We start from the raw sequence: 42,309 nt of genomic DNA on the forward strand, positions 1-42,309 counted from the left end.
GTAGATCCTTCAGGAATCCCGACGAAACGTCAATCTTTTCACGACGGACGCAGCAACCCCACTGGCCTCGTCAGCAACTCAAGAACCAAACCCAGGGTGATCATGAACCCACGGGACTCCCGGTAGAAACCCGCGGGTTCACCAATCCGGGGCCAGCGTGATCGTGGGGAAGAAGACGCTGGTTGGTGCTGACCGGACGCGGGATGCAGGCAACGCGGTGGTGGAGACCGCGATCCTCGCGCCGGTGTTCATCGCGTTCCTCGCCGGGCTGCTTGTCGTGATGCGGGTGTCGCACGGCAGCGCTGTGGTCGCACAAGCCGCAGCCGATGCCGCACGTCAAGCGTCCATTGCCCGCACCGCACGTCAGGCGAAGGCCGAGGCGAGCACCAGCGCGATGCACACCTTGCGCGACCGGGGCCTGCACTGCACACCGTCCGTCCGACTCGACCTGGCCGGGTTCAGACGTCCGGTCGGGCAGTCGGCCACGGTATCCGCCGAGGTGACCTGCGTCATCCAGCTCAGCGACGTTGGACTACCAGGGATGCCCGGCACCCGAACGGTCACCAAGACCCACCGATCACCAGTCGACCCATACCGAGCGGCCCGATGAGCATCACTACCCGGGCACGGCCACGCGAGCGCGTACTCCAGCACCGATCCGAGCGCGGAAGCGTAAGCATCTTCGCCGTCATCATCACATTGGTCGTCGTGGTGTTCTTCGGCGCCGTCGTCGACTTCGAGCAGGTCCTCGAAGCCCGGCAGGACGCCAACACCGCCGCCCAGGAAGCCGCCCGCGCCGGTGCCGGACAAGTCGACCAGAACCGCGCTTACACCCGCGGGCAGTTCGTCGTGGATCGTGAGTCCGCGATCCGAGCGGCGCGCTCCTACCTGCGAGCCAGCGGCTACGAAGGCACGGTGACCACCGCCGGAAGGCGCACCATCCGCGTCCACGTCTCTACCACCCGTCCCGCGCGGTTCCTGTCGGTGATCGGGATATCCGTCCTGCATGCCGAGGGTGCCGCGACCGCGAATCTGACCACCGGAGTGGAAGGAGCCCAGCAGCCGTGAGCTACACCGGACGCAGCCGCCTCGCCGACTTCGCGCGCGGGCTCGGCGCTCTTGCAGTCTTCGTGTTCCTCCTGGTCGGATGCCCGGCCGCGATGTACGCCATGGGCGGCTCACCCGTCCCAGACCGGCTCCCGTCATGGGAGGAGATCAGCGCAACCCTGATGCGGCAGGACACCGACCAGAGCGTGTTCCTGGCCACGATCTTGCTCATCGGCTGGGGCACATGGTGCCTGTTCATCATCACCGCCTGCGCCGAGGCGATGAACTACCTGGCCGGACGATCCAGGCCCGCCCTGCCGCGACCGATCCGGCCGCTACAACACCTGGTCCGAGACCTGGTCGCTACGGCCACCCTCACCTTCAGCACCGTCGCATCCCTCGCCACCTCGGCCTCCACCACGACGCACACGTACGCCGCGACCGGCGTCCATGCTGTCGCTGGCTCCGAGTTGGGCACGCAAGAACAATTGTCGGCTGGGCAAGACACAACACCACGAGAACCGACCGAATCGGACTGGACTCCACTGCTGGCCGATGAGTCCCCAGCCCAGCCGGAGACTGACCAGCGATCTTGGCGAACCCACATCGTCAAGCGAGGCGAAACCCTCTGGAGCCTCGCCCGCCGTACCTACGGTTCCGGCGACTTCTACCCCAAGATCTTCAAGAACAGCCGAGGCATCGACCAACCCGACGGAATCCCCGCCCTCACCGACCCCGACGTTCTCCACCCCGGTCAGCACATTCGGCTCCCGCGGGCGAGCGCGCGAGATGGTGCGTCGTCACCATCGCAAGCCACCCCATCACCCGCAACCACACCCTCGGCACCGCCCGGACCAGACAAGCCCAGCGGCACCCCACCCCCACCTCGCGCCACGTCCGACAAGTCAACGGCAACCCAGGCACCGAGCCCGGTCGTGGCACCGCCCGCCGACCACCCCGCCAGGCCAACATCCTCGACGCCACCCGACCAGGACGGCCACCACTCACCTATGGGGATCTCCCTTCCGTCCGGCTCCCGCATCGGCCTCGGTCTCGCCGCCACACTCAGCGTGGCCGTGGCCGCCACCCGCCTGCACCAACGCCGCCGGCGCCAGCTCAACACCAACCCGGGCTCCTTCGGAAGCACCACAGAGCCCCCACTGCCTGACTCGGTCCTCAAGGCCCGCCAAGCCCACATGGACACCTACGCCGACCACAACGCCCCCACACCGCCCGATCCTGAACTCCTCCACGAAGACCTGCTAGACACCGAACCCAACGCCCTCGTCATCGGCACGCGCGGGGACCACGCTGTCGCCGTCCCCCTGCCCGGCCTCAGCCTCAGCCTGTCCGGAGACGGCGCCCATGCCGCCGCACGCGCCATCACCACCGAACTCCTAGCCAAGGCCCACCGCTACCGCGCCGAGATCGTGATCCCACAGGGCGACGCCCAAGCCCTCTTCCCCGGCACCGACACCACCGGCCTAGCCACGGCACTCGAAGGCCTGATCATCACGCCGTCCCTGAACGAAGCCGTCGAACACCTGGAGGCCGAACTCCTCCGCCGCAGCCGAATGTGCCAGATGGCCGATCTGCCTGACGTGGCCGCCCTGCGCATCGACGACCCCGCCGAACCCCTCCCGACGACGCTTCTAGTCGCGACAGCCCCCACCCAAGATGCCCAGACCCTGCACAACTCCGCCACCGTGCATGCCCTTGCATCGCTCGGCCGCCACTACAGCATCGGCGCGCTACTACTTGGCGCCCGGACAGCCGGCACCAGCCTGACCCTCGCCAGCGATGGAACCGTCACCGACGCCGACGGCCCGGACGCCGACCAGTTCAGCGGAGCCCACCTGTTCCACCTGACCGCCAACGACGCCGCCGGCATGCTGCACACCATTCAAACCGCCACCGGAACCGAACCCGACTCCCCCGCGCCCACAGCGAGCACCGACACCCCATCTGAACCCGCCCCACCCAGCGCTACCGCCCTCATCCCGCCGCCCCGCCCCACCGCCGAGGGCCACCAACCTCCAGCCCGCCTCCAGGTACTCGGGCCAGTCCTCCTGCACACCGCGGACGGCCCCATCACCTCCGGCCTACGCACATCCGCCAAACATCTGCTCACCTACCTAGCCCTGCATCCCAAGGGCGCCACCCGCGACCAAGCCATCGGGGCACTGTGGCCCGATCTCACACCCGAATCCGCAGTCGTCCAGTTCAACACCGCCATCACCAGCATCCGCAGAGTCCTGCGCGCCGCGATCGGCCTCACCGAACCCAAGTTCGTCCTCCATACCGCCGGCCACTACCGCATCGACCCCGACCTCATCGACGTCGACCTCTGGCAACTGACCACCACCCTCATGGACACCGAACGGGCCGCCGCCGACACCGAGCGCATCGACGCGCTCGCCCCGGTGAGCGACCTCTACACCGGGGAATTCGCCAGCGGACTGGAGTACGAATGGGCCGACGCCCACCGCGAATACCTCCGCCGCGCCGTCGTCGACGCCCTCGGACACCTCGTCCAACTCACCCAACAAGAGCAACCGGAACGAGCGCTAGCCACCCTCGAACGAGCAATCACTCATGACCCATACTCCGAGACCCTCTACCGAGACGTCATGTACCTACAAGCCCAACTCGGCCGCCCGGACGCCGTACGGCGCACCTACCAACTCCTGGCAAGCCGCCTCAACGAGATCGACGCGGAGCCCGACGAAGACACCCACCGACTCATGACCACCCTCACCAAACCGCAGTGCTAAAGCCGCCGCCCGGACCCCACCCTCCGACTAGGCCCGCTCAGCCACACGGCGGTCGGCGGCGGGCTCCTACCGCTGGACCCAGCGTTTCTAGCGAGGGTCAGTGGTCCGCGAAGCCCGTCGGCGAGTGCGGAGGGCCCTCCAACATCCCGATCCAGAGCGGAACGAGTCGCAGGAGGGCCCTCGTCCCTGCTTACGGCAGCCAGGTCCAGGACGATCCGCCCGACCGGATCCACTGGAGGACGGCCCAGATCATCGCCTTGATCACTTCAAGGCCAGTTCGCAGCCGCCAGTAGAAGCGCCTGGGCTCGTCGTCGTCCTGCTTTCGGGGGACGCTCATGGAGCGCTGCTCTCCTCTCTGACCGGATTCGTTTGGGGCCCGGCCGCTACCCCTTGGCCGGACGGTCCGGCACGCGTACCCCCGACGGGTCAGCTGGGAGAGCCGAGGTTGACGGCAACCGCTCAGGCACTGGACCCGCGCACCCACCCAATGGAGTGACCAGGGTAGATGCGCAGCGATCGCCGCTCAATGGAGGCAAGAAGCTCGCCCCCCGCCGGGTCCCGGCACGGACCCGTCCGCTCACTAAGAAGGTTGTACGCCGCGACCAGCACAACTGTGTTGTTGCTCACATGGGCCGCGATCCCAAAGACGAGCCCGGCTGACGTGCGCAGTCTCAGCTCAATGCGTCGTCGGAGTTACTAGTCGGCCGCGGGGCGCGTCCATCGGCGAGGGTGGGTCCTCATCGAGCGGTCCGAGATGACTGCGGCCCGAGTCTGCCGGGCGGGGCTTGGCCGGCGTGGACGAAGCTGGCCGGGTCCAGGTACTGGTAGCGGCCAGCCAAGGGCCCAGGCCAGACGATCGGATCTCCAGCCAGGGCAGAGTTGGAGACAGTGGTGCCGCTGGCAGCGACGACGGTGACGTCGGCCTTCCTCCGAAGAAAGGCGAGGAGGCTGCACGCCTGATCAGGCGAACATCTGCCAACCTGGCACTCAGACATCATTGCGTGAGTGATCGTATCCAAAGAGTTGGAGGGCCGTCCGATCCTCACGAAGTCGTCCGGCAGAACCGGAACGAGAACAGCCTCTGGTGCCGTGATGTAGGCATGGCACACACCACCGACCGAGGTTCCAGGCCGATGACCGATGATCGCGAGCTCACCGCTGCGGAGATCGAAGCCGTCCAGCGCGAGCAGTTCTATGCAGACCGCGACGCGGTCACCGCCGAGCTGTATCCGCGCTCACCAACATGTCGGCGGGCCATTGGTACCGCCGTGTGATCCGCCCGCTCGCGCCCGTTCCACCGGAGTACCTCACACTGCCGCTGTCCCGTATCAGGATCAGGGACGAGGAGGGCTTCCGGCTGGAGGTGACGGTCGCGCAATGGAACCTGCTGTGGGAGGCGGCGCAGCTACGGCGCCGGTTCTTCGCCGAGGACGACCTGCCGCCAGCCATCTACCGGGTCGCCGACCGCGGGGACGTGAACGTGGTGTTCGTGCCCCGGACCGAGAGCCGGTACCCCGGAGTACTCCCCGCTGTTCCACCTGCTGGCCCACCCGACGGTTCAGCGCCACGGGTTGCCGGCGTTGCGCTGTGGCATGTGGCCCTATGGGGGCTCCTACGTCGCGCCGGTCGACCGGTTCCTGCCTTGTGACTTCGAGGAGCGGCTGTCGCGGGCGTGGGCGTCGACGGTGTGGCGGCACCTGGTCTCCGGTTCCCCGATGCGGGCGTTCTCCGGCTCCGATCCGATCCGGCTGCTGGCCCACAACCTGGACTTCTGGATCCCGCCGGTGACCGCCGCGATCCAGGACATCCTCGGCGGGTTCCCGCGTGTGGCGAGACCGTCGGGGAGGAGCCGGTTCGGCTGGAGGACGGCTCCGTCTTGGAGGGCGCGGTGGCGGTCAGCCCGCGGGTGGGCAGTGACCTGTGGCGGGGCCAGGCCGAAGCCGCTGAGGTCGTGCGGGCGGCCGTCGAACACGCTGAGACCGACGGCCAGCTGCGCGGCATTATGGATGCGGTGCGGGCGCATCGTGTACAGGACGACTTCTCCGAGCACTGGTCGTTCGCGCGCGAGGACTTCGAACGCAAGCTGTACAGCAAGCGCTCCAAGGTCACGGTGCGGTTCGTGGAGCTGACCGACACCATCCCGGTGCAGGGCCCTGAGACCGAGGTCCTCGACGGCCTGGTGTACGGCGACTTCCTGGCCTTGCTGGATCCGCGCGAGCGGCAGGTAGTGGTCCTGCTGCGCAGCGGGGTCACCAACCTGACCGAGATCGCGCAACTGCTGGGTTACGCCAAGCACAGCCCGGTGTCCAAAGCGCCTGGCCCGCATCCAGAAGAAGGCGAGCGCTTACTTCCGTCAGATGTAGGCGCAACCGGCAGAGGCGAAGGCGATCTACCAGCCTGCGGGCGATTCGGGGTGGTCAGAGCGCGCCCGCTTTGTCTCCCGACGTCGAACTTCCCTAAAGGCTCCCTGCATTCCGCAACCGGAACCGCCTCGCCACTGTGAGACAAAGCCCGACCTTTCCCAGCACCGGTGGCAGAGCCAGCCACCTGGGTTCGTCCGCCTCGACGAGCCCGTGACCTTAAATGGGATGGTCGCGGCACCTCGGCTGGTGCACTCTGGGCTGCATGCTGATTCGCCGGAGGCGAACGCGACTCCCGGGCCGGGGTCGTTCTATACCGATCTGGAACGCGACGATTTTGTGGTTAGCACTACGCAACTACCCACTCGAATCCGAGCGGGCCTGATCTCCCTATTCTGAATCGACTTCGCTGTCGAGAATGTTCAGGAACCTTTCGGCGGCGTCCCGAATCTGCTTATCGGGCGACTCGATCAAGTCGGCCAGATAGTCGATGAAGATGCGGCCTCGGATTTGGGCTGCTTCGGGCGAGGTTCCCATTAGGGTGTTCAGCACCAGTTGGGCCGCGGTGGAGGTGTCCTGGCCTGGGCCCTGTGTCAGCCCAGAACGTAGGACCTTGTCGAAGATCGCTTCCTCGAGTCTGCGGGTGGCCTCGAACTGGGCGTCGATATCAGATTGTGGAGGGTGGGACGGCGGGGCCAGGTAGGTGGGGAGATAGCCGAGCTCGCGGGCCTTGGCCATCCAGCGGCTGGCGGTGATCTTCTCCACTCCCCAGTGGTCGACGATGGCTTGGCGTGGCCCGCCCGGGCGCTCGGTAAGCTCGGCGTTGACCGCGAACCAGGCAACCTGCAAGTAGTGCTCGGCGGGCCAGGACCTGCCCTGCTTGGCTGTGTGTGTGCTCGTCGCGGCGGCCAGCTTCCTGAATCGATCCTCCCACTCGGTCCTCAGAGCGCCTTTGACCCAGGCCAGCACCGTTCCGATCGGAGTGCGCCGGACGACGTCCTTGGTGATGGGCGTGGGATTTTCCGGATCGCGCGGGACGATCGCCACTCGGGTGATCGAGGCCCTCCCGTTCACCAATCTTCCCTCGACCTCATAGACCCAGGGCCCGGGGATAGTAGTCACGGTGAGGCTGACACCCTCCTTGCCGCTGGTGAACCCCGTAAGCCAGCCCGAGGCCCCCTGTGTGTTCAGAGAGATCTGAGCGTTGATCAAATCCTCCATATGATAACCCCCCCGCCATAATGTCGGCCTGTCGGTCTGGATCCTAGCAGGCTGAGCAGGAAGGCTAAGAGCAGGCGAAGTCCCCCCCTCGGGTCGCACCCGAAGGCGCGTCGCAGATCGCTCTCACCAACAAGCAGGATGGAGAACCACCAAAATGGGCGTAGGCCAACCAGAGTCGAGTGAGCCAGGCGGCGGGGCGAGGTTGCCGTTGCGCTGGGTGGTGATCCTTGCCATCGCCGTCGCGATCGGGATCACGGTCGGAATGACGACGGATTCGGGCGCCGGGGTCATGGCGGGGATCGCCGCGGCAGGGTTCCTCCACCTGGCTGTCCTCTAGCCGGGGTCAATCGAATCGGGGCGCGGCTGCGGGAAGTCCGGCCAGTGCCGCAAGGTGTCCGCCATCGCCAGAGGTCGTAATTGTCGCTAAGTAAGGGACACCCGGACCTGCCGAGCCTGATTAGGCGTCGCAGGACCGGGATGCGTCGTCGCTGGTGCTCGTGGTGTTGATCTGTCTCATCACGTTGTGGAAGCTGGCGCTGGCTGCGGTCAGGCCGTCTTCGAGTTCGATAGCGCGGCGGCCGAGCTGCTGGTTGTCATCGGCGAGCAGACGCCTCTGATCGCCAGGCTGGTTGGCTTTGGTGAGTTCGTCGACGCGCTTCACAAGGCTTTGGTTGGAAAGCTGGCCGAGGTGGAGCAGTGATTGCTTGAGTAGTTGATCAAGCTCGGTTCGCAGACGTTTGTTCTGCTTGCGGGCAAGTTCCAAGTCGGTGGCCAGGCTCGCAGCACTGGCAGTGCGTCCCAATCGCTGGCCGTACGGGCAGCTTGACGAGTGCCGGCCTGCTCGATGTGTTCACGGACGCCGTCGGCATAGACCAACCAGGTCGACATGTTCGCGGCGCGGGCGATGGCGGCGAAGGCGTTCGGATCACCGCGACGGATCATGCCGTCGAGGGTGGTGCGGACGCGTTGATGCTTGGTGAGCTGTCGCGGCGGCGGGGGGCATCGCGGAGCACCTGGGCGAGGACCGCAAAGCGACCCCCTGCGACGAGTACGAGTCCGGCGTCACCGCGCCAAGGCTCTCCACCCCCTGGACCACGTCGAAGATGGTTACCGTCGACAAGCCCGCGAGGAATGGACTCTCCCTGCCGACCGCATCGTCATCGCCTTCGGGCGCGCGGGCCCGGCCTCGAAAACGGTGCGGGGATCCAGCGTGGTCCCCGACTTGTCGGCCTCATCCAGGTGGCGTGCCTGCCAGACCAGCTCGGCGCGATGTGAGCGCAGCATCATGTATCCGGTCGGCCCGTGGAAGCGTCCATGGACCGCGTCGCGAGTGGTGGTCAGGCGCATCATCAGGCCGTGCCCGCGCAGCGGCTGCCAGGGAGGGACGATGACTCCGCCCGGCCGGGTCTGCTCCACCCACGCATACGGGATCTCCGCAACGGCGACCGTCGCGTGAACACGCTCATAGAGCGCGTGATCATCGAACCCGGCGGCGCCGTCGGCGACGACCACATGCGGCGCGAGGCCCGCTTTCTCAAGGTTGGTAATGGCCTGCTGGGCGACGTCGGCGTCCACCTCCACGCTGGTGACGTTCTGCTCCCCAACGCGCGCGGACAGCAGCGCGGCGGTCCTACCCGACACCGGGTACACGGCAGCGCTCACCGCGCAGATCGTCACCAAGTCCGGCTCGGTCACCTCCGTGGAGGTCGACGCCGCGCTCGCCGCCCAGGCCGTGAAGAACCTCGCTGCCGCTGTACCCGGCGACGGCACGCCCTCGGTGATCGTGGGAGACGGCACTGACGGGTACGCGGCGGCCCGCGCCGTATGGCCGGGTTCATGCGACATGCTCGGTCCAGGAGATCCCGTATCCGTGGGTCGAGCAGTGCAGACCCGGCGGCCGGATCGTCACCCCGTACGCGTCGTGATTCGGGCACGGGCTGATCGCCCAGGTCGATGTGATGCCCGACGGCAGCGGCCTTGGCCGGTTCCCCGGGACGAGCGGCAACATGCAGCTGCGATCGGACGCCCCGACCTGGAGCGCTTCGGGCTCACCGTCACCCGTGACGGCGGCCAACTGTGGGTTGACCAGCCAGACAACCTGGTTGACGCGTAGTGCCTCACCATTGTGCTACGGACGACCCACGCGACCGCATCAAGGACGACGAGGAGCAGCGCTTCCGGTAATGCCCGTAAGGTGTCGCCGGGCGAGCAGAACGTTCGGGTCGCGGACGAGGATGGCAGCCACCACGACGGCGTACGGTTCGGGGCGGGCTGGGGAACTGGTGCGACTCATAGCCCGGCCAGGCTAGCGGGCTAGCCACCGGCCACCGGTCCACGTCCAGACGGACGGGTCTGCTCGACCTGTGACGCCCGCCCTATTCCGCACTCGCGCCAGCCTCGTTGACACAAGCCGTGACGGGATCCGGCCCTGCACCTTAACCTGGGATTGTCTAGGTCACCAAGGCAAAAGGAACAGGGCCGATGCCCAAGCTTAACCCCGAATCACTTCCCCCAGACGCACCCTTCAGCACGCGACTCAAGTACTTCCGCGAGCGTACCGGCAAAACCCGTGCCGTTGTCGGTGGCCTGGTCGGACGATCGGCTGACTGGGTCAAGTCCCTTGAGACCGGCAAGATCGCAATGCCGCGACTCCAAATGCTGATCCGCCTAGCCGAAGTGGTCGACGTCGACGATTTGGGCAAGTTGACCGGCGACCATCGCATGTCACGAGCGATCTACACCAAGCACGCTCATGACGCATTGGACAGCATCCGCGATGCTCTGGCGTCGTACCCGATGCCGCCCCCCAATACGAACCCGATCCCCGCCGATATCCTCACTGGCCGGGTCCAGCAGGCATGGCGAGGCTGGCACACCAGCCGGTACGAACGCGATGCTGTCGCTGGCGTCCTACCCGGCCTGATCGCTGATGCCCGCACCTCCGTGCGTCTCCTCGACGGCAACGACCGGCGCAAAGCCGCCCAGCAACTCGCGCAGGCGTACCACATCGCCCAGTTGTACGCCTCCCACCAGCCAGCGCCTGAACTGGTGTACATGACCGGCGACCGGGCCATGCACGCCGCGCAAGACAGCGACAATCCCGCCGCGATGGCCGGCGCCGCCTGGTACCTCAACCACGTATGGAGGGACGCCGGCGAAGCCGCCGAAGCCCGCGTCGAGATTGCCCACGATGTCGCGGGCATGCTCCGCCCCGCCGATTCCAGCAACGACCGAGCCCTGTTCGCTCTTATGCATCTGGCGATTGCGTTGTCGCACGCCAAGCTCGGCCGAGAAGGTGACGCCTGGCGTCACCACAACGAAGCCAAAAAGGCCGCAAAATCGCTCGGGGCTGGGTACGCACACCCGTGGCTGATGATCGGGTCCGGGATGGTCGCGCACTATGCGGTCACGATCCACCTGGACCTGCAACAGCCAGGCTTGGCCGCACAGGCGGCCAACAACATCGACCCGGCCGCCATCCCGTCCCGCACCCGCCAATCCCGGTACCTGGTGGAGGTGGCACGCGCCCACCACCGCGAAGGCGACAATGTCGCCGCTGTCCACCTGATGAACAAGGCCGACGAAGTGTCCGGAGACACCTTCGCTTTCTCGATCTTCGCCCAATCCATCGTGGCGGAGATGCTGCCGAACCCTCCCGCAACTGTCGCCGAAGACGTCCGGAAACTCGCTCGAACCCTCCGCCTGCTCGCCTGAGCATGATCGCGGGAGGGGGAGGATTCCTCCCCCTCGACGGATGGGGAGAATCTCTACCTCTCCGAGGTGCGCTGATGCGCATCAATGTGTCTTGTGACGCAGGCAACAGGAACCGCTAGCACAGCGCGGGATTGTCGGCTTCCCACTGGGCCCGCCATCCCGGTGGACGGCCCGGCCCTGCCGCTCCGGGAGCTGGAACGCCGCCTCGAAGTCCGCAAATGGGCATGCGAACTCGTGCGCGACGGCGACGACACCGTGCTGCGGGTAAGCGCGCCGGACGCTGGCGACGACCCGAAACGGACCGTCGAAGTCGTGGTCCGAGACCGCGGCCGCGGTCCCTACTTCGCCTACCTGAGAACACCAGATCGTCTGCTCGCCACGATCGAGGACCTCGACCGCGCCGTCGCCGCCCTGGACCTCGTCCACGGCAGCAAGCCGCCTCCTCCCCCGCCGGTCCCCGAGGGACTGGCCAGGGCTGCCGCCGAGACCGCCGCCGAGTGGGCGGACGGCACGGCGACCGGAGACGCCTCCCCTTGACCGCGGCGGCGGGGAGACCGACGGCTCTCCGTCCCCACACCGCCTCCCCGCCGCCGCCTGCACCCCGCATTCGCCAACAGGGAAACCCCCACCATGAACGCAGCAACCAACACCGCCGACCCCATCAAGCAGGCCAAGGCCGCGCTGAAGAGGGACTTCCCAGGGTGGAACATCGTCTACTCGAACGAGAGGCGATTGTGGGGCTTCCGCGACCCGGAGCTACGATGGACGGACCCGGGCGATCAGGTCACCGCCGTAGTGGCCGAGACCGCCGGGGAGCTGCGCAAGAAGCTCACCGCGGCCGAGGAGGGCCGCCGTGAGGTGCCCGGGGCGGTCGCTTCATGAACCTGCCTGAGATCCCCCTCGACTTCGACAGGGCGCGACCCGCCGGCGTCTACAACTACTACCTCGACGGCAAGACCTGGACGGCGAAGGACCGGGAGACCGCCGAGGCGGTGATCCAGAACGCGCCGGAAGCGCGGGAAGTGGCGAAGGAGAACTTCCTGTTCGCCGGCCGCGCGGCGAGCTGGGTGGTTACCGAATTCGGCATCCGGCAGGTCTTCGACGTTGGTGTCGGCCTTACGGACGATGTTCCGCTGGACTCGGTGGAGACCTGCGTCCTCCAGGCCGCCCCGGACGCGACGGTCCTCGCGTTCGACAACGACGAGGTCGTCCTCGTCCACGCGCGTGCCCTCCGCCGCGGCTACCGCCGGGTGCTGCGCGGGGACATCACCGACCTCGACAGCATCCTCAACCATCCTGACCTGACCAGCCGCCCGGACCTGGTCGGCCGTATCGACCTGACCAAACCGATAGTGATCGTCCTGGCCGCTGTCCTCCATTTCGTGGACGACGCGGCCGCGGTCATGGCGCAGCTGCGGGAGCGTCTGGCGCCCGGCAGCGTCGTCATCCTGTCGCACGCAACCGAGACCGGCACCAGCGCGAAACGCGTCGCCGGGATGACCAAGGCCTACGAGCGGGGCAACAGCTCGATCATCTTCCGGTCGGTGGAGGAGATCGCCGCCCTCGCCGACGGCTGGGATCTGCCGTCGCCTGGTTTGGTCGACGTTCAGCTCTGGTCCCCAGATGGGAGCTACGCGAAGGAGGTCCACGACAGCGTCCGCGTCCTCGGCATGGCCGCCGTCCTGCGTAGCGGACCCGTCCCTCAGCCGGGAGGTGACCGTGCCGCACTTTGACGAGTACGGCGAACACGACGAGGTGTCCGGTACGAGGCACCTCACCGTTGGTGAAGGGTCGTGGCCGACGCTGTGGAACTACTGGGCTGGCTTCAAAGACCACTACACCGCAGACCGACAGCTCGGCGACCTAGTCGCAAAACAGAACCCGGAGATCAAGCGGGTCGCGGCGCTGCGGATCGCGGCGCGGACGCGGCTGGTGCGGTACATGGTCGCCGCGGCCAGCGTCCGGCAGATCATTTTCGTCGACTGTGACATGCCCACCCACGACGAGGGCCACGAGGTCGCGCACCGCATCGACCCGGACGTGCGGGTGCTGTACAGCTCCGGGCACCCGGTAGTGATGCTCAACGCCTGCGTGCTCATGCCGGACTGCGAGTACGTCGAGGTGCCGGCCACCGACCCCACTGCCCTCCTCGCTGGTGCCGCCGAAGTTCTCGACCTGGCAGAGCCGGTAGGCGTGCTGCTCCTGAACACCTTCGACGTCCTGGACGTCGACACCGCCCGGCACATCACCCGTACCTTTGCCGCCGCTCTCGCGCCGGGCAGCCACGTCGGGATCGCCCACCTCACCGCCAAGCCCGGCCCGCCCACCAGCGACAAGCCGCCGATCGGGCCGAGGCTGGACGCCTTGTTCACCGCCCGGCACATGCCCCCGCCGGTCCTCCGCACCCCGACCGAGATCGCGGGGCTGCTCGACGCCTGGGAGCTGCTAGACCCGGGCGTCGTCCCGCTCTCCCAATGGCGGCCTGAATTCCTGCTCCACCAGCTCAACACCGAACCGCCCGGCGACATCCGCCTCGTGGTCGCCGCCGCCCGCAAGCGTCCTGCGGTCGCTTTCCCGATGACTCCGGCGCACCTGCGAGTGCCCGGTCAGCCCGATCCCTCCAACACGGAAAGATCCTCGTGTCCTTAATCCGAATCCCCAAGCGGCGCGTGAGCTTGGCCGCCGCGGCGGTCCTGGCCGCTGGCGCGGTCGCCGTCTCCCTCGTCCAGGCTGTCGCCGACCCGGCTGCCCCCAGGAGCGTCTCCCCGGTCGCCGCAGAGCAGCAGCTCGCCGTCGGTAGTGTGCGGTTGACGCTGGACATCGCCCCCAACCCGGCCTCACCCCGCAGCCGCTTCTCCGCTGGCGCGGCCGGGACGCCGGTCGAGCCGGTGCCGCCGTCGCAGTGCCAGCAGGTCTACGGCTCCCCAGGCTGCTACGGGCCCCCGCAGATCAACGCGGCGTACGGCATCGACCGGCTGCACCGGCGGGGCCTGACCGGCAAAGGCCGCACCGTCGTCATCCCGATCTGCTACCACAACCCACACCTGCGCGAGGACGTGGCCGTCTACTCCCGGCACTGGGGCCTCCCTCCAGCCGAGGTGGAGACGCTGCAATACGGCGACGTGCCCACCGCCGACCCCAGATACCCGGAACAGGCGCTGTGCGCGGCCGAAGCGACCGTGGACGTGCAGGCCGTGCACGCCACCGCGCCCGGCGCGAAGATCATCGTGGTGGAGACACCCCGCATCCCGTCCGGCGGCACCAAGGGGCTGCGCGAGCTGATCGAGGCGATCGGGTGGGTCACCCGGCATCGCAAGGTCGATGCCGTCACCATGTCGTGGGGCGCCTACGAGGCCCACTTCCCCGAGCAGGCCGGACGCAAGGGCGACTACCGGCTGCTCACCGCCCTGCGCGGTCCCCTGCGGGCGGCGTACCGGCGCGGGACGACGCTGATCGCCGCGTCCGGCAACACCGGCCCGACCGGACCCAACTTGGCCGGGACGGCGTTCTACCCGCATCCCACTGCGGCCTGGCCCGCGTCCGACCCGCTGGTCGTCGGGGTCGGCGGCACCCGTGTCCATCTCGATGACCACGGCCGCCGCACCCAGCCGGACGAGGTGTGGGGTGACGAGGGCGGGCACGCCACCGGCGCCGGCCTGTCAGCGGTCTTCCCCCGCCCGGCCTTCCAGCGCCGCGTCGCCGGCGTGGTCGGCAACCAGCGCGGCGTCGTCGACCTCGCGCTCAACGCCTCCGGTCAGTCCCGCGAGTGGTACTACAGCCGCGGCTACAACCCGCTGCCCGATCAAGAGGACGGGTGGATACGGGTCGCCGGGACTTCGATCGCCGCTCCCAGATTCGCGGGGATCGTCGCGCTCGCCGCGCAGCAGGCCGGGCGACCCCTCGGAGACATCCACCAGGCGCTGTACGCCGCGCCCGGCTCGCCCCGGCACGGGCTCTACGACCTGACCACCGGAAGCAACTCCGCCAACAGCGTGCCCGGCTTCTCGGCCCGGCAGGGCTATGACCTGCCGTCCGGGGTCGGGACCGTCGTCGAGGCGGATCGTCTGGTCACCGCCCTGGCCCGGGCCGCGGGCTGATCACCCCCGTACCCGCTGATCCTCGCCCGGCCGCGGACACCTGAACCGTGTCGAGTCCGCCGGCCCCGTCACACGGTCGGGACCTTTGGTCTGCGGCCGGGCGAGCCTCCCCCTTCACCCCTGACCGGCCGCCGACGCGTCCGTGCGGCCCCAGTTTTCTCGCAGATTGGAAGGCATCGCGAATGGCCAAGCTCCGGCTCAGCTACGTCAACGTCGAGCACGGCGGACGGGACACCACCACCGGGTACTCGGCCTACTCCGGCGACGGCGGTGGCTATGACTTCGCGAAGGTCACCGGGATGTTCCACGACGGTGACTGGCCCGACGTCCTGGTCCTGGGCGAGGGCGACCGGTACGAGCTGAACGGGATGGAAGGCGCGCACGAGGCCGCCGCCGCGATGCGGGACGCGGGCGGCCCCGCATATTCCCCATACCCGTGCGCGCTACCCCGCGAGTGGGGCATGTTCGCACCCGTCATCTACGTCAACCCGCAAAAGGTCGTGGTCCGCCGGTTCTACTCCCACCGGCTTCCCGACTTCGCCTCCCGCAACCGCAACCTGCTGCTGTTCACCCTCCCCAGCCGCACCGACCCCATCCGGATCGCCGCCACGCACGGCGACATCTACTCCGGCGACACCCGCCTCGCCGACAACCGCCGGTTCGACCGGCTCGCCGACCCGGCGATCCCGTGCGCACTGCTGGGCGACTGGAACACCGTCCCCAGCGGCCCCCACTTCGAACCCACCGACATGAACACGCCCGGCGTGCACAACCCGCGCGGGATCAACTACCGCGTCCAGTTCCAAGGCGGCGCCCGGCAGGCCGGTCCGCACGTCTACGACACTCGCGCCCTGGACGCCCTGGTCGGATGGTGGAACCCCGACACGCAGCAGCGGGAGGGCGGCGTCGGGTTCCATCACGCCGCCGAACTCGCCCAGAACTACACCCCCACGCAGATCGAGCGGCCCAACGGCCGCCAGTGTCTGGTCATCGACGGCATCCTCCTCAACGACCCGCTCCGTGACGCCTATGTGCCCGACTCCTACCGCGTCCACGACTTCCGCGAGCCCGACGAGCCCGAGTCCGACCACAAGCGCGTCAGCGTGACGGTGGAGATCTGAACAGTTCGACCTGCCCTCGCGAGCAACCTTGATCACAAGCATCGGTGGCCTGCCCGACCTCCCCTACTGGAAAGCGGACCGTTCATGCCTGACAAGCCCGCCATCATCCGTGTCGCCACCTACAACCTGTTCGAGGGAGGCTTGGACGGTGAAGGGGCCGAGCCCGACGAAAAGGACGACACCCGACTTCAGCAGCAGGTCGACCTGCTCTCCCGCCTCGGCCTGGACCTGGTCGGGCTCCAGGAGGCCAAGTGGAACTACTTCGGGAATGATCGCCTGAAGAAGATCGCCGAACAGCTCGGCATGACCTACTGGTTCCTGGGCCGCTCCCACTTCTACGGCTGCGACATCGCCGTCCTGGCGCGCCCGAGCGACCACCTCACCGTCGTGGACACCCGCCAGCTCACCGGCCCGCCATGGGTCCACACACTCATCAACCTCCACCTGCAGATCGCCGGGATTGACGTGCATTTCCTGGTCGGCCACTCGGCGCCCTCCAGCCCGACCATGCGCCTCGCCGAAGCGGAAACGGCCACTGTCCACAAGCACCAGAACGTCATCTACGTCGCCGACTTCAACGCGGCCGCAGAGGACGACGACCCGGACACGACCGGCGTCGACCGGGCCAAGGCCGAGAGCAAGCTCGACAAGCGCCCCGCCGGCACGCTCACCGCCCACGGGTTCTACGATGTCGGCCGCCTTTGTCGGGACCCGACCCCGACCGTGGGGCACACCGACGACACGGTCCCCCACCGCGGCGACCGGATCCTGACAACGATGCCCGAATGCGTCACCGGGTACGGCGTCGAGCTCGGCGGCGACCACCTGTCCGACCACCGGATCGTCTGGGCCGAGTTCGCCATCGGCGGGTAACCCCGTCTCCTTGAGCCCCCATCCTCGAGACCTGAAACCCATCCCATGCCCAAGTCCTCCCTCGCCGCTGGCGCGGCCGTGCTGGCGGTGCTGTTCGGCACGCACTTCGCCGCCGCTCTGAACGACTTCGCCGACCTGGTCGGTGTCGACATCGACTGGCCTGGCTTCCCGGTCCCGGTCAATCTGCCAGCCGCCAACCTCACAGCCGCCGGTATCTGGCTGCTGTTCCGCACCTGCCGGCCCACACACGGCCGCACCTCCGCCCGTGCAACCGGGCTCACGGCCGGGTTCGCCATCGCAGGGCTGCTGCTCTTGCCCAACCCCGGCCAAGTCGCCGACACCGCCGCGACCGTGCTGCTGGCCGCAGCGGGTGCGTGGCTATGCGCCCAGGTCGCCGCCGACGCCGACGTAACTCTGTGGCGGGGACGGCTGCCCGGTGAGATCGTGCGGCGCTGGGACATCAACGCGGTCACGGCCTGCACGGTCATGCTGGCCGGGCAGTCGACCTCGATGCTGCTCGGGGGATGGATCGCGCAGTTCGGCCCGGCCGCGACCGACCAGGCCGACGCGACCGGCCTGCCGAACCCGGTCCTGTTCGCCACCCAAGCCCTGGTGGCCGGACTGCGGGAAGAGATCCCGCTGCTCGCGCTGCCCGCCGTGCTGATGGCCGCCGCGCGGCGCCCCGCCTGGCAGATCCTCCTGGTGGTGTGCGCGCTGCGGATGGTACCGCACGCCTACCTGGGCGCCCCCGCGCTGGCGACCGTCGTGTTCGCCGGGGTCGCCTGGTGGATGTACCGGGCCACCGGCCGGATCGGCCCGGTCATCGTCGCGCACACCCTCTACAACGCGACAGTGCTGTTCGGCGGCGCCCTCGGCGGATTGATGCTGCTGGCGACCATTCCGGGCGCCGCCCTGCTCCTCCTGCACGCCCGCGAGGCCGCGCCAGCGTGGCTGCGCAGATGGATCCAGGACAAGCCCGCCCGCGACCGTCCCGTCAAGGCGAAAGGGCCCGCACTATGACCTCGACGGATCCGCTGGAGGTCGACCCGTTCGCGGCCGACGACCCCAACGCGCGGATCGGTCACCTGTACCGGCTCCGCCGCGCGGCCCACCGTTTCATCGTCCGGTACGCCGAAGCGCTGTGGGCCGTGGAGCAGGAGTTCTCCGGGCGGTTCACCGCCCCGCCGACCGTCACCGCTCTGCCCGCCCGCCAGCGGCCCAAGGCCCTTGTGGCCGACGAAGCGGCGCGCGTCTGCGACGCGCACCTGTATGGCCTGGACGAGGCGGCCACCGCCACCGCCGTCGCCCTCGGCGCCCGCATGGTCGAGTTCAACTCCAGCGACGCTGGCCCGGACGTTCAGCGGGCGTGGAGCCCGGTCGCCGCGCCACCCGCCGCGTCCGGTCTCCTGCGGTGGGCCAGTGGCATCGGTTACGACTCCCTCGGTGTCCCGTTGATCGCCGTCCTCTGGGGACCCCTATCGGATGGCACGTGGCTGGCGTTTTGGGCCGATAACCGCGTCGCCGTCCGCAACGACATGGCCCAGGACGGCCGGACCCGCAGCCAAGCCCGGCTCGTTCTGCAGGAGTTCGGTCCGCTGGCCACCACAGGAATCGCCACCACTCATATTCCCCGCCCGGATGCCGAGCCGCCCACCCGGCCGCCCGCCGTCCCGTGCGCAGAGTCCCCGCCCGCACCGATCGACCCGCTGCTCGCGCTGACCTCGACCGTCGTGTCCTCGTGGGCGCTGCTGACCACGCCCGGTGCCGCGCGCCTGGCCACACGCGCCCCCAAGGACGATGCCGCCCGCGACCGCCGCGCGGGACTCACACCCCGTCCCGCGACCCTGGCCACCAGGCCAATCGACACCCACATCGCCCAGTGGCCGGGCTGGAAGGCTTCGGCGTGACATCCAAGTATGCACGAGCATGGACAAACGACTTGCAGAACGCCCTGGACGCCCTGGAAGACCAGGCCGAAACCACGCTGCGCGATGTGCGCGCCGGGGTGGACGTTTCGACGCTGACAGAGATCGTCCATGCGCTGGAGTCGCTGAGGAACGTAGTCGAGACTTTCAACGAGGTGGTAGCAGCGGTGGACGGGCGCGCGAAATGGCTCCGGGAGGCGGAACCGACCGAGCGACGCGACGCGACCGCACTGAAGGTCATGGACGCCGGGCTGGCAAGCCTTCGCCACGCCCAGCAGGCAGCGGTGCTGGTGCAATTCCTGTTGGGGACGGGGGGCTGCGACCTGTTCCAGGTCGCGGACGGCGAGGTATAGGCGGTGTCGGCGACCCGATGCCAGGCCTGCGGAGACCCCGTCCCCGTAGGGGCGCGGTGCGGTCTGCGCTGGGGGTGGGTAGCTGTTTTGTACTGCGAGCCGGTCGAGACGGGAACGGTCGGCCGATATTGGTGCCGCCCAGAGGAGGCCGCGCAGGTGGTGGGCGTCAGCACGGCCACGCTGTGGGACTGGGCGCAGCACGGCCTGATCACGGTGGTTCACCACCTCGGATCCCAGAACTGGCTGTCCCACCTGCCGGAGCTGCGCGTGCTCGCCGAGATCGTCCAAGCCTTGGAGATCGGTGGCGACGCGGCGACGGGGAACCTTGTGCTGCTCGCCGAGTACGTTAACTTGGCTTCGCACCTGGGATTCCAGTGAGGCCGCGACCATGTTGGGCCGACACCCCTGAGCCCACTTTCACGCCGATCTCACCGGACGCTGGCACACCAACCGTCGGCAGGTGGCAGCGTGGCCGCCGCCATCGTCGGCGCCGACGAGGCCGCATTGGAACCCTCCTGGCCCGGCTCCGCGATGACTCGCGCGCGCCACCGTTGCTGCCACCCGCTACGTGTTCTGCGACCACGTAGCGCTCGTCTTCTGAGGTCGTCCAACTCGAAGCCGAAGGCGCATGGTCTGCTGAGCCTCACCCATCAGAGCGGTCCGGGCGGAGTGAAGCTGATTCCACTCGGATGCGAGTAAGCCGCGGCCGCTCCGGCCGGTTTCAGGAGTCGGGGGAGCGGTCGCGGCAGAGTTGGGCGGCGTTGACCGGAGCGTTCGTCGAAGGCGGACTCAGTCGCGCTTGTGCGGCAGCCACAGGTGGGCTTTGGCTCTGCGGGTTTCCTTGCAGGTGACGTTCAGGGCTGTGTAGGCGTCTTGATCGACGGCTCCATCATCGATGGCGGCGCGGTAGAGGTCATCCGAGACCAGCATGCCGAGGTCGGCGTAGTGGGCGGTGGCCATGACCCGTTTGAACGCGCTGGCGTCCAGCAGGCGGAAGAGGTGGTTGACCGCGTGGCCGAGTACACCATGAGCGTCGTATTGAACCTCACCGCTGTGGACAGCCATGCGCAGCCGGAGCCGTGTGAGCTCGTTGGTGAGCCGATTTGCGCGACGCAGCAATGCGGTTGCGTGGTGCGCGAGGGGATCGAGGGTTTCGGACGACTGCACGCTCGGCGGGAGGATGATCAACGCGCCGTCGCCTCGGTCTTCGCGATGCGAGTCCTCCCAAGGGAGCCCTGTCATGGTGAAGGATTCGGTCAGCAGCCCGTACATGGTGTCGCGAAGCACGCGGCGGATGTCGTTGCTGCGGCGCCGGTCGCCGAAGTTGGGGATATCGACGCCGATCAGTGTGGTGTTCATGTAAAGAGCAGCTCGCTTGATCGGTCGGGAGGGACAGAATCGTTGGTTGGGCGATAAATCTCGAAGCGCAGCGTGCTTCATGACCGTATGCGCCGTCAGTTACTTCGCTGGTAGCCGCTGTGCGTGAAAGTGGCTGGGCGTGCCATAAAGCATCTGCTCATCCGCCCAGAAGTCCTCAAGTTCTTCTGCGGAAAGCTCATTCACGGGAACAGCCGGAAGTGACCGGCCAGTGCGAATTATCCAGGTGGTGACCAGCGTCAACGCCAAGCTGGCGTCGCCTGTCGGCAATGTGCTGCTTTTCTGAGGCCGGCTGAACGCGAGCGCCCGAGGAAATACAGAAGATTCGTGATGAGGCACTACTGGGCTTTCGAAAATAGATCTGCAAGGACGGGATCCACCATGCACGCTGGTCGCAGCCGATGGACGAGGAACGATCAATCCCGGATGAATCTGGGACGTCACGTCCTACCGGCTGGTACATCCGAGATTCATCCGGGATGCTCCGCAGTCGTGGCGGTTGCCTATCAGATGTGCATCGACGGTTGTCTTGTTACCTGGCGTGACTCAAGCCAGGAAATGTGTCAAGTGACCGGCCTGTCCCTGGCGAGGCTGGCATGATGTCGATGCCTTGAAACCACAGATCTCTAACCGTGGACGGAACTACGATCATGACAGACGAAGATCACAAGCGCCACTTTGATGAAGTGATCTCCCTGCTGGCCCACAATCGCCGCGTGGCAGGAGGGCCCAGTTATCAGACAATTGACAAGATTTCGTCGGACCTGGAGGCCGAGCAGCGCCTGGTTTGCGGCATTCGGGTCATTCGGGTTCCGCGATCAACGGCCCATAACGTGTTCAGCAGGACCTGGTCCCGCATCCCCCGATGGGAACTGGTGGAGTCGCTGTGGGCGACGCTCTACCGGCATGCCGAGGCGAAGCGGCGCGGTATCGGCAAGATGTTCTCCCTGGCCGATCTTCAGGCTCGTTATCGGGATGTGGAGACCGCCTCAGCCGAGGCTGCCGACCTGCCCCAACCCGCCCCCCAGCCTGTCGCAACAGCCCACGATGGCCGCGATGACCGGACGGGCGCGGAAACGCTGCTGAGCGCACTGGACTGGGACGCCTACATCAACGCCCCTCAAAGAGCGGCAGCTGCTGTCGCCGCCGGCGTCCCCGGCAGGCGGTACATGCGGGAGGTCGACGGGGACTTTGTGGCCGAACTGTCTGCCCGCAGTCGTCATGCGTTCTGGCGGGACTATCGGGACGTGATCCCCGACTGGTTCGAGCTCTACGTGATGGCCGAACCGGAACTGGCCGAGATCAGGACCTACGCGCCGCTGTGCGTGCCCAGTCTCCTGCAGACCGGCGAGTACGCCAGGCTCGTCATCGCCCGTGATCTCCCGGAGATCTCGGAGCGGGAACTGCAGCGCCGAGTGGAGCTTCGCCTGTCCCGCCAGAGCATCCTCTTCCGCCCCGACGCCCCCAAGCTATGGATCATCATCCATGAACGCGTCCTCCGCGAAGACACGGGCAGCGCACCAATAATACAGGCCCAGATCCGGCATTTGATCGCACTCGCGGCGCGTCCGAATATCACCCTTCAGGTCATGCCGACCGCTCAGGCCAACGCCGCGTTTATGGACGGCCCGATCACCGTGATGAGGTTTCCCGAATCTCACATCAACGACATGATCTTCCTCGAACACCGTGACCACGCGCTCTACCTGGTCCGCAACCGTGACCTCACCTACTTCGGGCAACTCTTCTCGACTTTTCTCGTCACTGCACTCCCGCCGGACGAAAGCATTCGCTTCCTTCACAATCTCCTCTGACCCAGAAATCAATCAGCGGACCAGAAACTCGTGCATTCATTCGGAGAATCTGATGGGATGGGCAGGAAGGCGCAAACGACAGGCCCAGGAGGTTCACGATGGCGAGCGACTCCGAAGAGTTCCTGGCACAAGCGGACAAGGACCTCATGCGGGGGATCGACTACAGCGTTCCCCACTCGGCACGCATCTGGAACTACTGGCTCGGCGGCAAGGACAACTTCGCCATCGACCAACAGGCAGGTGACCACTACGCCGCTCTCTTCCCCGGGATCTTCGACCTGGCCCAAGCCGAACGGGCCTTCCTCGGCCGCGCGATCCGCTACCTGGTCAGCGAAGCGGGCATCCGGCAGTTCCTCGACGTCGGCACCGGCCTGCCCACCGAAGACAACACCCACCAAGTCGCCCAGACCCTCGCACCCGACAGCCGCGTTGTCTACGTCGACAACGACCCCCTCGTCCTCGCCCACGCCAACGCCCTGCTGATCAGCACCCCTGAAGGCGCCACCGACTACATCGACGCCGACATGCGCGACCCGGACCGCATCCTCGCCCAAGCTACGGGACTACTGGACTTCAACCAACCCGTCGCGCTGCTGTTCATGGGCGTCCTCGGCCACATCACCGACCACGACGAAGCACGATCCATCGTCTCCCGGCTGATGGACGCCCTCCCACCGGGCAGCTACCTCGCACTCAACGACGGCGCCAACACCAACGAAGCGTTCAACCGGGCGCAGCAAAGCTACGACGACACCGGAGCCGTCCCCTACCGGCTACGCAGCTCACAACAGATCACGCAGTTCTTCGACGGCCTCCACGTGATCGAACCCGGGATCGTCCCCATACCACTATGGCGCCCTGACCTCGGCCACCCAGGCGCGCCACAAGCCATGGACGCCGTCGGCGGAGTCGGCAGGAAGACGTGACCACCAAAGAATGATGGTGCACGGCACAGCAACCTGAGCGACGACCTCGCACACCGAGCGTTCTTCCCTCGCGGCCGCGACCGTCCCCAACGCCGCACCGTACTCCGTTCTCCCCGCTGACAGCCCATGAGCAGGTCGGGGGTCGAGCCCAGATCCGGCGACCGAGCAGCGTCGCGCCGTGTTGCTGTACGCGGAGGCGTCCTCCAGCGTCACACCACGGCGGCGTCTGCTCAGCAGCATCACTTCTCGCACGCGGCGTTCCGACTCATGCAATCGGCGGGCCTCCCCAATCCACCAGGCATTCGCCGGGGCCAGCCACGGCGTGCGGTTAACCATGACGCTCCTTCGAAGTCATGACCGTGATCAAGGGAAAGGCCGTGTCGGTGCTGGTGTGCCGATCCGTGAGTTGATCAGCGATTAGGTGCTGGACGTGCCGCTGGAGCGGTCGAAGGACGAGGCGGGCAGAACGAGCCGGAGCACTACAACGTCGACGTCGGATTCTCCTCCGTGACGACTGCGGGCGTGGGCCGTATCCATGTGTCCGCGGTGATCCTGTGTCCGAGGTGCGGGATGCCACCTGGTAGCCGCTCCCTGTGGCCGAGTGGATTGTCGGGCACCGCATTGCGCGAGCGATCAGCAACACAGGGGTGCCCCTCCGGCTAGTCTCCGCCCCCTCTTTATCCATCAGGGTCCTCTTGACCTTCATGCGGTCGCGGTGGAGAGTCGGTGGGGCGTGTGCAGTCCTGCACAAAGGGTGGAGGGTGTCGTGGCTCTGGAGTTCATCGGTGGGGACCCCGATAGCGTTGATGGCCAGTCTCCTGCGGTCGCGGTGGACACCGAGCGTGGTGAGATCGTCCTGCAGCTGTGGAAGGCCGACACGGCCGTCGATCTCGGTGGGGTGTTCGGTGGTCTTCCCGAGCATGAGACGCGAGGCCGTCTTCCTGCGCGGATGATCCCGCTGCTGCGGGCCGCACTTGATCGACTGGAGGGACTGGACGGTGCAGACGCTCCCGCTGCCGACGCCTGCGGGCTGGGTCGAGCTGTTCGCTGGCGCCGACCGGGCTTTGCATCATCTGGAGCTGTGGGACCGGTACGCGGTCGACACCGAGGACGAGCGGTACCGCAGGTGGCGAGAGACGGGCCATTACCCGGTGGTGGAGAACGCGTCCTGGGCGGCGGCCGGGTCGGCGGTGCGGCGGGGCGTGGTGATGGAGCGGGCGAGGGTGGTGTCGCGGCCGGTGTCGGAGTACATCGTGTTCGAGCACGCGGCGACGGTGCAGAACCTGAAGTTCGGTGAGCGGGTGCGGTGGCTGTGGCGGGAGGACGCTTCGGATCTGCTGCTGCCCGGCAACGATTTCTGGCTGGTCGATGACCGCCGGGTGATGTTCAACCTGTTCGATGGGGACGGCCGGCCCACGGCGGTACAGGTGACCGAGGATCAGCGTGTGGTGCGGGCGTGTGCGGGGGCGTTCGCCGCGGTGTGGGAACGCGGTGTCGATCACGCCGATTTCGTGATCTGACCCGTGTCCTTTTCGGTGTGATGGCCAGTTCTCCGTCCTCGTCTGCTGATGCTGCGAGGAAGGCAGGCTCTGGGCAACGAGCTGGGTAGGGTTCGGCTGGCCGCGGGTCTGTCTGCGGTGGCGTTGGCGCAGACGACAGGTGCGGTGTGCGGCAGGGCATGGCATCGCACGAAGGTCTCGAAGCTCGAGCACGGCGTCACGGCTCCTACGCCGGAGGACATCCGAATCTGGTGGAGGTTTGCGGTGTGCCCGAGCGAGTTGAGGGGCTGATCGAGCAGCGCACGGCGGTCGCGAATCGCCAACGGAGACATAGCCGCCGGTACGTCGGCGTCAGTGGAGTCGTCCTGCCCAAGTCCCACAGAAACTCCAGGTTCGTACAGCCTCGCAGATGCTTTGACCTGTCTTCACGGCTGCCGCCGATAGCCTTGGTCCGTGGCTTATGAGGGCTCCCAACAGCGAACGTGTGGCGCTGCGATCGCCGATGCCCGGGTTGCGGTCACCGAGTATGACGAAGCGGTTTCCTGGCTGGAGCTCGCCGTGAAGGGGGCGATGGATCCGATCGCGGCTGAGGTTTGGGCGTTCGAGGAGACCTTCCAGTATGTGCTGCTGGTGAAGCACCGGTGGCGTGGATGGGTCCCGCCCGGCGGAACCGTCGAACCTGGTGAGACGCCGCGAGAGGCCGCCGTTCGCGAATTCCGCGAGGAGACCGGACTTAAGGCTGACCTGCTGGAGTTGCCGGCGGCGGTGACGGTGCGGTCCTATCGGTCGGATTGGACGCCCACTCTCGGGCTGTCGTATGTAGCGGTCGTCGATCGCGCGGCCCCCATCGTTGGTGAACCACACCAACCGGCGGCGTGGATGCCGTTGGCACAGGACTGGGGTGGTTTCTTCCCTGAGGATGGGCCTCGGATCCGCAACTATGCGCGCCAGTTGGGTTCGCGCAGGGCGGGCAGCGCCACCTGAGACTCGCCCTCAGTGCGGGAGGTCGAATATTGCTAGGTCGGCCGCGCTCGCGCTGATCAGACTTTGGGAGGCCAGGAGTAGCACCCAGACGGATTGCAGGACTGGCTTCTCGTAGACGCTCTGGTCGGCGAAGCCGATTCGCGCGTTGGCGATGGCGCGTTCGGCCAAGGTTTGGAGGTCGGTTCGGTCCGCCCACTGGACGGCGCGAACCTCGTCTGCGGCCATCTGGATCTGGCCTGCGAAGGTGGCCTGGTAGAGGGTCCAGTAGTGTCCGATGCCTTCAGGCCCGGCCGGACGGCGGCATGAGTTGGGCAGCCAGGTCTCGCTCAGCTGGCGAAGGCTGACGACGGTGAGGCCGACCTCTTCTCGGACTTCGTTGCGCGCGGCGAACTCGGGGCCGCCGTGTTGATCGATGTGGCCGGCGACCGGGGCCATGCCGAAGGGCGCCGTTGCTCGATCGATGAGCAGGTAACGGTCCTGGCTGTCGGTGATGATGACGCCGATGCTGGTGTTGTCGCATGGGACGTCGGGTCTCGGGGTCACTGGCATTGGCCCCCTGGTCAGGCTTCCGCGGTGACGATGAGCCAGGTTGTGTTGATCACTCGGGTCTTGTCGACCTTGGCGTAGGCCTTCTGGAGGATCGCCATGCGCTGGTCGTGGGTGAGCTGGCCTGGTGGTCGAGCGAACAGCGGGATGGACAGCCACGCCCGTTTCTCTTCGACGGTTCCGGCATGGGAGACCGTGTCCATGTCCACGCATCCGAACCCGGCTGAGGTGAGTTGGTTGCGGACGATCGTGGGCGTCAGTGTGGGGCCAATGTGTTCCTGGCGGGGCGGAACGTATCCGTGGTCGGCGACCGCGATGGCGTTGATCAGGTCGTTGAGGGACGGCGTCGTTCGTTCTGGTTGGTCGCTGGAGCTGTTGTGTCCGGCGAAGGCTCCGCCGATGTTGAAGACGAACCGGCCGCTGGGGCGGAGGATCTGTTTAACGGCGGCGAAGACGGCGGGGGTGTTGGTCTTCCAGATCGCTGAGTTGCACACCACAGCATCGACCGGTTCGCGGATGTGCTCGGCGACGCTTTCGGCTTGAGAGCAGATCCAAGTGATCCGCGCGTCGGCGTGGGTCCGCTGTCCGACGGTTTGCATCGCAGTGGCAGCGTCGACGGAGATGACCTGGGCATGTGGCGGCAGGGTCTCCAGGAGGACGGAGGCGGTGATGCCGGTACCGCCGCACAGGTCGACGACGAGCCCCTTCTCCGCGAGGTCGGCGCGGACGGCCAGCTCCCGGCTGGTGGCGGCGTAGAGCGGATAGGTGCGGGTGAACTGATCATACAGTTCGGCGTTGGTTTCGTCGTCCCATCCGGCGATTGCGTCGGGGGGCCGCATGGGCCTCCTCTCCTTGGTTGGAACTGGTCGTCTGTTCCACGGCTGATTTCAGAAGAGTGATTCTTGGTGCGTGGTCTGGGGTGAGGTGTAGTCGCCGGTCAGGATCCGGCGGCCTTTCAGGACGTTGAGGTCCAGGACGTATCGGGCGTCCAGTTCATCGGTTGATAGGCGGGCGAGGGCTTGGCTGCCCGAGCAGGACTGGATGAGGAATCGGTGTTCGCCGTCGCGCAGGTCATGTGGATAGACCACGCGTCGCCCCGGTGGCTGCGGGGACCGGATTTCTTGGCCTTCGGCTGGCGGTTTCCACTCGTGCCTGGTGGGGCGAATCCCCATGTCTGCCAGTGTCGAGAGCGCGCTGGTCACGATGTTCTCGTGGGTGGTGCGGGCACGGTCGGGGTCCGGTTCGGCCAGGGCGGCGAGTTTGGCGGCGGTGCGGACGGTTTGAGTGAGGCCGAGTTGTCGGCTGAGGGCGTCTTCGAGGTGGCGGACGGTTCGTCCGTCCGAAACTTCGGTGAGGTAGGTGGCGTGCACCGGCCCCTGTTCGTCGAGTCGTGACTGTCGGCGGGTGGCTGCTGCTGTTCCGACCTTGCTGACCGTGTTGGCGAAGGTGGCGATGTAGAGCAGGTGGGGCTGGTTCATGTAGGTCGCCAGTGCGGGTGGGGTGTAGCCGTCTTTGTGGAACTGGTGGGCGAACCGGAATTCGTCCTCCTGTAGGCAGGCCGGGCATTGGCCACCGGCATCAGATTCCGCCTGACGGGGACACGCCCGCAGTTCGACCTGGAAGGTGTGGGCGAACTGGTAGCGGCCAGTGCAGTACCGAGTTGGGGCCGCCACCCTGAATCCCAGATTCAGTCCCATGAGGCTGATGGGTGCGAGGCGGGCGGAGGCGGTGTCGGCCAGCAGAAGCGTCGGGGTTCCCGAGGCCCAGGTGACGCCGTGCCATAGGTACTGGTGGCCAGGTTGGAGATCCACCGATGTCCTCTCATGTTCCGTTCGGCCGCCGAGTCGATCAGGCGAGTTGGAGACCGAAGTGTTCGGTCAGCTGCAGGAGGGCCTCGTTCAGCACCAGATCGGGGGTCTTTCCGTTGACGTCGATGGACGTCCACGCGTGATCGTCAGCCTGCTGGCGCAACTGGACGGCGACGTCGTCTTGGTAGGAGACGAAGGCCTCGTTGTTTGCTCCGCCCCGTCCGGCTTCAAGGGCGCTGAACTCCTGCTTACGGCGCAGCGCTTCCTCGGCGGTGAGTCGGAGGAACAGCACCATGTCGGCAGGGGTGAGGTGGGCGAAGACTTGGCGGGCGAGGCCGGTGGGCACGTCAGGGTTGATGGCGTACCGGGCGAGGATCTTGTGGTGGGCGTTGTCGAGGATGACGTGGCTCCCGGCTCGCAGAGCGGGCTGGATGACGAGCCGGTCCTGGAGGGTGTACCAGGCGGCGAGGGCGAACAGCCAGTAGTGGTCGCCGCAGGCGGCGCCGACGTCGGCGTTGCGTTTGTAGACGACGGCGTTGAGCTGGTCCATGTAGGCGGACAGATCGGCGCTCATCGGAACCTCGGTGGTGTGCTTGCCGATCAGGACCGCGTCTTGACCGGCGTCCTTCAGCGCCGCATGGAGCGAGGCGGCCAGGGTGGATTTGCCCGCGCCGTCGATGCCGGCGACCGCGATCAGTTTTCCGGGAGCTGTGGTGATCATTTGTGGTCATCTCCGTTAGCGGGGTCGTCGAGGGTCCGCAGCCGGTGCTGGATGATCTCTTGGATGCGGTCGAGGAGTTCGGTTCTGCGTTCGATGACCGTGCTGAGGCGTTCGTTGGACAGGTCGGACGGATAGGGGCGGGCCAGGTTGTTGGAGATGACGTGCAGGTAGCCGAACTCGATACCGGCCGTGTGTGCGGCATGTCCCATGTGGCCGATCTCGGGATCGACGAATTGGTTTCCGTGGTGCCGGGCCAGCCAGTTTCTGTCCTCCAGCAGGGTCGAGGGCGAGGTGACGTGGATTCCGGTTCGGACGTCGGGCTGCTGGGCGGCCGTGTCCCCGAAGAAGTTCCGCCATGTGGTCGGGTGTGCGGGCAGGACGCTGATGTTGCCGGTGGCCAGGCAGGTGTTGGGGGCGATGGCGGGGTCGAGTGCGCCGACCTTGCCGACATACACGACGCGGCGGGCGCCGAGGGCGGCTAGGCGGGACACGACACGGCCGGCGGCATCTCCCCAGATGCTGTGCAGATAGCCCAGGTAGAGCACGCGTCGTCCCTGGATTTCGGCGCGTTGCCAGGCGTAGCCGTGCCCGTGCGTCCAGGAGGCGTCGCTGAGGAAGTGGCCGAGTCCCCATCCCAGGACGACGAGATCGTCGCCGGACGGATCGATGCTCAACCTGTCGACTGCCGCCGCGCATGCGGTCTCGGTTGGGAGTTCGTAGTCGACCTGGCCGCGGTATCGTCCGGCCATGTTCAGGTAGGTGGCGATGATGAGGGCGTAGTGGCGGACGTAGTCCCGCCCGGGGAAGCACTTCACGACGAGTTTGTCGTCTTGGACTTCGGCCGTGGGGCGCTGCCAATTGAACAGCTTGTCGTTCTTCTCGTTGGCCGAGACCACGCAGCTCCGGTCGTAGTCGCCGATCACGTGGATGCGGGCCCAGTCGAAGTCCTGGACCAAGTTGTGAACTTTGATCTCCAGGTAGCGGCGCAGGCTCGCAACGCTCATGGTGTGCCGGTAGGCGTCAACGGGGGATGCTCCCAGGAGCGTCGAACGGGGTGCGTGCAGGTCGATGGACGTCGGGGCCGTCATGCCGCGTCCCGGATCTGGATGGGGCAGTTGGCCGCGCACCGGACGGTGTTGATGTTGTGGCGGATCAGCGGGAACCGGCCGGGGTCGATCTGTTCGACCGTTTCCACTCGCGGTGTGGGGGGCTTGTCGTAGGGGCCGTCGGGCAGCATCCGGATGCCCATCGCGCCGAGGAGGACCGGAGCGGCGCCGTCGATCGAGCTGATCCACTCATGCTCGCGCTGCTCGAACAGTTCCAGATGGCCGGTCCGGCCGAATCCGAGCAGCCGGTACACCTTGCTCGGGTCGACCAGTCCGTGGTCTTCCAGGTAGCCGGTGGCCGCCACGCGGTTCCTCGACAGCGCCAGGCTGGGTTCCTTCCGGCGGGAGGCTGGGAAGGCGATCGCTCCGATGTGGGGACTGGCGGCGAAGTGGTCGTAGCAGCGACGCCACTGGTCGTCGTCGGTGGCGTGCACGACTGCGCACAGCCGGAACTCGTCGCTGATTTCCCGGATCTGCCGGGCGGCCAGATCGCTGGCGTGCATGGTCGCGGGGGCGTCGTGCATCACGTCGGGCAGGACGATCTCTTCGGCGCGCACGGCCTGGGCGGCGCGCACCAGGTCGGCCGACTTGAGTGACTCGCCGAGGTCGAAGACGCCGTTGTCGACGATGATCGTGGCGCCCCGTCCGGCTTCGTCCAGGAAGAACGCTCGATATACCGGGTCGGACAGGACCCGCTGTGCCGCCACATGGTGGACGGTGGCGGGCTCTTGGGCGGCGAACTCCCGCAGGTAGGCGGTGGGTGCGATCACCGACACGGTGATGCTCTTGGCCGGGTTACCTGCCACGTTCGTCACCCCAGATCAACACGTGCTCGCGCGTGGTCAGATTCCAGCCGTGGGTCAAGGCGGCGTCGGCGGCCATCCGCATTCGCTCGATGACGGCCGCCGGGGTCGTGCCCTCTGGCGACAGCCAGATCTCGGTCAGTCCGAACTCCTGCTGGAGTTCGGCGATCTCCGCCAGGTCGTCGGGGCCGCAGACGACGAACTTCCAGCGGGCCTGGCCGCTGTCTCTGAGTTCGCTGATCGCGTCCGGTTTGATGCGTTTCTTGCGCGGCATCGCCGAGGAGGCGAGTTTGGGAGCGGCGTTGAACTGTGCTCCGGTCGCGACCAACTCGGGGCCGGGTCGGATGGTGGCGTTGGTTTCGATCTCTACTCGCCGACCGTGCGATGTGGCTCGTTGCGCGAGTGTCACGAGGGTGTCCTTGTGCAGGAGCGGCTCCCCGCCGGAAACGACGATCAGATCCACGGGCGCAACGGAAGGGCTGGCGGTGGATGGGTCGAGCACCATCAGCTCGTCCCAGATCTCGTCGCTGGTGAGGTGCCGCACCCCCTTATTGAAGTCGTGGGCGGCACGGTTCCAGGTGTATTCGGTGTCGCAGCGCATCCGGCCCTCGACCGGAGCGCCGGCCGTGCGCGGAGCCCTGGCGTAGCCGCATGTCAGGTTGCAGTCTCGGAAGCGGACGAACAGCGCGCGGCGACCGAGATTCACGCCTTCGCCCTGGAAGGAGTAAAACAACTCAGCGACCGGCGCCGGCCGCAGGCCGGTCCGGTGGACGGCCAAGGGGATGCTGGAGGACATGGCTTCCTCTCGCGTGTGCGGGGAGCAGGTGAGGTTTCGACCGCTCGGGAGCGATCAGACAGACGCGGCGGTACGGCCGTACTCGGCCCAGGTCGCGGACGTCTCGCTGACTCGGACCGACTCGACCATCGCGCCCTCGGGGAGCGGCACGTTGGCGGTGCACCAGTCGAACAGGACTCGCGCGAGGTTCTCGCTGGTCGGCTCGACGTCGATGACCTCGTTGAGGTCCTGGTGGTCGTAGACGTCGGCCAGGTGCGCCTTGACCGCGTCGAGGACGGCGAAGTCGGTGATGAAGCCCGGTCCCGACAGCCGCGCCGCGGTCAGAACGACCTCAACGGCGTACGAGTGGCCGTGCTGCCGTCCGCACTTGTGCCCTTCGGGCAACCCGTCCAGCCGGTGAGCGGCCTCAAAGGTGAACCGCTTGCTGATCCGGTACCTCATGCGGCCCTCCGCGTCCGCGGCATCGCCAGCTGCAGAAACTCCGACCGCGCGGCGGGGTCCTGGTGTAGCTGACCCCGGGTGGCGATCGTGACCGTATCGGAGCCGAGGGACCGGACACCGCGGCGCGTCATGCACATGTGCTCGGCCGACAGCACGACGCCCACACCGCGGCACTGCAATTGCTGTTCCAGGAACGCGGCAATCTGCTGGCCGAGTTCTTCCTGGACCTGCATCCGGGCGGCGAACGTCTCCACCGTCCGGGCCAGCTTGGACAAGCCTGCAATGCGCTCACCGGGCAGCACGCCCACCTGGGCACATCCGGTGAACGGCAGCAGGTGATGGGCACACACCGAGGTGAACGGCACGTCCCGAGCTAGCACCAGCTCGTGCTGCCCCTCGTGGTTGGGGAACGTGGTGAACTCCCACGTCGGCGCGGTCAGCAGCTCCGCCAGGCCGGCGACCATCCGCTCCGGTGTACGACGAGCGGCCTCGGTGCCCTCCGGAACCCCCAGAGCGGCCAGCAGCGCGGCGGCAGCCCGTTCAGCGGCACCGAGGTCGATGGCGGTGGCCCCCGGCAGGGGTTCCGCGGGCTGATGGACGGTGTCGGGATGTGCGGCAGTGAGCACCTGATCTCCTTCGATCCAAGTCCCAACGAGCGCCCTCAAGCCAACCCGGCGGCAGCCCGTGCGGCCACGGCGGCGATGAGGCATCTGTGATGCATCCATGCGGCAGCTGCGTCACTGATCTGGGCCTGGCTTACGCTGACGTTGATGACCACGAGCGGGCGGAGGTGCCCCTGTGACGGCCAGACGGCGACGCCTTGCCGAACGCCGCAAGGCCCTGGGCTACAGCCAGGAACTCCTCGCCGAGCAGCTCGGCACGGACCGCACCACGGTCGGTCGCTGGGAACGCGGAAGGACCGCCCCTTACCCGTTCATCCGCCCCAAGCTCTGCCAGGCCCTCCAAGTCACAGACGACGAATTAGAAACCCTGCTGACCTCAGACGACGAGCCCTCCCTGCCCACACCGCACCCGGCACCGGCCATCACCGGCCGCATCGTGACCGAGCCCGATCCGACGGGTGAGCTTGACGATATGTACCGCCGTGAATTGCTCCGTCTGCTGAGCGTCGCGGGCACCCTGGTAGCCCTACCGCCAGCAGCCGACGCCGCGGACTTCCAATGGACCGCCTCCGCCGAGGCCGCCGGAGACCTTGAGCACTACGCGCAGCTCAATGCCCACCTGTGGCAGGTCTTCGGACTATCGAAATCAAAGCGCCTGGCTTACCCACTCGTCCACGACCACCTCAACCAGCTCATCCAAGAGATGGACAGGGTCCATTCACCCACAGTCCATAAGCACCTCTGCGTATTGGCCTGTGACCTGTTCCAACTCGCCGGCGAAATCTTTTTCGACAGCAACCAATACACCGACGCCGCCCACTGCTACGCCCTCGCCGCAGCCGCCGGCCGCGAAGCGAACTCCCACGACCGATGGGCCTGCGCACTCACCCGCCAGGCCTTCGTCAACATGTACGACAAGCAGCACGCCCAGGCATCATCGGTCCTATCGGTCGCCGCCCGGGTCGCCCACCACGGCGACAGCCAGTTGTCCACCCGCCATTGGGTCGCCGCCGTCCAGGCCCAAGCGTTCGCCAGCCTCGGCGACCACGACGCCTGCAACCGCGCCCTCGACACCGCAGACCACGTACTCGACGCCCCTGGCCCCGCCACCCCGGGCGGATGGCTCCGCTTCGACGGCTGTCGCCTCACTGAGGAACGCGGCACCTGCTACCTCAGACTCGGCCAACACGACCGCGCCGAAGACGCACTCACCCAAGCCTTGTCCCACACCGTCTCGCTGCGCCGTCGCGGCAGCCTGCTCACCGACCTCGCCACCCTCGGGCTCCAACGCCGCGACCTCGACCAACTCCTCTCCTACGCCGACGACGCTGTCACCGTGGCCGAGCAAACAAACTCCTCCGGCTACATCGGCCGCAAACTCCAAACCCTCCAAAGCCAACTCGCACCCCTGCTGTCTGACCGGCGTGTGGCACTCCTCAACGATCGAATTGCACAGTTGTCGATCGCCGGATGAACGAAAGGACCTCGATGCCAACCAGCACCGACGAACACGGCCGCATCTTCCGCGAAGCATGGATCGCCGGAGTGACCAAGCACTACCCCGGCGAACCCAAGCCCGGCTACATCGCCCCATGGGACGACACCCCCGAATGGGAACGCCAAGCCGCGGGAGCCGTCTACGAGCAGGTCCGCACCTTCGTGGAGATCAGCGCCGGAAACACCTCAAAGCTGACCCGTGAGCAAAAAGGCCGCTTCGTCGCCACCTGCTGGATCGCCCAAATCCACAAGCACATCCCCGCCCCCAAGCCGTCCTACGTGGCCGACTGGGACGACCTTCCGAAATGGCAGCAACAAACAGACGCCGACATCTTTGAATGGATCGAACAACACTTCTAGTTGACGAACAGCCACTTTTAGTTGCCCACTCGAGCATGCGCCCCCCGGGCAACTCTTCCTCGCCACCGGGACAGATCACTCGCCCTGAAGGATTGTACTTTAAAGGCTAACAACTCTAGAGCGCCTAACCGTCCAGTGGCGCTTCTTTGGGCTGCTCCAGAGCGTCTGCAATTGCACTGAACTCGGCAAGAGCAGCTGTCAAGTCCTCAACGATTTCACGAGCGATGACTTCCGGCGGCAACAGACTATCGGCGTCCTCTAGGCTTTGGTCCTTCAGCCATGTGATGTCAAGGTTGACCTTGTCGCGAGCGATCAGCTCGTCATAGGTAAACGCCTTGAACCGCTCGGTTTCGTTGCGGTTCTCGCGGGGCTCACCGGGCCGATAGCACTTTACAAAGTCGTCTAGATGCTCACGGGTTAGCCGGTTCTGCTTGAGAGTAAAATGCTGGCCGGTACGAAAGTCATACACCCACAGTTTGGACGTCCACGGCAGGTCCGGTCGGGCTGGCTTCTTGTCGAAGAAAAGTACGTTGGCCTTAACGCCACCCGCGTAGAAGATCCCGGTCGGCAGCCGCAGCAGAGTGTGTACGTCGAACTGCTTGAGCAGCCGCCGCCGGATTGTCTCACCTGCCCCGCCTTCGAACAGCACGTTGTCCGGCAGGACAACGGCAGCACGGCCAGGGATACCGAGCATGGATGCAATGTGCTGCACGAAGTTGAGTTGCTTGTTCTTGGTGGTGACCCAGAAGTCCAGCCGGGAGTACTCGATGTCCTCCCGACTGGCCCGCCCATCCAGACCGACGATAGTGATGGACGACTTACGTCCAAACGGTGGATTGGCTAGGACCAGACTGGGATAGACGTGGGACGGCTCGGCTAGTGCATCTCGAACTTCGATCAGCGAGCGGCCGGTGGGCCTACCGATCCCGTGCAGCAACATGTTCATCGCCGCCAACCGGGCTGTGCCGTCCACCAACTCGACCCCGCTGACGCCGCCTCCGGCGAGCTTGTCGCGCTGCTCGGGCGTCAGATCACTGCCGTAGCGGCGCTGGATGTAGTCATGTGCCGCTAGCAGGAACCCACCAGTCCCGCAGGCCGGGTCGCAGACCACATCGTCCGGGCTCGGCCGGACGCAGTCAACTATGGCAGCAATCAGCCCACGAGGCGTGAAGTACTGCCCTGCCCCTGACTTGACGTCCTCGGCTCCCTTGGCCAACAACTCTTCATAGGCGTCGCCCTTCACATCGACGCCCTGGCTAGACCACTCTTCCTTGTCGATCAGATCGACAATCAGCTTTTTGAGCTTGGCCGGGTCCTGGATCCGGTTCTGTGCCTTTCGGAAGATGACTCCGAGCGTATCCTTGCGGTGCCCAAACTCCTGCAGGACGTAGCTGTACGTGTCCTCTAGTTCCTGACCGTCAAGGTCCATCAGCAATTGCCAAGCATCGCCCACGGGTTTAAGCGCCAGGTCTGGGAAGCTCTTACGGCTGGCCCGCTCATGCCCCATCTTCAAGAATAGAAGGAGCGTGAGCTGCTCCACGTAATCGATCGTAGAAACCCCGTCGTCCCGCAGCACATCGCAGTAGTTCCATAGCTTCGCGACCAGCCGCCGCGTCTCCGCAGTGCTCACAACAGTGTCTCTTTCTGGGGCGCCTTCTCGCTCTTGGGTTGGCGTGGCCGGCCCGCTGGTTCTTGTGACCCCCGCTCCGCCTGAATTCGCTCCAACAACGCGGAGGCAGGCTCGTCCGCCGAGTGCTGCTTCGCCAATCGCCCCGCAACCGCTTCGCTCAGGATCGCCTGCCTAAGACTTACTTGACGTTTCCATGCATTTTCAACCGACTCTCCTAGCCGCGCGATGCCACTTTGCAACAATCGAACCTCTTCGACAAATTTCCGCTGTATCGATTTAGAGATGACAGGTACGCCAACACTCTCGATAGTCGATTGACCAATTTTTGGCATGGAGCCTGCCAGTCCCTTGGCCGAAGCCTTCATGCACTCTCGAACTCTACTACTAGAGAGTATATACTGAATATACTCTGGCAGAAAGTCATCAGTGACCCGAACCCGAATGAGCAGGTCGGGAAAAATGGCCCAATCGCGCTTCCCTGCATATAGTGCTGATTTGCCAACTAGGTCAGGAGTATTGGACCGCTGGACTAGTATGTCGCCCGGCTCCAGCCACAATTGCGACACGCGCCCAGGTTCGGCAACCGTTAGCTTTGTATATTGGTCATCAAATTTGCCCTTTGTTACTGCCGACAGCGTGAGAGTTCGAATTCCCGATCCATCAGTCGAAGCTCTCGCCGAATGCCCATTCCGCAGCGGTTCACGCAAGATATCTCCAAGCTTTCGCGTCGACTCTTTCGCCAGACCGGCAATTGTATAATCGAGCACCGCCTGGTGCAATTTGCTAATACGAGCTCGATTTCTTGAGACAATATCGCTGGCAGCATCGAGCTGCGATAGCCGGTCCTCGAGGGCGGCGACGATGCGATGCTGTTCAGCAATGGGGGGAACAAGAACAGCGATATCTTTGAGTGAACTCTGCGAGATATTTCGCATTGAATCTTTGGTTCCTGTTGCTCGCCGCGAGATCTCATTTCTAATATGGGGCGAGCTCAGAAGATGGGCGAACCAGCGACGGTCAATGTAAGACGAGGGGACCAAACGGAGACTCTTGTCACTCAAAAGCAGAAGTGGACGACATTCATTAACAAATACCGAGGCGCCCACATAGGCCTCAGTGTTTGCTCTGCTAACGAGGATGTCTCCAGGCTTGATCTCGTTAGCAGGGTCGATCTCGATGTCCGGTCGAACCGCTTTATTTTCTGTCTCTTTAAATTCTCCCCAGGTCATCGCACTCACCTTAATAATGCCCCATTCATCGGGGCGAGCAGGGCGAGCTTCGCAGCGGAATGACTTGCCCGCCTCAATGCGCAACAGGAGATCATTGAGGGTGGCCTCAGCCCAGCCAGAGGGAAGGTCGGTCATGCGGTGAGGTTCCGGTTCAAGTCGGAGAGAAGAGTCTCGGCGTTTGTGTCGCCGAAGGTGCTCAGGAAGCCGTCGATGCCGCCCCGGTCGGTGAAGGGGGGCTTCTCGAGTTCGGTGGGGTCGATGGCGGCGTGGGTAATGACCACATCACAGATGCTGTCCAACCACCATCGCTGGTCAGCGGTGAACTCGACTCCAGCTTGCTGTTGCTTCACAAGCCAGGCAGCGTACCGCTCCTCTACGACGCTTCGGTGCGGTTTGGGTTCGGTGTCAAGGCCGAGCTCGTAGCGGATGAGCCCGATGAGGTCGACGGGTCCGTGCTGGTTGCCGCGCTTATCGGCGGCGAGGTCGAGTTGCTCGTAGGCCTTCCACAGCTCTTCGGGCGTCCACTCGTGCGGGGGTCTGGCGATGCGGGCGGCCAGTTCCTTGAGCTTGGCGTAGGCGGCGCGGCCAGGCAGACCGCTGCGGTAGGCGGCTTCGATCGCGGTGATCTCGTCGCGGTGTTGCTCTAGGTAGGCGCGCCATGAGGTGACGACCTCCTGGGCGCGGAGCTTGGGGTCCTGGGCGGCGGCTTCGATGAGGGTGTCGCGGTTGACCTCGTCCCAGTAGACGTCGTGGGCGCGGCGGATCTCCAGCAGACGCTGGCGCAGTCCGGCGTTTTCGGCCAGCGGCCGGACGGCCTGGACGACCAGGGCATGCACGGCGGCCTTCCCCGCCTGACCGCCCTTGCCATAGGCCTCCAGCAGCGCGTCGGGATCGGCGCAGCTGGATACCGATGCGATCACGTCAGTGAGGGGGCGGCCAGCCAGGTTCTCCAGCTCGGCTCGCTCGTCGGGGGTGATCTGGACGTTCAGGCGGGCGAGGCGTCCGGCCAGGGTGGACGCCTCGTCTGGGCTGATGGTCAGGTTGCCGGCCTTCCGGAGCAGGGCCTCGAAGCTGATCTGCTTGTCGCTGTGCTGCACCAGCGGGGTCGCGTCCACCCGTGGGGAGTCGGTGACGCCGACGGCGTCGATGATGACGAAGCGAGTCTTCACCTTCACGTCCGGGGTGACCTGCTGGAGCTCGGCGGGGTCGACGGTGCGGGCGCCGCGGCCCTTCATCTGCTCGAACAGCGCCCAGCTTTTGACCTCGTTGAGGAAGAACACGCATTCCAGCGGGCGAATGTCGGTACCGGTGGCGATCATGTTGACGGTGACGGCGATGCGCAGGTCCGGGGAGTTGCGGAACTCGGCGATCAGCGCGTCGGGGTCGGCGGCCTTGTAGGTGATCTTCTTGCAGAAGTCGTTGCCCTTGCCGAACACCGTGCGGGCCATGGTCACGATCTCCTCGGCGTGGTTGTCGTCCACGGCGAAGATCAGCGTTTTGGGCACGTAGCTGCGGCCGGGGAAGATCTCGGTGAACAGCCGGTCGCGGAAAGTCTCCAGCACCAGCCGGAGCTGACCGGTGCTGATCACCTTGCGGCCGAGTTGCGTGCCGGTCCAGGTGAGGTCGTCGTCGAGTTCCTCGTAGCGTCTGCGGCGGGTGGGGCGGCTCATGATCGGGACCACGGTGCCCCGGTCGATGGTGGCGCCCTGCTCGGCGTGCTCGGTCCGGATGCGGTAGACGTCGAAGTCGACGTTGACGGCGTCCTTCACCGACTCGCGGTAGGTGTACTCACTGACCAGGTTCTGGCCGAAGAACCCGAAGGTCTGCTTGACCGGGGTCGCGGTGAGCCCGACCAGGTAGGCGTCGAAGTACTCCAGCACCTGGCGCCACACGCCGTAGATCGACCGGTGGCATTCGTCCACGATGATCAGATCGAACGTCTCCGGAGGTAGGTCGGCGCTGTAGGCGACCTCGACGACGTTGTCGGCGTCGTAGCTGTCGTAGCTCTCGTCCTCAACCTCCGGATCCACCGGCTCGCCACGCAGCCGGGCGTACAGGCGCTGGACGGTGGAAATGACGACCTTGGTCGAGTCCTTCATGGCCGCGCCGCCAAGCCGCTCGACGTTGTACAGCTCGGTGAACTTGCGGCCGTCATCGGGCGTGACGAAGTTGTCGAACTCGGTGTAGGCCTGCTTGCCGAGGTTGTTGCGGTCGACCAGGAACAGCACCCGCCGCGCTTTGGCGTACCTCAGCAGCCGGTAGGTCTGGGTGACCGCCATGTAGGTCTTGCCCGCGCCGGTGGCCATCTGGACCAGCCCGCGCGGCTCATCACGCACCAGCGACTCCTCCAGGCCCGTGATAGCGCGGGCTTGCGCGGCGCGCAGCCCCCGGGTGTCCAGGGGCGGCAGCACGCGGAGCCGGGCCCGCAACGTGGGCGGCTCGGATTCGGTGTCGGCTTCGCGCATCCAGCGCGCCAGCGTCTCGGGCCGGTGGAAGCAGAACACCGACCGGGCGCGCGGCGCGGGATCGAGAGTGTTGGTGAAGTGCGTCTCCACCGCGGTGGTCTCGTACCGGAACGGCAGCGGGATCCGCCAGGCGGCGAACTGCTGGGAGGCGGTGAGGGTGTCGGCGTAGCGGGCCGACTGCGCCTCCACCGGCGTCAGGATCATGCCTTCCCGCTTGGCCTCGATCACCCCGACCAGCTTCTGGTCCACCCACAGCAGGTAGTCGGCCACGCCCTTGGCAGTGGGCACCTCCCGCACCGCCACGCCTTGGGCGGCGAACAGGTTGGTGGCCCTGGCGTCCTGGACCTCCCAGCCGGCCAGCCGCAGCATCTCATCCACCCGCTGGCGCACCTCGGCCTCGGTCAACGGCTTGGCGGCCGCGTGCTGAGCCCGCGCGATGAACGCATCACGATCGACCGCCCGCACCTTCGGCGCACTGGCGACCTGCGCGGCGAAACGCTCTTCGGCCTCGGCCAGCTGTTGCTGCGTCCGCTCGACCAGCGCACGCAACGCCTCCTGGTCGGCCAGAACCTTCGCCAGCTCAAACTCGGCCTGCTGGCGCGCGCGGGCCTCGGCCTCCAGCTGGGACACCTGCCCGTCCCGGCTGACCTTCACCGCGGTCAGCCGCTCCCGCAGCCGCTCTAGCTCCTGGCGCAGCTTCTCCAGCTCAGCGCGTTCGGTCTCCGAAGCGGGCGTCTCAGTTGCCGGATCCGGCGGCGGAACGAACCCCAGCGGCGCCGGGTCACCGCTGGCGGCTTTGTGGAACCACACCCCCAACTCAAAGCAGTTCCGCACGCACGACAGGGCCGCTTGTACGTCTCCCCAGTACGAATGGACGGCCCGATTACCGGAGATTCGGACTTCATCAAACGCCTGCCGGACATTAGGTACCAGAACACCCGCCTTAGCCAAGGCAGCAATCCTGGCGTTGTGCGTCGTTCCCTGCACGGAGGTCTGCGTGCGCGCGACCAGCAGCCGCGCCAGGGTCTCAGTGAACCGCCGCGCCTTGCCCATTGCGGCGTCCGGGTCGCTGTAGATATAGGCCTCGGCCGCCGCCCCGTCCACCACCAGCAGCGGCTCGTGCTGCAACAGGAACCCGAAGTTTCGCGACCGCCCTGCAAGCTCCTTGAACGAGTCGGCCATGTCCCTCACTCCCGCACCCAGGTGTCGCGCAGAACGTTGCAGGATATCTCCTTCAACCGATTCTTCCCAGGGGTTTCCAGACCTAGTGACACGTTACTGACATCTGAGTTCGTAAGATTTGCAGCCCCACAGAGGCACCCAACCTCGGGCACCTGTCGCAGACTCAACCAAAGGACGCGTTCTCGCACATATGCGTCGGACGGAGTCGAGCATGACCACGGCGGAGCGATGGCGGCTCTGTCGCCGCATCGGACACCGGGTCATCGCTCGATGACTGGCCGATAGACGGCCAAATGCTCACGGACGCCAGCAGGGGAGATTGGGAACACGGCGAGCACAGCACGATGATCTAGAACGAGGGAGGATCTTTGGGGTCGATGTGGATTGCGACGTCTGCACCGGCCCCCGGGGAGACCCTCATGCTCACCGTAGCGCCCCGCTGAGCGAGACCGGCCGCCTGCGCGTGACCTCCTGCGTGTCGATGACGGGCAGCCGCTGCGGCATAACGTCCACGATCAGCACCACACTTGGTCCCAGGGAGTCGGCTCATCGACCTCGACGAGGGCACAGTCCTCGTCGAGGTCGGTCCCTGGCCGGGAAACGTCCCCGGCAACGGTTCGGAGGCATGTCCGCCAAGCCGCTCAACAACCCGCTTGCGGCGGCCTGGCCAGCTTGCTTCGACTGTCGCAGGGCGGCGGGACCGCCGTCGTGCCCGGTGAATTCAGCGAGTGGTTCGAACGTGATTTCCCCCGCCTCGTCGGATTTGTCATGACCTTGGGAGCTGGACAGTGCGCCGCCGAGGACGCGGCCCAGACCGCCTTTGCCGAGGCGTACGCGCGCTGGGACGACATTGCCCAGCCGCGGGCATGGGTCCGTACGGTTGCCACGCGCGGTCACGTCCAGCGGAGTGGTGTAAGAGTCGCCTCCGCGTGATCCTGTTTCTGCAGGTTAAGCGGTGAGTTCTCGCTTGTCGATCTTGGGGTCGGGTGTGGTGTCTTCGATCACCCGCAAGCGTGC

Annotated in this window: 43 protein-coding genes; 25 read left to right on the forward strand and 18 right to left on the reverse strand. The window is 66.3% G+C overall.

The window, feature by feature from the left end:
• The first annotated feature begins 157 nt into the window (after positions 1-157).
• From ACH34S_RS41265 to ACH34S_RS41275, 3 genes are read left to right on the forward strand one after another with little or no spacing between them, the layout of a single operon-like run.
• Complete coding sequence (locus ACH34S_RS41265) at positions 158-610, forward strand: TadE/TadG family type IV pilus assembly protein (RefSeq protein ID WP_395958389.1); 453 nt, start codon at positions 158-160, stop codon at positions 608-610.
• Positions 607-1,068, forward strand: a complete 462-nt coding sequence (locus tag ACH34S_RS41270; RefSeq protein ID WP_395958390.1) for a pilus assembly protein TadG-related protein — start codon at positions 607-609, stop codon at positions 1,066-1,068. Before ACH34S_RS41265 ends, ACH34S_RS41270 begins: the two co-directional genes overlap by 4 nt.
• Positions 1,065-3,821 (forward strand): BTAD domain-containing putative transcriptional regulator, encoded by a 2,757-nt coding sequence (locus ACH34S_RS41275; RefSeq protein WP_395958391.1) that lies wholly within the window; start codon positions 1,065-1,067, stop codon positions 3,819-3,821. The genes ACH34S_RS41270 and ACH34S_RS41275 overlap by 4 nt, the downstream gene beginning before the upstream one ends.
• Positions 3,822-4,011: 190 nt before the next feature.
• Here the strand turns inward: ACH34S_RS41275 and ACH34S_RS41280 are convergent, their stop codons facing one another.
• The gene (locus tag ACH34S_RS41280; RefSeq protein ID WP_395958392.1) at positions 4,012-4,158 is read right to left on the reverse strand and encodes a hypothetical protein; all 147 of its coding nucleotides are present in this window, start codon (positions 4,156-4,158) and stop codon (positions 4,012-4,014) included.
• Between the two features lie 796 nt (positions 4,159-4,954).
• On the opposite strand from ACH34S_RS41280, the gene ACH34S_RS41285 reads away from it, so the two are divergent.
• A complete protein-coding gene (locus tag ACH34S_RS41285) occupies positions 4,955-5,095 on the forward strand; it encodes a hypothetical protein (protein WP_395958393.1) in 141 nt (46 codons plus the stop codon).
• A gap of 338 nt (positions 5,096-5,433) precedes the next feature.
• Here ACH34S_RS41285 and ACH34S_RS41290 read toward each other — a convergent pair whose 3' ends face one another.
• A complete protein-coding gene (locus tag ACH34S_RS41290) occupies positions 5,434-5,628 on the reverse strand; it encodes a hypothetical protein (protein ID WP_395958394.1) in 195 nt (64 codons plus the stop codon).
• A 69-nt stretch (positions 5,629-5,697) separates the two neighbouring features.
• Here ACH34S_RS41290 and ACH34S_RS41295 point away from each other — a divergent pair, with 69 nt between their 5' ends.
• Positions 5,698-6,324 carry a hypothetical protein gene (locus tag ACH34S_RS41295; RefSeq protein WP_395958395.1) on the forward strand — a complete coding sequence of 209 codons (627 nt, stop codon included), beginning with the start codon at positions 5,698-5,700 and terminating at the stop codon, positions 6,322-6,324.
• Positions 6,325-6,571: 247 nt separating this feature from the next.
• Here the strand turns inward: ACH34S_RS41295 and ACH34S_RS41300 are convergent, their stop codons facing one another.
• The 3 genes from ACH34S_RS41300 to ACH34S_RS41310 form a co-directional block, all read right to left on the reverse strand.
• Entirely contained in the window at positions 6,572-7,402 is an 831-nt protein-coding gene (locus ACH34S_RS41300; protein ID WP_395958396.1) for a hypothetical protein, read from the reverse strand.
• A 457-nt stretch (positions 7,403-7,859) separates the two neighbouring features.
• Positions 7,860-8,204, reverse strand: coding sequence for a hypothetical protein (locus tag ACH34S_RS41305; RefSeq protein WP_395958397.1), 345 nt, complete (start codon positions 8,202-8,204; stop codon positions 7,860-7,862).
• Between the two features lie 305 nt (positions 8,205-8,509).
• Entirely contained in the window at positions 8,510-9,097 is a 588-nt protein-coding gene (locus ACH34S_RS41310) for a protein-L-isoaspartate O-methyltransferase (RefSeq protein ID WP_395958398.1), read from the reverse strand.
• Between the two features lie 101 nt (positions 9,098-9,198).
• Here ACH34S_RS41310 and ACH34S_RS41315 point away from each other — a divergent pair, with 101 nt between their 5' ends.
• From ACH34S_RS41315 to ACH34S_RS41375, 13 genes are all read left to right on the forward strand, one after another.
• Positions 9,199-9,327, forward strand: coding sequence for a hypothetical protein (locus ACH34S_RS41315; protein WP_395958431.1), 129 nt, complete (start codon positions 9,199-9,201; stop codon positions 9,325-9,327).
• 556 nt (positions 9,328-9,883) lie between these two features.
• Positions 9,884-11,116 carry a helix-turn-helix domain-containing protein gene (locus ACH34S_RS41320; protein ID WP_395958399.1) on the forward strand — a complete coding sequence of 411 codons (1,233 nt, stop codon included), beginning with the start codon at positions 9,884-9,886 and terminating at the stop codon, positions 11,114-11,116.
• A gap of 162 nt (positions 11,117-11,278) precedes the next feature.
• Positions 11,279-11,653 carry a hypothetical protein gene (locus ACH34S_RS41325; protein ID WP_395958400.1) on the forward strand — a complete coding sequence of 125 codons (375 nt, stop codon included), beginning with the start codon at positions 11,279-11,281 and terminating at the stop codon, positions 11,651-11,653.
• Between the two features lie 93 nt (positions 11,654-11,746).
• On the forward strand, positions 11,747-11,998 hold the full coding sequence (locus ACH34S_RS41330) for a hypothetical protein (RefSeq protein WP_395958401.1): 252 nt from the start codon (positions 11,747-11,749) through the stop codon (positions 11,996-11,998).
• Complete coding sequence (locus tag ACH34S_RS41335) at positions 11,995-12,849, forward strand: SAM-dependent methyltransferase (RefSeq protein ID WP_395958402.1); 855 nt, start codon at positions 11,995-11,997, stop codon at positions 12,847-12,849. Before ACH34S_RS41330 ends, ACH34S_RS41335 begins: the two co-directional genes overlap by 4 nt.
• Positions 12,836-13,765, forward strand: a complete 930-nt coding sequence (locus ACH34S_RS41340; RefSeq protein ID WP_395958403.1) for an SAM-dependent methyltransferase — start codon at positions 12,836-12,838, stop codon at positions 13,763-13,765. The genes ACH34S_RS41335 and ACH34S_RS41340 overlap by 14 nt, the downstream gene beginning before the upstream one ends.
• Before the next feature lie 20 nt (positions 13,766-13,785).
• Positions 13,786-15,213, forward strand: a complete 1,428-nt coding sequence (locus ACH34S_RS41345) for a S8 family serine peptidase (protein WP_395958404.1) — start codon at positions 13,786-13,788, stop codon at positions 15,211-15,213.
• A 182-nt stretch (positions 15,214-15,395) separates the two neighbouring features.
• Positions 15,396-16,334 (forward strand): hypothetical protein, encoded by a 939-nt coding sequence (locus tag ACH34S_RS41350; RefSeq protein WP_395958405.1) that lies wholly within the window; start codon positions 15,396-15,398, stop codon positions 16,332-16,334.
• Between the two features lie 84 nt (positions 16,335-16,418).
• A complete protein-coding gene (locus ACH34S_RS41355; RefSeq protein WP_395958406.1) occupies positions 16,419-17,207 on the forward strand; it encodes an endonuclease/exonuclease/phosphatase family protein in 789 nt (262 codons plus the stop codon).
• A 45-nt stretch (positions 17,208-17,252) separates the two neighbouring features.
• Positions 17,253-18,227 (forward strand): type II CAAX prenyl endopeptidase Rce1 family protein, encoded by a 975-nt coding sequence (locus ACH34S_RS41360; protein WP_395958407.1) that lies wholly within the window; start codon positions 17,253-17,255, stop codon positions 18,225-18,227.
• Entirely contained in the window at positions 18,224-19,114 is an 891-nt protein-coding gene (locus ACH34S_RS41365; protein WP_395958408.1) for a hypothetical protein, read from the forward strand. Before ACH34S_RS41360 ends, ACH34S_RS41365 begins: the two co-directional genes overlap by 4 nt.
• A gap of 32 nt (positions 19,115-19,146) precedes the next feature.
• On the forward strand, positions 19,147-19,485 hold the full coding sequence (locus ACH34S_RS41370; protein WP_395958409.1) for a hypothetical protein: 339 nt from the start codon (positions 19,147-19,149) through the stop codon (positions 19,483-19,485).
• A 159-nt stretch (positions 19,486-19,644) separates the two neighbouring features.
• Complete coding sequence (locus tag ACH34S_RS41375) at positions 19,645-19,863, forward strand: hypothetical protein (protein WP_395958410.1); 219 nt, start codon at positions 19,645-19,647, stop codon at positions 19,861-19,863.
• 411 nt (positions 19,864-20,274) lie between these two features.
• Here ACH34S_RS41375 and ACH34S_RS41380 read toward each other — a convergent pair whose 3' ends face one another.
• Positions 20,275-20,844, reverse strand: a complete 570-nt coding sequence (locus ACH34S_RS41380; protein WP_395958411.1) for a hypothetical protein — start codon at positions 20,842-20,844, stop codon at positions 20,275-20,277.
• Positions 20,845-21,512: 668 nt separating this feature from the next.
• Here ACH34S_RS41380 and ACH34S_RS41385 point away from each other — a divergent pair.
• The 5 genes from ACH34S_RS41385 to ACH34S_RS41405 all read left to right on the forward strand — a co-directional run bounded on the left by ACH34S_RS41385 (position 21,513) and on the right by ACH34S_RS41405 (position 26,085).
• On the forward strand, positions 21,513-22,676 hold the full coding sequence (locus ACH34S_RS41385; RefSeq protein WP_395958412.1) for a DUF5753 domain-containing protein: 1,164 nt from the start codon (positions 21,513-21,515) through the stop codon (positions 22,674-22,676).
• Positions 22,677-22,774: 98 nt separating this feature from the next.
• On the forward strand, positions 22,775-23,602 hold the full coding sequence (locus tag ACH34S_RS41390; RefSeq protein WP_395958413.1) for an SAM-dependent methyltransferase: 828 nt from the start codon (positions 22,775-22,777) through the stop codon (positions 23,600-23,602).
• A 974-nt stretch (positions 23,603-24,576) separates the two neighbouring features.
• Positions 24,577-25,122 (forward strand): DUF6879 family protein, encoded by a 546-nt coding sequence (locus tag ACH34S_RS41395; RefSeq protein ID WP_395958414.1) that lies wholly within the window; start codon positions 24,577-24,579, stop codon positions 25,120-25,122.
• Positions 25,123-25,170: 48 nt separating this feature from the next.
• On the forward strand, positions 25,171-25,392 hold the full coding sequence (locus tag ACH34S_RS41400) for a helix-turn-helix domain-containing protein (protein WP_395958415.1): 222 nt from the start codon (positions 25,171-25,173) through the stop codon (positions 25,390-25,392).
• A gap of 162 nt (positions 25,393-25,554) precedes the next feature.
• A complete protein-coding gene (locus ACH34S_RS41405) occupies positions 25,555-26,085 on the forward strand; it encodes an NUDIX domain-containing protein (RefSeq protein ID WP_395958416.1) in 531 nt (176 codons plus the stop codon).
• Between the two features lie 9 nt (positions 26,086-26,094).
• On the opposite strand, the gene ACH34S_RS41410 is transcribed toward ACH34S_RS41405, so the two are convergent.
• The 9 genes from ACH34S_RS41410 to folE form a co-directional block, all read right to left on the reverse strand.
• The gene (locus ACH34S_RS41410) at positions 26,095-26,628 is read right to left on the reverse strand and encodes an NUDIX hydrolase (RefSeq protein ID WP_395958417.1); all 534 of its coding nucleotides are present in this window, start codon (positions 26,626-26,628) and stop codon (positions 26,095-26,097) included.
• 17 nt (positions 26,629-26,645) lie between these two features.
• The gene (locus tag ACH34S_RS41415; RefSeq protein WP_395958418.1) at positions 26,646-27,470 is read right to left on the reverse strand and encodes a class I SAM-dependent methyltransferase; all 825 of its coding nucleotides are present in this window, start codon (positions 27,468-27,470) and stop codon (positions 26,646-26,648) included.
• A gap of 48 nt (positions 27,471-27,518) precedes the next feature.
• On the reverse strand, positions 27,519-28,442 hold the full coding sequence (locus ACH34S_RS41420) for a DUF2797 domain-containing protein (protein ID WP_395958419.1): 924 nt from the start codon (positions 28,440-28,442) through the stop codon (positions 27,519-27,521).
• A 37-nt stretch (positions 28,443-28,479) separates the two neighbouring features.
• Positions 28,480-29,160, reverse strand: coding sequence for a dTMP kinase (locus ACH34S_RS41425; RefSeq protein WP_395958420.1), 681 nt, complete (start codon positions 29,158-29,160; stop codon positions 28,480-28,482).
• On the reverse strand, positions 29,157-30,164 hold the full coding sequence (locus tag ACH34S_RS41430) for a hypothetical protein (protein WP_395958421.1): 1,008 nt from the start codon (positions 30,162-30,164) through the stop codon (positions 29,157-29,159). The genes ACH34S_RS41425 and ACH34S_RS41430 overlap by 4 nt, the downstream gene beginning before the upstream one ends.
• Before the next feature lie 80 nt (positions 30,165-30,244).
• Positions 30,245-31,072, reverse strand: a complete 828-nt coding sequence (locus tag ACH34S_RS41435; protein WP_395958422.1) for a hypothetical protein — start codon at positions 31,070-31,072, stop codon at positions 30,245-30,247.
• Positions 31,062-31,865, reverse strand: coding sequence for a 7-carboxy-7-deazaguanine synthase QueE (locus ACH34S_RS41440; protein WP_395958423.1), 804 nt, complete (start codon positions 31,863-31,865; stop codon positions 31,062-31,064). Before ACH34S_RS41440 ends, ACH34S_RS41435 begins: the two co-directional genes overlap by 11 nt.
• Before the next feature lie 54 nt (positions 31,866-31,919).
• Entirely contained in the window at positions 31,920-32,306 is a 387-nt protein-coding gene (locus ACH34S_RS41445) for a 6-pyruvoyl trahydropterin synthase family protein (RefSeq protein ID WP_395958424.1), read from the reverse strand.
• Positions 32,303-32,932 (reverse strand): GTP cyclohydrolase I, encoded by a 630-nt coding sequence (gene folE / locus ACH34S_RS41450; protein WP_395958425.1) that lies wholly within the window; start codon positions 32,930-32,932, stop codon positions 32,303-32,305. Before folE ends, ACH34S_RS41445 begins: the two co-directional genes overlap by 4 nt.
• A gap of 172 nt (positions 32,933-33,104) precedes the next feature.
• Between folE and ACH34S_RS41455 the strand changes: the two genes are divergently transcribed.
• Both ACH34S_RS41455 and ACH34S_RS41460 read left to right on the forward strand, forming a co-directional pair.
• Complete coding sequence (locus tag ACH34S_RS41455; RefSeq protein ID WP_395958426.1) at positions 33,105-34,403, forward strand: helix-turn-helix domain-containing protein; 1,299 nt, start codon at positions 33,105-33,107, stop codon at positions 34,401-34,403.
• A gap of 14 nt (positions 34,404-34,417) precedes the next feature.
• Positions 34,418-34,786 carry a hypothetical protein gene (locus tag ACH34S_RS41460; RefSeq protein ID WP_395958427.1) on the forward strand — a complete coding sequence of 123 codons (369 nt, stop codon included), beginning with the start codon at positions 34,418-34,420 and terminating at the stop codon, positions 34,784-34,786.
• Between the two features lie 124 nt (positions 34,787-34,910).
• Here the strand turns inward: ACH34S_RS41460 and ACH34S_RS41465 are convergent, their stop codons facing one another.
• From ACH34S_RS41465 to ACH34S_RS41475, 3 genes are read right to left on the reverse strand one after another with little or no spacing between them, the layout of a single operon-like run.
• Positions 34,911-36,416, reverse strand: coding sequence for an N-6 DNA methylase (locus tag ACH34S_RS41465; protein ID WP_395958428.1), 1,506 nt, complete (start codon positions 36,414-36,416; stop codon positions 34,911-34,913).
• Entirely contained in the window at positions 36,413-37,780 is a 1,368-nt protein-coding gene (locus tag ACH34S_RS41470) for a hypothetical protein (protein WP_395958429.1), read from the reverse strand. Before ACH34S_RS41470 ends, ACH34S_RS41465 begins: the two co-directional genes overlap by 4 nt.
• Positions 37,777-41,292, reverse strand: coding sequence for a DEAD/DEAH box helicase family protein (locus tag ACH34S_RS41475; protein ID WP_395958430.1), 3,516 nt, complete (start codon positions 41,290-41,292; stop codon positions 37,777-37,779). Before ACH34S_RS41475 ends, ACH34S_RS41470 begins: the two co-directional genes overlap by 4 nt.
• Positions 41,293-42,309: the final 1,017 nt, after the last annotated feature.

This window comes from Actinomadura sp. 3N508 (genome assembly GCF_044326375.1).
Classification (GTDB): Bacteria; Actinomycetota; Actinomycetes; order Streptosporangiales; family Streptosporangiaceae; genus Spirillospora.

Excerpts from the sequence above, each read along its gene's own strand:
- ACH34S_RS41270 (WP_395958390.1), top strand. The coding sequence starts at position 607 with ATGAGCATCACTACCCGGGCACGGCCACGCGAGCGCGTACTCCAGCAC.
- ACH34S_RS41280 (WP_395958392.1), bottom strand. The coding sequence starts at position 4,158 with ATGAGCGTCCCCCGAAAGCAGGACGACGACGAGCCCAGGCGCTTCTAC.
- ACH34S_RS41285 (WP_395958393.1), top strand. The coding sequence starts at position 4,955 with ATGACCGATGATCGCGAGCTCACCGCTGCGGAGATCGAAGCCGTCCAG.
- ACH34S_RS41290 (WP_395958394.1), bottom strand. The coding sequence starts at position 5,628 with ATGTCCTGGATCGCGGCGGTCACCGGCGGGATCCAGAAGTCCAGGTTG.
- ACH34S_RS41300 (WP_395958396.1), bottom strand. The coding sequence starts at position 7,402 with ATGGAGGATTTGATCAACGCTCAGATCTCTCTGAACACACAGGGGGCC.
- ACH34S_RS41320 (WP_395958399.1), top strand. The coding sequence starts at position 9,884 with ATGCCCAAGCTTAACCCCGAATCACTTCCCCCAGACGCACCCTTCAGC.
- ACH34S_RS41330 (WP_395958401.1), top strand. The coding sequence starts at position 11,747 with ATGAACGCAGCAACCAACACCGCCGACCCCATCAAGCAGGCCAAGGCC.
- ACH34S_RS41335 (WP_395958402.1), top strand. The coding sequence starts at position 11,995 with ATGAACCTGCCTGAGATCCCCCTCGACTTCGACAGGGCGCGACCCGCC.
- ACH34S_RS41350 (WP_395958405.1), top strand. The coding sequence starts at position 15,396 with ATGGCCAAGCTCCGGCTCAGCTACGTCAACGTCGAGCACGGCGGACGG.
- ACH34S_RS41355 (WP_395958406.1), top strand. The coding sequence starts at position 16,419 with ATGCCTGACAAGCCCGCCATCATCCGTGTCGCCACCTACAACCTGTTC.
- ACH34S_RS41360 (WP_395958407.1), top strand. The coding sequence starts at position 17,253 with ATGCCCAAGTCCTCCCTCGCCGCTGGCGCGGCCGTGCTGGCGGTGCTG.
- ACH34S_RS41365 (WP_395958408.1), top strand. The coding sequence starts at position 18,224 with ATGACCTCGACGGATCCGCTGGAGGTCGACCCGTTCGCGGCCGACGAC.
- ACH34S_RS41380 (WP_395958411.1), bottom strand. The coding sequence starts at position 20,844 with ATGAACACCACACTGATCGGCGTCGATATCCCCAACTTCGGCGACCGG.
- ACH34S_RS41385 (WP_395958412.1), top strand. The coding sequence starts at position 21,513 with ATGACAGACGAAGATCACAAGCGCCACTTTGATGAAGTGATCTCCCTG.
- ACH34S_RS41390 (WP_395958413.1), top strand. The coding sequence starts at position 22,775 with ATGGCGAGCGACTCCGAAGAGTTCCTGGCACAAGCGGACAAGGACCTC.
- ACH34S_RS41400 (WP_395958415.1), top strand. The coding sequence starts at position 25,171 with ATGCTGCGAGGAAGGCAGGCTCTGGGCAACGAGCTGGGTAGGGTTCGG.
- ACH34S_RS41415 (WP_395958418.1), bottom strand. The coding sequence starts at position 27,470 with ATGCGGCCCCCCGACGCAATCGCCGGATGGGACGACGAAACCAACGCC.
- ACH34S_RS41425 (WP_395958420.1), bottom strand. The coding sequence starts at position 29,160 with ATGATCACCACAGCTCCCGGAAAACTGATCGCGGTCGCCGGCATCGAC.
- ACH34S_RS41430 (WP_395958421.1), bottom strand. The coding sequence starts at position 30,164 with ATGAGCGTTGCGAGCCTGCGCCGCTACCTGGAGATCAAAGTTCACAAC.
- ACH34S_RS41440 (WP_395958423.1), bottom strand. The coding sequence starts at position 31,865 with ATGTCCTCCAGCATCCCCTTGGCCGTCCACCGGACCGGCCTGCGGCCG.
- ACH34S_RS41445 (WP_395958424.1), bottom strand. The coding sequence starts at position 32,306 with ATGAGGTACCGGATCAGCAAGCGGTTCACCTTTGAGGCCGCTCACCGG.
- ACH34S_RS41460 (WP_395958427.1), top strand. The coding sequence starts at position 34,418 with ATGCCAACCAGCACCGACGAACACGGCCGCATCTTCCGCGAAGCATGG.
- ACH34S_RS41470 (WP_395958429.1), bottom strand. The coding sequence starts at position 37,780 with ATGACCGACCTTCCCTCTGGCTGGGCTGAGGCCACCCTCAATGATCTC.
- ACH34S_RS41475 (WP_395958430.1), bottom strand. The coding sequence starts at position 41,292 with ATGGCCGACTCGTTCAAGGAGCTTGCAGGGCGGTCGCGAAACTTCGGG.